The sequence below is a fragment of the Pseudomonas sp. MF6396 genome (genome assembly GCF_002018915.1).
Lineage (GTDB): Bacteria > Pseudomonadota > Gammaproteobacteria > Pseudomonadales > Pseudomonadaceae > Aquipseudomonas > Aquipseudomonas palmensis.
Genome location: NZ_MVOK01000027.1, coordinates 1 through 56,618, shown reverse-complemented (window position 1 = coordinate 56,618; position 56,618 = coordinate 1). Strand labels below are relative to the sequence as shown.

Sequence of the window (56,618 nt, the reverse complement as noted above, 5' to 3'; positions counted from 1 at the left end):
GATCGCCTCGCAGGTAGGCATGCAGGAGTTCATCGTCACGCTGTGGACCATCCTGCGCTGGCCGGCCATCATCATCCTGATGATGGTGGCGGTGGCATTGATCTATTACGTGATGCCCGATGTGGAGCAGGAATTTCGCTTCATCACCCCCGGCTCGGTACTGGCGGTGGTGGTGTGGATCATCGCGTCGCTGGGGTTTGGCTACTACGTCAAGACGTTTGCCGACTACAACGCGATGTACGGCAGCATCGGTGCGATCATCGTGCTGTTGCTGTACTTCTATATTTCTGCCGCAGTATTGCTGCTGGGGGCGGAGATGAATGCGGTGATCGAGCACATGTCGGCCGAAGGCAAGGACCCTGGCGAGAAGGAAATGCCCGACGACGATGCGCCGGAACATGATAAAAAGCATGTTTCCGGGTTGGGGCGCGATCACTCCATCCCGTCCGATTCCGCGCCTGAACCCGTGAGCCGAGCCCCGCATGATTCGTGACATCCTGAAGATGGGCGACGAGCGCCTGTTGCGCGTTGCACCGCCCGTACCGGCCCGCCTGTTCGGCACTGCCGAGCTGGAGCAGCTGATTGCCGACATGTTCGACACCATGCAGCACGTGGGCGGCGTGGGGCTGGCGGCGCCGCAGATCGGGGTCGACCTGCAACTGGTGATCTTCGGCTTCGAGCGTAGCGAGCGCTACCCGGATGCCGAGCCCGTGCCGCAGACCATTCTGCTCAACCCGGTGATCACCCCGGTGGGCACCGAGGTCGAGGATGGCTGGGAGGGCTGCCTGTCGGTGCCCGGCCTGCGCGGCGTGGTCAGCCGCTACCGGCACATTCGCTACAGCGGGGTCGACCCGCAGGGCCAGCCCATCGAGCGCTCGGCAGAGGGTTTTCATGCGCGGGTGGTGCAGCACGAATGCGATCACCTGATCGGTCGCCTGTACCCCTCGCGCATTCATGACTTCAGCAAGTTCGGTTATACCGAGGTGCTGTTCCCGGGGCTGGACCCGGCCAGCGACGACTGATCCCGCGCCAACGCGATCAACGATTTGCTGCGCTGATAGCGCGCCAGGCGCTCATTGAGCTGCAGCGGCAGTGCGCCGGCAGGGCTGAACCCCAGTGGCTGGTAGAAGGCCAGCAGGTCCGGGTGGCAGAACAGCCACACCGTGCCCGGCTTGCCGGCGCAGGCATGCTCGATCAGTTGTCGTGCAATGCGCCGGCCGCGCCAGGCGGGTGCCACCAGCAAGCCGGTCAGCCAGAACCCCTCGGGTACCGCGCTCATGTTCACTGCGGCGACAAGCTCACCCGCACGCGCCACCCAGGCCTCGCCCTTGGCACTGGCACGCATGGCCGTACCTTCGGCGCGATAGAATTTGTTCAGCAAAGGGCGCTCGGCAGCGCTTAGCAGGCTGTAGCGTATTTCACTCACGGCGGTTTCCAGCAAGGGCTCTGGCACGGGCTTTTACACGGGCTTGGGTAGGCTGTCGAGGGCTTGTCGTGCGGTTATTGTTACCGAGGCGGTAACAGTGAATGTCCGGCTTCGGGCTTCAACCACCTTCGCAACCTTATAAACTTGACCCATCCCAGCAACTAGAAGCGTAACGGGATCGGTACTTCGTGTTATGTCCATTCGTTGATATGACAACTTCTCCGCGCCAACTCGGCTGATGAAGTCAAACACTTCGTTTGATTGCTTTGCAGGCCTAATACCATGAAAACCTTACTTGCACTTGTATTGGTGGGTGTATCTTCGTTCGCCCTGGCGGACGAGGTCAAGACCGCTGCTGCGCAGCCGGTGGTCGAGCAATATGACTATTCGACCAACCTGGACATCGCCCGGGTGATCAGCCTCTCGACCCTGCCCAATGTCTGCGAAGTGGTGCCGGCCACCATGACCTATGAAGACCATCAGGGCCAGCGCCACACCATCGAGTACCGCGCCATGGGCGATGGCTGCAGCCAGGGCTGATCATTACAGGTCACTGGGCTGTTGTTCCCGGGCCAGGAGCGCCTGCTTGCGCTCCACGCCCCAGCGGTAGCCGGACAGGTTGCCATCACTGCGTACGACCCGATGACAGGGCACTGCCACCGCCAGGCTGTTGGCGGCGCACGCCTGGGCCACCGCCCTGACTGCCCTGGGCGCGCCAATGCGCTGGGCGATCTCGGCGTAGCTGGCGGTGCTGCCTGCCGGGATGCTGCGCAACGCCTGCCACACCCGCTCCTGGAAGGCCGTGCCGCGCAGGTCCAGCGGTAGGTCCAGGCCCAGGGCGGGCGCTTCTATGAACCCCACCACCTTGGCCACCCACTGCTCGAATTCGGCGTCGGCGCCAATCAGTTCGGCTTTGGGAAACTTGTCCTGCAGGTCGTGCAGCAACGCCTCGGGGTCGTCGCCCAGCAGGATGGCGCACACCCCGCGCTCGCTTTGGGCCACCAACAGCGCGCCGAGTGAGCACTGGGCAATGGCAAAGCGGATCGAGGCATTGGCGCCGCCCGCGCGATAGGCGGCCGGGGTCATGCCCAGCCGGGCGTTGCTGTCTTCGTAGAAACGGCTGTTGGAGTTGTAGCCAGCCTTGTACAGGGCGTCGGTGATCGAGCCCGGCTGCTCAAGCTGCCGGCGTACCTTGTGCGCGCGTCTGGCATTGGCGTAGGCCTTGGGGGTGAGGCCGGTCGCGGCCTTGAACACCCGGTGGAAGTGATACGGGCTCATGCCGACATGGGCGGCCACTTGCTTGCGGCTGGGCTCGACCTCGGCCGTTTCGATCAGCTGGCAGGCCCGGGTGACCTGGGTGGCATGCTGCTCGGCCAGTTGGCGCGGGTCGGCGGCGTAGTGCCGGCTGGGGCGATAGCCGGCGGCCTCGGCCTGGGCGGCAGTGTCGAAGAACTCGACGTTCTCCGGGCGCGGCAACCGTGACGGGCTGGAGGCGCGGCAGTAGACCCCGGTGGTGCGAACCCCATAGACGAAATCATCATCCGCCGCGGCGTCGCGGGCCAGCACGGCTTGCCAGCGTGGGTCGTTGACATCGATCGAAGGTGTGCGGGGCATGGCGTGTGGCTCTTGGCTGAGGGCGATGTGGTGAGGGTAGGTGGTGCCGTGCGGGGCGGCACTCCGGGTCTTGCGGTGGAATTCGCCCGGATTTCAGCCGGTGGCGGGTACGCGCCACAGGTACCAGGCGGCCACGGTGCGATACGGGCTCCACGGGGCGCCCAGTTCCAGCATCTGGTTGCGCGTGGGCTGGGCGGGCAGGGCGAACAGGCGACGGTAGCCTTCGCGCACGCCAAAGTCATCGGCGGGCAGGGTGTCCATGTGTTCAAGGGTGTAGGTCAGCAGCATCTCCACGGTCCAGCGTCCAACCCCGCGCAGTTGCGTCAGGCGCTCGATCAGGCTGGTTTCGTCGAGACGGCGGGCCAGCTCATGGTCGGGTACCAGGCCGTCGAGGCGAGCCTGGGCGATGCCCTGGATAGTGGCCAGCTTGCTCGCGGAAAACCCGCAGGCACGCAGTTGCTCGGGCGCGGTGGCCAGCAGTTGCTCGGGGCTGGGGAAGGCCTGCCCGGGGTACAGCGCCAGGAACCGCCGCAGGATCGCTTCGGCGGCCCTGGCGTGCAATTGCTGGTAGGCAATCGACCTGACCAGCGCCTGATACGGGTCGCGGGTGGGCAGCGGTTGGTGCAGGCATGGGCCGATGCGCTCGATATGCGCGGCCCACTTCGGGTCGAGGCTGGCCAGGTGGGCGCAGGCCTGGGTGTAGAACAGCGGGTTCATGCCGGTTTCCGTGGGTAAGGGAGCAGGTTCAGTGTAGAAAAGATGACTGGGGTTTCACTCCGGATGTTGCGATTGAATTGGAGGGCCTCTTCGCCGGCACCGGTACCGCTTTCTCTGCAGGAGCCGGCCCGCTCACCCTGAAACCACTGCCGCCACCCTTTCCAGCGCCTGCTTCAACTGCGCCCGGCTCTGCGCCGCCGACAGGCTGATGCGCACCGCTGCCCGGTCGCCCTGGCGCACCGCGAACACCTCGGCTGGCACCACTGCCACGCCGGCATCACGGCACGCTGTGGCGCGCACACCGTTGACCCAGACATGCGGCGAAGGCACATCCCCCACCAATGCCTTGCCCAGTATCCGCCTGGCCATCCGCCAGCGCTGACCCACTTCTTCACGCTGCCAGGCCACGCGTCGCGCCGCGGTGCCGTCATCGATCCAGCGGCAGGCGATCTCCAGGTCCAGCGGCGACACCGGCCAGTGTGTTGCCTGGGCATGCGGGTCGATGCGCGCCAGCAACTCGGCGCTGCCGACGATCCAGCCCAGGCGCAAACCGGCCGCGACGCTCTTCGACAGGCTGGTGACCAGCACGCCGCGCCCGCCCACCTGTGCCAGCAGCGCCGGGGTATCGGCCAGGGCACCGTAGACATCATCCTCGATCAGGGTCAGGGCATGGCGCTCGATCACTGCGGCAATGGCGGCCTGGCGCGCAGCGCCCATGCAGGCGCCGGTGGGGTTCTGCAGGGTCGGCGTCAGCACCACGACCCGCGCGCCGGTGGCACGTGCGACACGGTCCAGGTCGTCGGGCAGGATGCCCTGGCCGTCCAGCGCAACCTCGTGCAACGGCAGGCGCAACTGTCGACAGGCCGCCTTGATGCCGGGTGCGGTCAAGGCCTCGACCATCACGGCGTCTCCTGGCTGGCACAGCGAAAGCAGCACGTTGAACAACCCCAGCTGGGCACCGCCGCACAGCAGCACCTGGCGCTCGTCCAGTTGCAGGCCGCGCCGGCGCAGCCAGGCGGCGCCCTGAAGGCGCCCGCGCAGCAACTGTTCGGCACCCAGGTAATGCTCGAGCTGGCCGGCAGGGCCTTGTTCCAGCAGATGGCGCAAGGCATGCGCCAGGTCGGGGCTGCTGTCGTCGGCCACCGGCACATTGGTCGACAGGTCGATCTGCGTCGCTTGCTGGCCGGGTTGCTTGAGGCGGAACAGCGTGGCTTCCTTGCTGCCCGCCAGCACGTAGGTGCCTCGCCCTACCTCCCCGGACACCAGATGCCGGGCCGCTGCCTCGCGGTACGCCTGCTGGGTGGTGCTGGGGTTCAGGCCCAGGTTCCAGGCCAGGCGCCGCTGCGGCGGCAGGCGCTCGCCCACTTTCAGCTCGCCGCTTTCGATCGCCCGCGCAATCGCCTCGACCAGTTCGAGGTAGCGGGGCAGGGAGGTGTCGCCTAGGGTGGGGGTCCACATTTATTGTTGGCCATGCAATATAAGGGTTCACCCATACAATGCGGCGCGACTAGGATCAGGTCAATTCCCCTGGCCATCGAGGTGCCTCATGTTCGACCTGTCCGCCCTGCGCGACGCTGCCCGCCTGGTACACACCCGCGTTCCTGCCACGCCCCAGTACGCCTGGCCGCGCCTGGCCGAACGCGTGGGCTGCCAGGTGTGGGTCAAGCACGAGAATCACGCGCCCACCGGTGCCTTCAAGGTTCGCGGCGGGCTGCTGTACGTGCAGGCGCTGCTGGCGCGCTCACCCACGGTGCGCGGGCTGGTCACCGCCACCCGTGGCAACCACGGGCAGAGCCTGGCGCTGGCGGCGCGCAGTGCCGGGTTGCCGATCATCATCGTGGTGCCCGAGGGCAACTCGCGGGAAAAGAATGCCGCCATGCGCGCGCTGGGTGCGCAACTGGTGGAGCATGGCGCCGATTTCGACCTGGCGCGGGCCGAGGCGGCGCGACTGGCGCAGGTGCACGGATATGAAAGCGTGCCGCCGTTCCACCCGGACCTGATCCGCGGCGTGGCCACCTACGCGCTGGAGCTGTTCGAGGCCGTACCGGCGCTGGACTGCGTGTACGTGCCGATCGGCATGGGCTCGGGCATCTGCGGGCTGATTCGTACCCGTGACCTGCTGGGGCTGCACACCGAGATCGTCGGGGTGGTGTCCACCGAGGCCGATGCCTTTGCCTCGAGTTTCGAGCAGAACCGCATCGTCACCACCGAAACCGCCAACACCTTCGCCGACGGCATGGCATGCCGCATGCCCTTGCCCGAGGCGTTCGAGATCATCCGCCAGGGCGCGGCGCGGGTGGTGCGCGTCAGCGACCCTGAAATCGCCAACGCCATGCGCATCTTCCACGAAGACACGCACAACACCGCCGAAGGCGCCGGTGCGGCGGGGCTGGCGGCGTTGCTGCAGGAGCGCGAGCGCCAGCAGGGGCGCAAGGTGGCAGTGGTGCTCAGTGGCGCCAATATCGACCGGGAGCGCTATGCGCAGGTGCTGGCGGGTCACTGAAAGGTCCTGAATGACTCCTTTGGAAAAAATGCTATCTTATTTTGATAGCATTTTCCGATGAACAATCGATATCGAAAGACCCTCATGCCATTTTTCGGATACCGACCCTTTCTTCTGTGGTCTTCTCCGATATTGAAGCGCTGGTTCTCCATCTTGGGGGGCGGGTCATCGAGCGTGAGGGCTCAAGGCTCAAGCTGGTGCTGGGCGATCAGCAGTGGCGCTGCCACCGCCCGCACCCAGGCAAAGAGGCCAAGCGATATCAGGTTGAAGAAGCCCGTGAATTTCTCTCGCGGGCAGGAGTTCAGGTATGAGCAGCATGACTTACAAGGGCTATTCGGCTCGTGTCGAATACGACGCACGCGACGATATCTTCGTCGGGCGGGTACTCGGGGTTCGAGACATCATCAGTTTTCACGCAAGCTCCGTGAGTGCGCTGCATGAAGCGTTTAGCCTGGCGCTTGAAGACTACCTGGCCGATTGTGCTGAACAGGGCATCGCTCCCGAGAAACCGGCTTCTGGCAAGGTGATGCTGCGTATCCGGCCAGAGGTGCACGCCGCTGCCAGCATCGCGGCGCAGGCTGCAGGCAAGAGTCTCAATCAATGGGCCGATGAGGTCTTCGAGCGGGCCGCGCGGGCCTGAGCACGGCAATTTCTTCCAATACACCACCCTCCCTCACTGAGTCTAATGGCGCCTGCCCTTCATCGTCGGTAGTCGAGCGTTCATGCCATTTTCCAACGGATTTCTTCTCAGCCTGTCGTTGTGCCTGGATATCGGCGTGGCCAATATCGCCATGATCACCCTGGCCATGCAGCGCGGCTTTCTGCAGGGCTTCTGGCTGGGGCTGGGCACCTGTGTGGGGGATCTGATCTATGCCGTGGCGGCATTGCTCGGCATGACCGTGCTGCTGCAGTTCACCAGCGTGCGCTGGGTGTTGTGGGTGGGCGGTTCGCTTTTGCTGGTGTGGTTTGCACTGAAGATGCTGCTGGCCGCCTGGCGCGGCAATGCGCATATGGACACCAGCCAGCAGGTGGTGCGCGAATCGCCCTGGCGCGAGTTTCTGCGCGGCATCTTTCTGGCCATGTCTTCGCCCAGCGCGATCCTGTGGTTTGCCGCGGTCGGCGGGGTGCTGATCTCGCGCTCCGGCGCAGGCGGCATGCTCGAGGCCGGGTTGTTTCTCAGCGGGTTCTTCATTGCCGGGCTGCTGTGGTGCGCGTCGCTGTGCACCTTGGCCAGCCACGGCGGGCGCCTGCTGGGCGACCGTCTGCTGACCTGGTCGTACCTGGCCTCGGCGGGCATCTTCTGCTATTTCGCGGTGTACGTGATCGTATCGGGCTACCGCGAATTCATCCTCGCCGCGCCGGTCGCCGGGGCGGGTCTATAATCAGTCGGTCACCGGCAAGCAGGTGTCGCGCTCAGCGGAGGGCCTGTCATGAAAGGTCTGGATGCGAAAAAATCGGTCAAGAAGAAACCCGCCAAAACCGCCAAGGAAAAACGCACGGCAAAACGTTCCAAGGACGGGACGGCAGGCTTTTTGCCGCATTGACCGGTCAGGGCTGCGCCAGCAGCTCTTTTGCTTTATGAAGGCTTGAACGCCTGCCAGTAATGATGGGGCGTGGCGCCCATTACCCGGCGAAAACTGTTGATGAAATGGCTCTGGTCGTAGAAGCCCAGAAGCTGGGCCACATCCAGCGGGTGCAGGCCGGCGCGCAGGCAACGGCGTGCCTCGATCAGGCGCAGTTGCATGTGGTACTGCAGCGGTGCCAGCCCTGTGGCCTTCTTGAAGCTGCGCACGAAGTGGTACTTGCTCAACCCGGCCACCTGCGCAAGCTCGTCCAGCTCAAGCTTGTGCCCCAGGTGCTGGCGCATGAACTGCAGTGCCTGGGCCAATGCGTGGCTGTATTCGCCGGGCCTGCCGGGCGACTGCTCCAGCCATTGCGCCAGCAGGGCCAACAAGGCTTCCTCCTGATGGCCGGAGTGTGCCGGCGCACGGGCGAAGGCCACGATAGCCTGGCACAGCGAAGGCTGGTCGAACACGCCTTGCTCGAACAGCGGGCTGTTCAGGTTGTTCTGGCTGACCAACCGGGCAATCGCCTCGGGTGCCAGGTGCAGGCTGATGTACTCCACGCCTGCCGGGTCGAAGGTGGAGGCCTGCACCGCCAGCGGGTTGTACAGGGTCACCTGACCCGGCGCCGCCTGCAGCTCACGTCCGTCCAGCCAGATCTGCTCGCAACCGCTCAGGTTAACGCCCAGCACATACTCGTCATGGGCATGACGCGGAAAGCTGGCGGCGCTGGCCCTGACCCAGTAGGCCTCGACCAGGCCGCCCGCCTGCAGGTGCTCGGTCACCAGCGCCATGGGCCGCTATCAGCCGATGGTGATCGGCGGCGGGCTCACCAGGTCGACGCTCTGCTGCTTGCGCGGGGCGAGGATCTCGGCTTCGCCGTCCACCACCAGTTCGTCGTGCTGGTTGAACACGCGGGTGGCAATGCGCACGCGGAACTTGGGCAGCTTCTCGAGGATTTCCAGGCGCACGGTCAGGGTGTCGCCGATCTTCACCGGCTTCTGGAAGCTCATCTGCTGGCCCAGGTAGATGGTGCCGGGGCCGGGCAGTTCGCAGGCCACTGCGGCACTGATCAGCGCGCCGCTGAACATGCCGTGGGCAATGCGTTCCTTGAACATGCTCCTGGCCGCGAATTCGGCATCCAGGTGCACCGGGTTGTGGTCACCGGACATCGCGGCGAACAGCTGGATGTCGCGTTCTTCGACCGTCTTGCTGAAGCTGGCGGTCTGGCCCACTTCGAGGGCTTCGTAAGGCGTGTTGGTGACCTGGGTCATGCAGGCTGTTTCCTTCAAGGTTCGGACAAGGTGCGTACTGTATCACTCGCTGCGGGCCGGGCGGCCCTGGGTCAGCGCCTGCTCGAGCCAGGCGATGAGCGCCGCCGTCACCTCGTCACGGTTGGTTTCGTTGAGCAGTTCATGGCGTGCCTGCGGGTAGAGCTGCAATTGCACGCGCTGATTGCCGGCAAGGCGCAGGGCGCCGACCAGATCCTTCAGACGCTTGCCGGCGCTCACCGGATCACATTCGCCGCCCATCACCAGGATCGGCAGGTTGGGATCGATCTGTGCCAGGTGCCGCGGCTGGCTGATGTGTTCCAGGCCCATCAGCAGGTCGACCCACAGGCGGTTGGTGCAGCGAAACCCGCACAGCGGGTCGGCCACGTAGGCGTCGACCTCGGCGCTGTCGCGGCTGAGCCAGTCGAAGGCCGTGCGGTTGGGCTTGAACGCCTTGTTGAACGAACCGAACGACAGCCAGTCGATCAGGGCGCTGCGTCCCAGCGGGCCCTGGCGCCAGGCTTCGAGGCGGGCGATCACGCAGGCCGCGCGGTACAGCGCCGGTGGCTGGAAGTTGGAGCCGCTGAGCACCGCCCCCTGAAGGCTGGCGCTGTGGTGCAGCAGGTAGGCCTGGACGATGTAGCTGCCCATGCTGTGGCCGAACAGGAACAGCGGGGCGCCCGGGTACTGCTGGCCGATGTGCTGGGCCAGGCTGGCCAGGTCGTTGACCACGCTGTCCCAGCCCTGGTGGCTTGCGAACAGCCCCAGGGTGCCGTGTTCGGCGGTGCGCCCGTGGCCGCGCTGGTCGTGGGCATACAGCGCGAAGCCGGCAGCGCTCAGTGCCTGCCCGAGGCGCTGGTAGCGCCCGGCATGCTCGGCCATGCCATGGGCCAGCAGCACCACGGCCCGGATCGGCGCGGCGGGCAGCCATTGATACACATGCAGGCTGCAATGGTTGCTGGCCGGCAGCCAGAACACGTCGTGGTTCATGGCGGTTCCCTTGCGCAAGTGGCTGATCCTGCAAGTGTATAGCCCATTTGTGTAATTGAACGGATGATGGCAACAAGATTCAGAATGTTAATGACAGGTCTTGGCATGTTTGCCCCTTGCGGCTTAACTGCTAACGTCGGCACACGATGCGATTTTCTGCATGCAGGCAGCCCACAGGCTCAGGAATGAGGACAAGAATAAATGCAAGCTGACTTCTGGAATGACAAGCGCCCCGCGGGCGTGCCCTCACATATCGACCTGACTGTCTACAAGTCGGTGCTGGAGGTGTTCGAGCGCTCCTGCAAGCGCTTCGCCGACCGCCCGGCGTTCACCAACCTGGGCGTCACCCTGACCTACGCCGATCTGGATCGCCAGTCCGCGGCCTTTGCCGGCTACCTGCAACAGCACACCGACCTGGTCCCGGGTGATCGCATCGCGGTGCAGATGCCCAACGTGCTGCAGTACCCGATTGCGGTGTTCGGCGCGATGCGCGCCGGGCTGATCGTGGTCAACACCAACCCGCTGTACACCGCGCGCGAGATGCGCCACCAGTTCAAGGACTCCGGCGCCCGTGCCCTGGTGTACCTGAACATGTTCGGCAAGCTGGTGCAGGAGGTGCTGCCCGATACCGGCATCGAGGTGCTGATCGAGGCGAAGATGGGCGACCTGCTACCGCTGGCCAAGGGCTGGCTGGTGAACACCGTTGTGGCGCGGGTCAAGAAGATGGTGCCGGCGTATCACCTGCCCCAGGCGGTGCCGTTCCGGCAGGTGATGCGCCAGGGCCGTGGCCATGCGCTCAAGCCGGTGCAGGTGACGCTCGATGACGTGGCGGTGCTGCAGTACACCGGCGGCACCACCGGCCTGCCCAAGGGCGCGATGCTCACCCACGGCAACCTGGTGGCCAACATGCTGCAGGTGCTGGCGTGCTTTTCGCAGCTGGGGCCGGACGGGCAGAGGATGATCAAGGAAGGCCAGGAGGTGATGATCGCGCCGCTGCCGCTGTATCACATCTATGCCTTCACCGCGAACTGCATGTGCATGATGGTCACCGGCAATCACAACGTGCTGATCACCAACCCGCGCGACATACCGGGCTTTGTCAAAGAGCTGAAAAAGTGGCGCTTCTCGGCATTGCTGGGCCTGAACACGCTGTTCGTGGCACTGATGGAAAATCCGGATTTCAAGCACCTGGACTTCTCCTCGCTGAAGGTCACCAACTCCGGCGGCACGGCGCTGGTCAAGGCCACTGCCGAGCGCTGGGAGAGCATCACGGGGTGTCGCATCGTCGAAGGCTATGGCCTGACCGAAACCTCGCCGGTGGCCAGCACCAACCCCTACGGCCAGCAGGCGCGCCTGGGTACGGTCGGCATACCGCTGCCCGATACCGCGTACAAGGTGATCGATGATGACGGCAACGAGCTGGCCCTGGGCGAGCGCGGCGAGCTGTGCATCAAGGGGCCGCAGGTGATGAAGGGCTACTGGCAGCGTCCGGACGCCACCGCCGAGGTGCTCGATGCGCAGGGCTGGCTCAAGACCGGCGATATTGCAGTGATCGACCCGGACGGCTTCACGCGCATCGTCGACCGCAAGAAGGACATGATCATCGTGTCGGGCTTCAACGTGTACCCCAACGAGATCGAGGACGTGGTGATGGCGCACCCCAAGGTGGCCAACTGCGCGGCCATCGGAGTGCCGGACGAGCGTTCCGGCGAGGCGGTGAAACTGTTCGTGGTGCCACGCGATGGCGGCGTGAGCGTCGAGGAGCTCAAGGCCTACTGCAAGGCCAACTTCACCGGCTACAAGGTGCCCAAGCAGATCGTGCTGCGCGATTCGCTGCCGATGACCCCGGTGGGCAAGATCCTGCGCCGGGAATTGCGCGATATCGCCTGAAAGCCATTCGCCGGCCAGGCTGGCTCCTACTTTGCCGTGTAGGAGCCGGCCTTGCCGGCGAAGCTTTTGCTGAATAGACCCTTTACTCTAAAAATGACTACTGGGTATTCGTTAGTCATTTATGTGACTTTGCGGCCCACTTTGGCTCTAGGCGCCCTCTGGCAAAGCTGCTACTCTCGGCGCGCTTCTGATGCTTCGGTTTGTAGCAATCCGTCATCACATATCAATAATAATCGCGTCGACTGCGGAGAAGATTTCGCTGTTGCTGGAGGAGTGGGCTTCCATGATCGAACACTTTTGGAAGGATAAGTACCCAGCCGGGGTTGCCTCGCAAATCAATCCTGATGAGTATCCGAACATTCAAGCGGTATTGAAGCAGTCCTGCCAGCGTTTCGCCGACAAGCCGGCGTTCAGCAACCTGGGCAAGACCCTCACCTATGGCGAGCTGTATGAGCTGTCGGGGGCGTTTGCCGCCTACCTGCAGCAGCATACCGACCTGCAGCCCGGTGACCGCATCGCGGTACAACTGCCAAACGTATTGCAATACCCCGTGGCCGTCTTCGGTGCGATGCGCGCCGGGCTCATCGTGGTCAACACCAACCCGCTGTACACCGCGCGGGAGCTGGAACACCAGTTCAACGATTCCGGTGCCAAGGCGCTGGTGTGCCTGGCCAACATGGCCCACCTGGCCGAAAAGGTCGTTCCCAAGACCCAGGTCAAGCACATCATTGTCACCGAAGTGGCCGACCTGCTGCCACCGCTCAAGCGTCTGCTGATCAATAGTGTGATCAAGTACGTGAAAAAGATGGTGCCGGCCTACCACCTGCCCAAGGCCGTCAAGTTCAACGATGCGCTGGCCAAGGGGCAGGGCAAGGCGGTCAACGAAGTCAGCCCCGACAGCGGCGATGTCGCCGTGCTGCAGTACACCGGTGGCACCACGGGTGTGGCCAAGGGTGCGATGCTGACCCACCGCAACCTGGTGGCCAACATGCTGCAATGCCGTGCGCTGATGGGCTCGAACCTGGGCGAGGGCTGCGAGGTCCTGATCACGCCGCTGCCGCTGTACCACATCTATGCCTTCACCTTCCATTGCATGGCGATGATGCTGATCGGCAGCCACAACATCCTGATCAGCAACCCGCGCGACCTGCCGGCGATGGTCAAGGAACTGTCCAAGTGGAAGTTCACCGGCTTCGTCGGCCTGAACACCCTGTTCGTGGCCCTGTGCAACAACGAGACCTTCCGCAAGATGGACTTCTCGGGGCTCAAGCTCACCCTGTCGGGCGGCATGGCCCTGCAGGTGGCGGTGGCCGAGCGCTGGAAGAGCGTCACCGGTTGCTCCATCTGCGAAGGCTACGGCATGACCGAGACCAGCCCGGTGGCGGCGGTCAACCCGGCCGAGCACAACCAGATCGGTACCATCGGCATTCCGCTGCCGTCGACCCTGTGCAAGGTGATCGACGACAATGGCAAGGAGCTGGCGCTGGGCGAGATCGGCGAGCTGTGCATCAAGGGCCCGCAGGTGATGAAGGGCTACTGGCAGCGCGAAGAGGCGACCACCGAGATCCTGGATGCCGACGGCTGGCTCAAGACCGGTGATATCGCGGTGATCCAGACCGATGGCTACATGCGCATCGTCGACCGCAAGAAGGACATGATTCTGGTGTCTGGCTTCAACGTTTACCCGAACGAACTCGAAGACGTGCTGGCGACCCTGCCGGGCGTATTGCAGTGCGCCGCCATTGGCGTGCCGGACGAGAAATCGGGCGAACTGATCAAGATCTTCATCGTGGCGCGGCCGGGTGTGACCCTGACCAAGGACCAGGTGATGGAGCACATGCGCGCCAATGTCACGGCGTACAAGGTGCCGCGCCTGATCGAGTTCCGCGATGCCTTGCCGACCACCAACGTGGGCAAGATCCTGCGGCGCGAGTTGCGCGATGAAGAGTTGAAGAAGCTGGGCCTCAAGAAGATCGCCTGATCTTCGTGTGGATCGTGCTGCACTCGTTCGCCGGCAAGGCCGGCTCCTACAGGGTATGTGAACACCGCAAATTCTGTAGGAGCCGGCCTTGCCGGCGAATGCCTCAACGCAGCTTCTCAAGCATCTGGTAGTACCACATCCCCGCCGCCAGCAATGGATTGCCCAGCACATCGCCCATCGGCACCTTGATGTGGCTGCAGCCGGCAAAGGTATCGAATCGGCTCAATGTGCCGGTGATCGCTTCGGCCATGATCTCGCCCATGATGTGGCTGGTGGCAATGCCATGCCCCGAATACCCCTGGCAGTACCACACGTTGTCCGACAGCTTGCCCAACTGCGGAATGCGGTTGACCACGATGCCCATCGCGCAGCTCCACTGGAACTCGATCGGCACGCCCTTGAGCGCCGGAAAGGTTGCCTCGATGCACGGGCGCAGCTCCCCCGCGATATCCCGCGAATCACGTCCCGAATAATTGGCCCCGCCACCGAACAGCAGGCGCCCGTCTGCGGTCATGCGGTAATAGTCGAGCACGAAGCGGCAGTCGTACACCGCCAGGTCCTGCGGGTTGAGCTTGCGGGCCAGCTCGCCCAGTGGGGTGGTGGTCACGATGCCGCCCATGGCCGGGAAGATCTTGCCCTTGAGCTGGGGCTTTTCCAGCTTGTGGTACACGTCGCCGGCCAGCATCACCTGGCGTGCGTTGACCCGGCCCTTGGCCGTGACAACCGCAGGTTTGTCACCATGCACGATCTCCAGCACTTCGGAGTTTTCGAAGATCAGCGCGCCCAGCTGGTGCGCCGCCCGCGCCTCGCCCAGGCACAGGTTGAGCGGGTGCAGGTGCAGGTTGCGCAGGTTCTTCAGCGCGCCCAGGTACAACGGGCTGTCCAGGTGCTGGCGCACCGCCTCGCGGTCGAGCATCTGCACCTGCTCGCCCATGCCGCGCCGCTGGGCTTCGTCGGCGAAGGCCTGCAGTTCGGTCATGTGCGCAGGCTTCATGGCCGCGTGCAGGTGGCCGTGCTTGAGGTCGCAGTCGATGGCGTAGCGTTCGACCCGTTGCTGGATGATGTCGTGGCCGCGAAAGCGCAGTTGCCAGATGAAATCGTCCACGTCATCGCCCAGGCGCTTGCGCATCTGTTTGCGCATGGCCTCGTCACCCGACAGGCTGCCGGTGACCTGGCCGCCGTTGCGCCCGCTGGCGCCCCAGCCGATACGGTTGGTTTCGACGATGGCCACCTTCAGGCCGCGCTCGGCCAGTTCCACCGCGCTGGCCACGCCGGTGAAGCCGCCACCGATGATCACCACGTCGACCTCGACCGTGCCCTGCAGGGTCGGGTACTGGGTGGTGTCGTTCAGGCTGGCGGTGTAGTAGGAGGCGCTGCGCTGGGCGGTGCCGTGGTTGAGGGCTGCATTCATGGGTGTGTTCCTTGAAGAATAGGGGGCTCAGGCCTGGGTCAGGTACCAGCGCCAGTCCTGCTCGCCGACCTCGGCCATGAACTGTCGGTACTCGGCGCGCTTGACCGCCAGGTACACCCCGAGGAAGGCCTCGCCGAACGCTTCGCGCGCCCAGCTGGAGCGCTCCAGCGCGGTCAGCGAGGTCAGCCAGTCGGTGGGCAGCAGCGTCTTGGCCTGGGCGTAGCCGTTGCCCTGCACCGGGGCGCCGGGGTCCAGTTGCTGGCGGATGCCATGGTGGATGCTGGCCAGAATGGCCGCGGCTGCCAGGTACGGGTTGGCATCGGCGCCGCAGATGCGGTGTTCGATATGTCGGGTATTGGCCGGCCCGCCGGGCACGCGCAGGCTCACGGTACGGTTGTCCACACCCCAGGTCGGCGCCAGCGGTGCATAGCTGTTGGCCTGGAAGCGGCGATAGGAGTTGGCGTTGGGGCAGAACAGCAGCAGCGAGTCGAGCAGCATGGCCAGCATGCCGCCCACCGACTGGCGCAGCAGGGGCGTGCCGGCCTTGTCTTCGCTGGCGTACAGGTTGTGGCCGGCGGCGTCGGCCAGGCTCACGTGCATGTGCATGCCGGTGCCGGCCAGGTGCTCGAACGGCTTGGCCATGAAGCAGGCCTGCATGCCGTGCTTGTGTGCCACGCCCTTGACCAGGCGCTTGTAGCGCACCGCCTGGTCCATGGCCAGCAAGGCGTCGCCGTGCTCCAGGGTGATCTCCACCTGGCCGGGGGCGTATTCGGAAATCGCGGTACGCGCAGGGATGCCCTGGGCCTTGCAGGCGCTGTACAGGTCGGCCAGAAACGGTTCGATCTGCTCCAGCTCGCGCAGGCCGTATACCTGGGTGGCGCGGGGGCGACCGCCGTCGGTATCCAGTGCCGGTTGCGGGTGGCCCAGGTGATCGCGCTTCTGGTCGAGCAGGTAGAACTCCAGCTCGCAGGCCATTACCGGCTCATAGCCATCGGCCTTGAGCGCGTCGATCACCTTGGCCAGCAGTTGGCGTGGATCGGCGACGGTGGCCGGCAGGCCTTCGCTGAGGTGCATGCTCACCTGCACTGCCGCCGTGGGGATCTGCCGCCACGGCATGCGCACTAGGCTGCCGGCCAGCGGGTATGCGCGGCAGTCGATATCGCCCACGTCCCACACCAGCCCCGAGTTCTCCACATCGTCGCCATTGAGGGTCAGGCCGAGGATGGTGCTGGGCAGCGGCCGCCCGCTTTCATACACGGCCAGCAGTTCCTCGCGGTGCAGCAGCTTGCCGCGGGGCACGCCGTTGGCGTCGAGGATGAACAACTCGATCATCTCGATATCGGGGTTGGCGGCCAGGAAATCCTCGGCCTCGGAAACAGGGGCAAACTGCATGGTGCACTCGCTTACGCCGTGACGGCGTACAGGATCGCGCGCCAGTGGGCACGTCGATCGGTCGACAGGGTTGGCCGCAACCGGGCCAGCGGTATCAGTGGGGTGCGAGGGCGGTATCTGGTGGGCGGGCATGGCGGCAATGCCACAAGGCCCAGAACGCGAGGATGCTATTGAACAGCGGATTTTCACCGGGGCGCGCCCGCACCTTCGGGAACGAAGGGCGCATCAGGGGGCGGGGCGTACACGCTGGCAAAGTCATGCACGGATACTCCCACGCGTGGGAAGGTTCATTAAATCGGCCTTTGTATACCTTCAGTTAATCAATGGCTAAACAATGGCCCTGCATGGCGAACCGTGCCGTGGCAGGGCAAATCTGCGACAATCCCCGACCAAACTACGCCGATCATGTGAAAGCAGGCTCACCTGCATTATTAAAAAGACGTCATGACTGACCAGAACGCCGCCATCGAGCAACTGCTGAAAAACCTTGACCACGCCATGATCGCCGAGCGCCATCGCCTGCGTCGGCAACTGCATGACCTGCGCAAGCGCCCAGACGAGGCCAAGCTGGCCCAGTGGGCCGCCCGGGTACAGGCCTCCTGCGATCAGGTCGCCGCGCGCAAGGCCAGCGTGCCGCGCATCCACTACGACGACAGCCTGCCGATCGCGGCCAAGCGTGACGAAATCAAGAAGGTGCTGGCCGCCCACCAGGTGCTGATCATCGCGGGCGAAACCGGCTCGGGCAAGACCACCCAGTTGCCCAAGATCTGCCTGGAACTGGGCCGCGGCCAGCATGGCCAGATCGCCCACACCCAGCCGCGCCGGATTGCCGCGCGCAGCGTGGCCACCCGCGTGGCCGAAGAGCTGGGTACGCCGCTGGGCGCGCTGGTCGGCTACCAGGTGCGCTTCGAAGACCAGAGCGATGCCAACACCCTGGTCAAGCTGATGACCGACGGCATCCTGCTGGCCGAAACCCAGCACGACCGCTTTCTGGAACGCTACGACACGATCATCGTCGACGAAGCCCACGAACGCAGCCTGAACATCGACTTCCTGCTCGGCTACCTCAAGACCCTGCTGCCGCGGCGCCCCGACCTCAAGGTCATCATCACCTCCGCGACCATCGACCTGGAGCGCTTTTCCAGGCACTTCAACGATGCGCCGATCATCGAGGTGTCCGGGCGTACCTACCCGGTCGAGACCTGGTACCGGCCGCTGACCAGCGAGCAGGACGAGGAGGGCAACCGCGTCGAGGACGATCTGACCGTCGACCAGGCGATCCTGGCCACCCTCGACGAGATTGCCGCCCATGAGCGCAGCATCGGCAAGGGCCCGGGCGACGTGCTGGTGTTCCTGCCCGGCGAGCGCGAAATTCGCGATGCCGCCGAGATGCTGCGCAAGGCACAGCTACGCCACACCGAAATCCTGCCGTTGTATGCACGGCTGTCGCCGGCCGAGCAGCAGAAGATCTTCCAGTCCCATCCGGGGCGGCGCGTGGTGCTGGCCACCAACGTTGCGGAAACCTCGCTGACCGTACCGGGCATTCGCTACGTGATCGACAGCGGCACGGCGCGCATCAGCCGCTACAGCTACCGTGCCAAGGTGCAGCGCCTGCCCATCGAGGCGGTGTCCCAGGCCAGTGCCAACCAGCGCAAGGGCCGTTGCGGGCGGGTCGAACCGGGCATCTGCGTGCGCCTGTACAGCGAGGACGACTTCAATGGTCGGCCCGCCTTTACCGACCCCGAGATCCTGCGCACCAACCTGGCCGCGGTGATCCTGCAGATGCTGCACCTGCGCCTGGGCGAGATCGACGCCTTCCCGTTCATCGAGCCGCCGGATGGCAAGGCCATCAGCGACGGCTTCAACCTGCTGCAGGAACTCTCGGCAGTCAATCGCGAGAACCAGCTGACCCCGCTGGGCCGCCAGCTGGCGCGCCTGCCGGTGGACCCGCGTCTGGGCCGCATGCTGCTCGAAGGCGCCAAGCAGGGCAGCCTGCAGGAACTGCTGATCGTGGCCAGTGCACTGTCGGTGCAGGACCCCCGCGAGCGTCCGCCCGAGCGTCAGCAGGCTGCCGACCAGGCCCATGCGCAGTGGAAGGACAGCGACTCGGATTTCGCCGCGCTGGTCAACCTGTGGCGCGGCTTCGAAGAACAGCGCCAGGCCCTGACGGCCAGCCCGCTGCGCAACTGGTGCCGCAAGAATTTCCTGAATTACCTGCGTCTGCGCGAATGGCGCGATGCACACCGGCAACTGAGCCTGATCTGCCGCGACCTGCAGTTGAGCATCAACAAGGAGCCGGCCGACTACCCGCGCCTGCACAAGGCGATTCTGTCCGGGCTGCTCAGCCAGATCGGCCAGAAGACCGAGGACGGCGACTACCTGGGCGCGCGTCAGCGGCGCTTCTGGGTACACCCGTCCTCGGGCCTGGGCAAGAAACGCCCGCAATGGCTGATGACCGCCGAACTGGTCGAGACCACCAAGCTGTATGCGCGCATGGTGGCCAAGATCGAGCCGGACTGGATCGAGCCGCTGGCCGGGCACCTGATCAAGAAGAACCACTTCGAACCGCACTGGGAGAAGAAGCGCGGCCAGGTGGTGGCCTTCGAGCAGGTCACGCTGTACGGCATGATCGTGGTCGGCCGGCGCCCGGTGCACTACGGGCCGATCGACCCGCAGGCCTCGCGCGAGCTGTTTATCCGTCAGGCCCTGGTGGGCGGTGAGATCCAGTCGCGGGCCAAGTGCCTGGCGGCCAACACGCGCCTGCTCGAGCAGTTGGACGAGCTGGAGGCCAAGGCCCGCCGGCGCGACATCCTGGCTGATGAAGAGACCCTGTACGCCTACTACGAGGCGCGCCTGCCGGCCGAGATCCACCAGACCGCGACCTTCGACAGCTGGTACCGCGTCACCAGCCAGAAAGACCCGCAGTTGCTGATCATGCGCGAAGAGGACGTGCTGGCCCGCGAGGCCAGTGAAGTCACCGCCACGCAGTACCCCGATACCCTGCGCATCGGCGACCTGAGCCTGGCGCTGAGCTACCACTTCGAACCCAACCACCCCCGCGACGGCGTTACCGTGAGGGTGCCGGCGCCGCTGCTGCCCAGCCTGCCGGGCGAGCGCCTGGAATGGCTGGTGCCGGGGTTGCTGGAAGCCAAGTGCATTGCGCTGGTACGCAACCTGCCCAAGGCCTTGCGCAAGAACTTCGTGCCGGTGCCCGATTTCGTCAAGGCCGCCTTGCAGCGCATGACCTTCGCCGACGGCTCGCTGCCCCAGGCGCTGGGCCGCGAACTGCTGCGCATGACCGGTGCGCGGGTCAGCGACGAGGCCTGGGCCGAGGCGGCTGCGCAGGTGGAAGGCCATTTGCGCATGAACATCGAAGTGGTCGATGCCCAGGGCAAGTTCCTGGGTGAAGGCCGCGACCTGACCGAGCTGACGGCGCGCTTCGTTGCTGCCAGCCAGGCCGCGCTGGCCGTGCCGCAATCGGCCAAGGCCCAGAAGCCGGTGCAAGCCAAGGTGTTTGCCGAGGTGGCCCAGACCGCCCAGCAGAAGATCGCCGGGCTGTCGATGACGGTGTACCCGGCGCTGGTGGAAGAGGGCGGTACGGTCAAGGAAGGGCGCTTCTCGACCCAGGCCGAAGCCGAGTTCCAGCACCGCCGAGCCTTGCAGCGGCTGCTGCTGCAGCAACTGGCCGAGCCGGCGAAGTTCCTGCGCGGCAAGCTGCCGGGGCTGACCGAACTGGGCCTGCTGTACCGCGAGCTGGGGCGTGTCGATGCGCTGGTCGAGGACATCCTGCTGGCCAGCCTGGACACCTGCATCCTCGACGGCGAGAGCAGCCTGCCGCGCGACGGTGCCGGGCTTGCTTCGCTGGCCGAACGCAAGCGCGGCCACTGGGCCGATCACGCCGAGCGCCTGGCCCGCCTGACCCTCGAGATACTCAAGCTCTGGCACGGTCTGCAGAAGCGCTTCAAGGGCAAGATCGACCTGGCCCAGGCCGTGGCGCTCAACGACATCAAGCAGCAACTGGCCAACCTGGTGTACCCGGGTTTTGTGCGGGAAACCCCGGGCATCTGGCTCAAGGAACTGCCGCGCTACCTCAAGGCGGTGGAGCTGCGTCTGGAAAAACTCGGTTCGCAGGTGCAGAAGGACCGCGTGTGGAGCGGCGAGCTGAGCGGTCTGTGGGCACAGTACAAGGCGCGTGCCGACAAGCATGCCCAGGAGGGCAAGCGCGACGAGCAACTGGTGCTGTACCGCTGGTGGATCGAGGAATACCGCGTGTCGCTGTTTGCCCAGCAGTTGGGTACCAAGGTACCGATTTCCGACAAGCGCCTGGCCAAGCAATGGAGTCTGGTGGAAGCCTAATCCCCGGAACTTGTGGCACACTTGGCGAACTTCGCTACCGTGTCAGGTACCTGCCACGGTAGCTACAGAATGCAGCACAGCGTACTGCCCCGCTTGCCGGGTGCATTGCCTGTATTAATTGGTACTTTCGTGCCATTTGACCGACAGAACAGGCCGTTGCCCGGCAGGCAGCGGCCCCGAACAGAGGAACGACCGTGCATAACGTCGTCATCAGCGGCACCGGCCTGTACACTCCGGCCAACAGCATTTCCAACGAAGAGCTGGTCGAGTCTTTCAACACCTATGTGCAGCAGTTCAACGCCGACAATGCCGCTGCCATCGAACGGGGCGAAGTGCAGGCACTGGCCGAGTCGAGCGCTGCGTTCATCGAGAAGGCCTCGGGCATCAAGAGCCGCTTCGTGATGGACAAGGCCGGCATCCTCGATCCGCAGCGCATGAAGCCGCGCCTGCCGGAGCGTAGCAACGACGAGCCGTCGATCCTCTGCCAGATGGGCGTGGCCGCCGCCGAACAGGCCCTGGCGCGTGCCGGGCGCACCGCAGCCGATGTCGACGCGGTCATCGTCGCCTGCTCCAACCTGCAGCGCCCTTACCCGGCCATCGCCATCGAAGTGCAGCAGGCTTTGGGCATCGCCGGTTTCGGTTTCGACATGAACGTGGCGTGTTCGTCGGCGACCTTCGGCATTCAGGTCGCCTGCAACAGCGTGCAACTGGGTCAGGCCCGTTCGGTGCTGGTGATCAGCCCCGAGATCTGCACCGGCCACCTGAACTTCCGTGACCGTGACAGCCACTTCATCTTCGGCGACGCCGCCACGGCGGTGCTGGTCGAACGTGCCGACCTCGCTACCTCGGCGCACCAGTTCGATATCGTCAGCACCAAGCTGCTGACCCAGTTCTCCAACAACATCCGCAACAACTTCGGCTTCCTCAACCGCGCGGCGGAAGAGGGTATCGGTGCGCCGGACAAGCTGTTCGTGCAGGAAGGCCGCAAGGTGTTCCGCGAGGTGTGCCCGATGGTGGCCGAGCTGATCGGCCAGCACCTGAGCGAAAACAACCTCAACGTCAGTGACGTCAAGCGCTTCTGGCTGCACCAGGCCAACCTGAGCATGAACCACCTGATCGTCAAGAAGCTGCTGGGCCGCGACGCGCTGGTCGAGGAGGCCCCGGTGATTCTCGATACCTACGCCAACACCAGTTCGGCCGGCTCGGTGATCGCGCTGCACAAGCACCAGGACGACCTGCCCAAGGGTGCCCTCGGGGTGCTCAGTTCGTTCGGTGCCGGCTACTCGATCGGCAGCGTGATCCTGCGCAAACGTTGATCGCCCACGCCAGTGACGGCTGACGAACAGCGCTTGCTCGACCGCCTGCTGGCGGGAGAGCAGCGCGCGTTCGCCGAACTGGTTCAGACCTGCCAGGGCGCCATGCGCGCGGTGGCCTATGCCATCGTCGGCGAACGTGGCGCCGACGAGGTGGTGCAGGATGCCTGGCTGGCGGCGGTACGCGGTCTGGCGGGCTTCCAGCGCCGCTCCAGCCTCAAGACCTGGCTGCTGACCATCACCGCCAATACGGCCAAGACCCGTTACCGGCAAAACCGCCGCGAGGTGCTGCTCGACGACCTGCCGGCCCCCCATGGCAGCATCGACGACGCGCGTTTCGCCAGCGACGGTCACTGGCTGCTGGCGCCTTCGGCTTGGCACGAAGACAGCCCCGAGGCCCTGCTCAGCCAGGAGCAGTTGCGCGAATGCCTGGAGCACACCCTGCTCAGCCTGTCGCAACTGCAGAGCAGTGTGCTGTTGTTGCGTGAGCGCCAGGGCCTCGAACTGGTGGAAATCTGTAATCTGCTCGACCTGTCGCTCTCCAATGTACGTGTGCTGCTGCACCGTGCACGCCTCAAGGTCTTCGCGACCCTGGAACATTTCGAGGACACCGGCCAATGCTGACCTGCAAGCAACTGGTCGCCTGCTCCAGTGATTACCTGGACGGGCAACTGACCCTGGGCGAGCGCCTGATGACGCGCCAGCACCTGCTGTTCTGTCGCAATTGTCGTCGCTTCATCAAGCAGTTGCGCCTGGCCCAGGCAACCCTCAAGGCGCTGCCGCCGGCGCCTGTGGAGGGGGCCGAGGCCCTTGCGGCGCGGCTGGCCGCCGAGCGCCGGGCAACGCGCTGAAACCCCGCAACCAGCCCTGCAACGGGGCTGATTGTCTTATTCACATTCGAAGTAAAAAGTTCCCCTGTCACTAAATATTTATCTAACAGCCACTGATCTGAAATAACCCCCCGCCAAGATTCGTCCCCAGCACAAGTGGCCTGAGCCGCGTGTTTTTTCAACGTAATCAAGACCATAAACGTTATGAACGTAGGGGAGTTCCTTCGATGATCCGTAAGCACTTCGCAGGTTTCGCAGCCAGCGCCTTGGCAATGGCCGTTACCGCCCAGGCTTTCGCGGGCACCGTGACTACTGACGGCGCCGATATCGTAGTCAAGACCAAGGGTGGCCTGGAGGTCGCTACCGCTGACAAGGAATTCAGCTTCAAGCTGGGTGGCCGGGTCCAGGCCGACTACAGCCGCTTCGACGGTTTCTACACCAAGAACGGCGATACCGCCGATGCGGGCTACTTCCGCCGTGCCTACCTGGAACTGGGCGGTGTGATGTACACCGACTGGGCCTACCAGATCGCCTACGACTTCTCGCATAACTCCGGTGGCGACAACCGTTCCGAAGACGGTTACTTCGACGAAGCGTCGCTGGCCTACAACGGCTTCAAGCCGGTGTCGATCAAGGTCGGTCGCTTCGATCCCGAGTTCGGCCTGGAAAAAGCCACCAGCTCCAAGTGGGTGACTGCCCAGGAGCGAACCGCTGCCTACGACCTGGTGGACTGGACCAACTCGCACAACGGCGGCTTCGGTATCCAGGCATCGGGTAACGCCGGTGACTCGCTGTACGGTTCGGCCGGCCTGTTCGCCAAGGACGCCACCAACCAGGACAAGGACGGCGACAGCTCCAAGCAGTTCAACCTGCGCGGTGTGTTCGCACCGATGCACGAGGCCGGCAACGTACTGCACGTTGGCCTGAACTACGCCCAGCGCGACCTTTCCGACACCGCGTTCGACGGCCGTATCCGCAGCCGCCTGGGCATGCGTGGGGTGAGCACCGACGGTGGCCAGGACGCCGGCAACAACGGCAACCGCCTGGTGCTGGGCGGCAACGCCACCACCCCGGCCGGTGCCTACGACACCGACAAGGCCTGGGGCCTGGAAGCCGCCTACGCGCTGGGCCCGTTCTCGGTGCAGGGCGAGTACATCAAGCGTGATGTTCAGGCAGACGACTCGGCCTTCTCCGACATCAAGGCCAAGGGTTACTACGGCCAGGTGGCCTACACCATCACCGGTGAAGCGCGTGGCTACAAACTCGGCAAGTTCGACAGCATCAAGCCTTCCAACAAGCAGATTGGCGCGTGGGAAGTGTTCTACCGCTACGACCACCTGAGCGTCGACGACAACAACGGCGCATTTGCCGACATCGGTGACGTGGAAGCCAAGGTGCACAACCTGGGGGTGAACTGGTACGCCAACGAGTCGATCAAGCTCAGCGGCGTGTACGTCAAGGCCAAGACTGACAACGCGCAGAACGCTGCCGGCGACGACAGCGGCGACGGTTTCGTGATGCGCGCGCAGTACGTGTTCTAAGCGTTACCCTTGCAACACACTCCTTCATCCGTTAGATCTTCGCCCCGCACCTGCGGGGCTTTTTTTTGCTCGCACGAGGGGGCAGACTGCGCGCATGCCCATCTCAATTCTGCCGCACCTTGCCGATATCGACGCCGCCACCTGGGATGCCCTGGTGCCGGATGCCCAGCCGTTCCTGCGCCATGCCTTCCTGCGCAGCCTGGAAGACAGCGCCAGCGTCACCCCGCGCACCGGCTGGGCACCGGCCCACCAGGTCCTGACCGACGCTCAGGGCCAGGTACGGGCGGCCATGCCGGCCTACGTGAAGACCCATTCGTTCGGCGAGTACGTGTTCGATCACGGCTGGGCCGACGCCTGCGACCGCGCCGGTATCGACTACTACCCCAAGCTGCTGTGCGCGGTGCCGTTTTCACCGGTCAGCGGCGCGCGCCTGCTGGGTGACGCGCAGGCGGCGGGTGAGCTGATCGACGGCGTCAGCGATGCTTTGCTCGAACAGGGGCTGTCGGGCCTGCACGTGAACTTCACCGACCCGGCCAGCGACGAAGTATTGCGTGGGCGTGCGGGCTGGATGGAGCGCCTGGGGTGTCAGTTTCACTGGCGCAACCAGGGTTATCGGGACTTCCAGGATTTTCTCGACAGCCTCAGTTCGCGCAAGCGCAAGCAGATGCGCAAGGAACGCGAGCAGGTGGCGGGGCAGGGTATCGAGTTTCAGTGGTACCACGGCCATGAGCTGAGTGAGGCGCAGTGGGATTTCGTGTACGCATGCTATGCCAACACCTACGCCGTGCGCCGCCGTGCCCCGTACCTTACCCGGGCGTTTTTCAGCCTGCTGGCCGAACGCATGCCCGCGTCGATCCGCGTGGTGATGGCGCATCAGGGCGGGCGGGCGGTGGCGATGGCGTTCAGCCTGGTGGGCGGTGACAGCCTGTATGGGCGCTATTGGGGCTGCCTGGCGGAGTTCGACCGGTTGCATTTCGAGACGTGCTTCTATCAGGGCATGGACGTTGCCATTGCCGAAGGGTTGCAGCGTTTTGATGCCGGGGCGCAGGGCGAGCACAAGCTGATTCGCGGGTTCGAACCGGTGATCACGCGGTCCTGGCATTACCTGCTGCATCCGGGGTTGAAGGCGGCCGTGCAGGACTTTCTGGCGCAGGAGCGGGTGGGGGTGCTGGGGTATGCCGAGGAGGCGCGTACGGCGCTGCCCTTCAGGCAAGCCTGAGGGCCAAGCCCGCACCCGCACCCGCAGGCGCAGTGAAATCCCTGGGGGAGCGGGCTTGACCCGCGATACCGTCGCCGCGGTGTTCAATCGACCCCGACAAACCCTCCCGTCTGGTGATGCCACAACCGTGCGTACAGCCCCTGATGCGCCAGCAGTTCGGCATGGGTGCCCATCTCGGCAATCCGCCCCTGCTCCAGCACCACCAGCCGGTCCATCCGCGCGATGGTCGACAGGCGGTGCGCAATGGCGATCACCGTCTTGCCCTGCATCAGGGTCTCCAGGCTCTCCTGGATGGCTGCCTCCACTTCCGAATCCAGCGCCGAAGTGGCTTCGTCCATGATCAGGATCGGCGCATTCTTGAGCAGGACCCGCGCAATCGCGATGCGCTGGCGCTGGCCGCCGGACAGTTTCACGCCACGCTCGCCCACATGCGCATCGAAACCGGTGCGCCCCTGGGCATCGGACAGCTGAGGGATGAACTCATCGGCCCGCGCCCGGCGCACCGCCTCCCACAACTCCTCTTCTGTCGCATCCGGCCGGCCATACAGCAGGTTGTCGCGAATCGAGCGGTGCAGCAGCGAGGTGTCCTGGGTGATCATGCCGATCTGTGCGCGCAGGCTGGCCTGGCTCACCTGGGCAATGTCCTGGCCGTCGATCAGGATACGGCCACTTTCCAGGTCGTACAGGCGCAGCAGCAGGTTGACCAGGGTGGACTTGCCGGCGCCCGAGGGGCCGATCAGGCCGATCTTCTCGCCGGGGCGAATGTCCAGGGTCAGGTTGCTGATGATCCGGCTGCCCTGACCGTAATGAAAGTCGATGTTGTCGAAGCGCACCGCGCCGCGATCGACCTTCAGCGCCGGAGCATCTGGCGGATCGGTGACGGTGACCGGCTGGGCGATGGTCTTGAGGCCATCCTGCACCATGCCGATGTTCTCGAAGATGCCGTTGACCACCCACATGATCCAGCCCGACATGTTGACGATGCGGATCACCAGGCCGGTGGCCAGGGCGATGGCGCCCACGGTGATCAGCGACTGGCTCCACAGCCACAGCGCCAGGCCGGTGGTGGTGACGATCAGCAGCCCGTTGAGGCTGGTGATGACCACATCCATGCTGGTGATTACCCGCGAGGCCAGCTGGGTCTTTTCGGTCTGCTCGCGAATCGCTTCGCGGGCGTATTGGCGCTCGAAGTCGGTGTGGGCGAACAGCTTGAGGGTGGCGATGTTGGCGTAGCCATCGACAATGCGGCCCATCAGCTTGGAGCGCGCATCCGATGACACCACCGAGCGTTCCTTGACCCTGGGCACGAAATAGCACAGTGCGCCGATGTAGGCGAAGATCCATACGGTCAGGGGCAGCATCAGGCGCCAGTCGGCCTCGGCGAACAGCACCAGCGAGCTGATCGCGTAGATCAGCACGTGCCACAGGGCGTCCACCGCCTGCACGGCCGAATCGCGCAGCGAGTTGCCGGTCTGCATGATGCGCTGGGCGATGCGTCCGGCAAAATCGCTCTGGAAGAAATTGAGGCTCTGCTTGAGCACATGGGTGTGGTTCTGCCAGCGGATCATGCTGGTCATGCCCGGGCTGATGGTCTGGTGCACCAGCAGGTCGTGCAGGCCGAAGAACAGCGGGCGCAGCAGCAGCGTGACCACCACCATCCAGATCAGCTCGCTGGCGTGATCGCTGAAGAAATCAGGGTTTGGCGCGCCCTGGGCCAGGTCGATGATGCGGCTCAGGTAACTGAACAGCGCCACTTCGATGAGCGAAGCCACCAGCCCCACCACCAGCAGTGCGGCAAAGCTGGGCCACACCTGGCGCAGGTAGTAGAAATAGAACGGCAGGACCTTGCCCGGCGGCGATGCGGTCGGTGCTTCGCGAAAGATGTCGATCAGCTTTTCGAAATAGCGATACAACCTCAAAACTCTAACTCCTGTCTGACTCGACCGGGCCGGTCGTGGTTCACGTCCCTGTGAACACGGGCTCAGTCAATGCGTTTGGCGGACTTGATCAGCACGGGATCGACCGGTACATCGGCCATGCCGTTCTTGCGCGTGGTAGGCGAGTTGACGATCTGGTCGACCACGTCCATACCCTTGACCACCTTGGCGAACACGGCGTAGCCGGCATCGCGGCCCGGATCGAGGAAGGCGTTGTCGGCCACGTTGATGAAGAACTGGCTGGTGGCCGAGTTCGGGTTGGAGGTGCGGGCCATCGACAGGGTGCCGCGGGTGTTGTGCAGGCCGTTGCTGGCCTCGTTGCGGATCGGGTCCTTGGTCGACTTCTGTTGCATCTGCGCGGTGAAGCCGCCGCCCTGGACCATGAAGCCCGGGATCACGCGGTGGAAGATGGTGTTGGTGTAGAAGCCGCTGTCGACATACTCGAGGAAGTTCTTGGTCGAGATGGGCGCCTTGACCGGGTCCAGTTCCACTTCGATCTGGCCGAAGCTGGTGTCGAGCAGTACGTGCGGGGCTTTTTCGGCAGCCATCAGGCTGGTGGCGAAGACGACCGAGCAGGCGCCAAGCAGAAGTTTTTTCAGCATGAACTCAATGATCCTTGAGAAGTGGTTGAAGCCGTTGCCAGAAACTGCAGCAGGGTCTGGTTGAACAGCCGGGGTTGATCCAGCGGTGTAGCGTGCCGTGAATCTTCGATGACCGCCAGTCGTGCTTGAGGAATAAGCGCGACGTAGCGCTGCTTGAGCTGTATCGGGGTGTAATCGTGGTCGGCGCTGATGACCAGCGTAGGACAGCGGATCTGGCCCAGGCGTTCCTGTACCCCCCAGCCGACGATGGCATCGAAGCTGGCCAGGTACGCACGCTTGTCGTTGCGCGCCCAGCGCTCGGCCATCTTGCGTCGCAACTCGGCCTGCTCCGGCTTGGGAAACAGGCGTGCGGCCAGGCCTTTGCCGATGGTCTCCAGGCTCAGCAGGCGGGCCAGGCTCCAGCGCTTGAACCATTGCCAGTAATCGTCGCGGCTGCGTAGCTTGACCTCGGGTGCGCTGTTGACGATGCACAGGCTGCGCAACCGGTGGGGATGGTCGACGGCAAACTGGAAGCCGATCATGCCGCCCATCGACAGGCCAGCCAGGTGCACCGGGCCGGTGTTCAGGTGCTCCAGCAGGGCCAGCAGGTCGGCGCTGAAGCCGGCGATGCTGTAGCGCTCGTGAGGCTTGTCGGAGCGCCCGTGGCCGCGCACATCGAGCAGGATCACGCGGTAATGACGGGCCAGCTCCGGTACCTGGTATTCCCAGTCCTGGCAGCTCGAGCCCAGGCCGTGCAGCAGTACCAGGGGCTCGCCCTGGCCATATTCCTCGTAATGCAGGGTGCAACCTTCATGTTCGAAATAGGCCATGGGCGTTACCTGTCAGGCTTGGGCGGGGGCGGCGAAGGGCACGTCCAGCGGCGCAGTGTCGAAGTTGCGCAGCAACTCGATGAGGATCTGCGTGGCCGGGCCCAGGGGTTTGTCCTTGTTCGAGTAAAGGTAGAACAGCGGGTGACGGCTGCCACCCTGGTCCAGCGGCAGTGGCTTGAGCACGCCTTCGCGCAGTTCGCGCTCGATCAGGTGGCGTGGCAGCCAGGCAAAGCCCAGGCCGCTGCTGACGAAGGTGGCGGCGGTGGCCAGGCTGCCGACCGTCCAGCGCTGTTCGGCGCCCAGCCAGCCCACATCCCGCGGTTGTGCCCGGCCAGAGTCGCGGATCACCACCTGCAACTGGCTCTCCAGGTCCTGGAAACTGAGCTCGCGGCCCAGGCGGTGCAGGCTGTGCTCGGGGTGTGCAACGGCCACGAACTCCACCGCGCTCAATTCGGTGCCCAGGTAGCCGGGGATGCTGAAGCCGCTGATGGCAAGGTCCGCCACCCCTTCATGCAGCACTTCCTCGACCCCTGACAGCACCTCCTCGCGCAGGCGCACCCGGCAGCCGCGACTTTGCGGCATGAACGCACTCAGGGCACGTACCAGTCGGGCATTGGGGTAGGCGGCGTCGACCACCAGGCGCACCTCGGCTTCCCAACCCTGCTCCATGTGATGGGCGAGGTCTTCGAGTTGGCTGGCCTGTTTGACCAACTGGCGCGAGCGGCGCAGCAGCACGCTGCCGGCATCGGTGAGCACCGCCTTGCGCCCGTCGATGCGCAGCAACGGCACGCCGAGCTGGTCCTGCATGCGGGCCACGGTATAGCTCACCGACGATTGGGAGCGGTGCAGGGCTTCGGCGGCCTGGGCAAAGCCGCCGTGGTCGACCACCGCCTGCAGAGTCCGCCACTGATCCAGGGTAACGCGCGGCGCTTTCATCTTCGGCTCCTGTTGTCCTAAGCTGGCGCACTTTCATGGAGAGCGCCGTTATGAAGAAAATCTGTGTTGCACTGCTGGCCCTGCTGCCGCTGACGGCCCTGGCCTACCCCATCGACGTGACCAAGAACACCGACGGGGTGAAGCTTGACTACACCACCTACGACACCGACCGTGACATCGGCTCGATCAGCCTGAACAACTACGGCGATGTGGCAGCGACGTGCAAGGTCACCTTCCGCAACGGCCCGGAGGCCCCGAGGGTACGGCGCATACAGGTACCGGCTAAAAAGAGCGTCGACGTGACGGCCAAATTCAACCGCGAAATCCTCAAGCTGCGCATCGCGCTGGACTGCAAGCCGCAATAAAACAGGTTAACTGATAGATTTAACCCAGTTTTTACGCTTTTTTATCGATAGGTCAATCTCTAATCTTGCCTCCATCGACTTAGCGAACTTGCCGATGGAGGCAACCCATGTCCCGCGTACTGATCATCGAAAGCAGCGCCCGCCTGCAGGACTCCGTGTCTCGTCAGCTGACCCGTGATTTCATCAGCCAGTGGCAGGCGGCCAACCCGGCCGACCAGATCAGCGTGCGCGACCTGGCATTGAACCCGGTACCCCACCTGGACAGCCATTTGCTGGGTGGCTGGATGAAGCCCGAAGCCCAGCGCAGCGCCGAAGAAGTGCAGGCACTGGCACGTTCCAACGAACTGACCGACGAAGTGCTGGCCGCCGATGTACTGGTGCTGGCGGCGCCGATGTACAACTTCACCATCCCCAGTACGCTGAAGGCCTGGCTCGACCATGTGCTGCGTGCCGGCGTCACCTTCAAATACACCCCGACCGGCCCGCAGGGCTTGCTGACCGGCAAGCGCGCCTATGTGCTGACGGCCCGCGGCGGTATCCACGCCGGGGCCGGTAGCGACCATCAGGAGCCCTACCTGCGCCAGGTGATGGCCTTCATCGGCATTCACGAGGTGACGTTCATTCACGCCGAGGGCCTGAACATGGGCGGCGACTTCCACGAAAAAGGCCTGAACCAGGCCAAGGCGCTGCTGGCTGCGGTAGCTTGAGCCGTACCGATTTTCCCCCCGCCTGACACCTTTGCTCCTTTGGGTGTACCTGCCCGGTCAGACACTGGTTTGACCGGGCTTTTTTGTGGATAGTTATAAAACTTGTCATTGCCAGGTTGATTGTTTATAGAGAACTGACAGTTTTGTCAGGTGCGCGCTTGAATGCCTAGCTGTTTATATACAGGTGACGGACAGACTTTCCGCAGTGAAAGTTTGTAACTTGCCTCGCGGATATAAGGATGCGTACCTATGCCTGCTAAAATTGAGTCCAAGCTATATGCCTGGGATGCCCCGACGATCGACTGTTCGATTGAACATCCCGGTTACCCCCAAGACCCGTCGAGAAGGTATTTCCTGATAAGGGGGATCTACAACTGCGGCAGCAATACGGATTCTTTGTCAGTCAGGACGCTCATATCACCCGGTATGTACGCCGGTGACAGGGTCAGGGTAAGAATTGTCGAACCTTCCGGTATCATCTTCGATTTGCCCGTGCAGGTCATCAAAAACCCGCCGCAAGCGCTGTACTCTTCTTGTCCAAAAGCGCTGATGTACAGCAGTTCCGGTCAAACGGCACAGGTAAATTTCGCGCTGAGCAGGAATGGCGGAGCATGGGTGGTTTCGCAGAGTCGTTACTATACGGTGGAAGTCCAAAGTTTAGGTCCATTGGACCCGCCAAAACTTGCGCGCGGTTCTCGCGTGGCCACGGTTACCTATACCAAATGGCACCCCTCACACAAGGTTCGTCTAAGAGGTTTCACCATGACAGGGCATGAGGACCTGGGGTGGAAATCCATGGAGGGTGGTTCTGCCAAGTTTGAAATTCCACTGAGCTGGTTTCAGCAGAACAGAGGCCAGCCAGTGTGGCTCAATTATGCGCTTGAAGCGGTTACGGGCTCGGACTACCAATTTTCCAGGCTGCTTTATATCCCGAGCCTGGAGGTGCCCCCGGCATCTGAGGAGGCGCCTGAGGTCCCTGCGAAAGTGCCGGTGAAAAAACCTGCGAAGGCGTCAGAGGCGCCTGCGAAAGTGCCTGGAAAACCTGCGAAACGCCCGCCAAGCAAGGCGTGACCCGCAAGCAAGGGTTCAAAGCCGGCGCGAGCGCAGGGAGGCACCATGTTGAACACGTTCACACTGTTGCTGTTGATCAGCCTGATGACAGCCTGCGCCAACCGGGCGCCGGTGCAGCCTGCCAGTGACGAGTTTGCGCAGGCAAGCTCGGTGCCGCCAACGGTCCAGGCCGCTGCGTTGCAGTCCCGTGCAGGTACGGCGGCTGTTTCCGGAGCCACGGTTGCACGCCACCTGCAGGAACGTTACCGCGACACCCGGCAGAACTGTAACGCCTCCAGCGCGCCGGCCTTTCTGTGCAGCGGCATCCTCATGCGCGCTACGCAGAACAGCCCGGCGTTTCATTCGTGGAACCCGAACCCTACCGCCTCGGGCGTGTCGTTCTCCTACCTGCGCGCCGACTCTGCGTTCAGTCGGTTGGCCTATGGGTACACTAACGGCTTCATCTTCGTGCCTATCTTGTACGCCAACAATCAATACAAGCCCCGTGTGTTGTGCTCGTTTCCTGTGGACGCCGATTCCAACAGGCGAGAATCGCAGGGGTGCGGGCAGAATGTCGGTTATCCCACGGTGAGTCGCGAGTGCAGGGCGCAGGGCATCGGTACAGCCGAACAATGGCTGGCGCATTACAACGCCAACCGGATCAATGCACGCCAGTGCGGCTTCAATGTTCGCGATGAACTCAACAAAGAAGGCGCCATCGCGTTCTATCAGAGCCTGCGTGCCAGAAACCTGCCCGGCGCCAAACTTGGTGGCATCCAGAACGAAGTGCGCATGGCCCTGTGGCCGCAGAACATCGGTCGGCAATTGCCGATGGAAGCCTTCTTCTACATTGGCGGGAGCGCGAGCGGAAGGGCGGGGGCGCAGGCGGATCAGCGGGACTTCTTCAGCCAGACGGGCATCCTGGTGCCGATCATCGCGGTGACCTTGCCCTCTGGCGCCACCCCCGCACGCTTCCAGTTCATCACGGCCGATCAGAGCCTGCTGGCACCTTGAGTGCAGGCCTTTCAAAAGCGGTTGCCGGCCCGTTGGTCAACCGCTAAGGTCGCCGCCTGCATATCAGGGGGCATACATGGGCTACTTATTGATCGTCGCGCTGATCCAGGCGTTTTCCTTCAGCCTGATCGGCGAATACCTGGCCGGGCATGTCGACAGCTACTTCGCGGTGCTGGCGCGGGTACTGCTGGCCGGCCTGGTGTTTTTGCCGTTGACCCGCTGGCGCAAGGTCGAGCCGCGCTTCATGCGGGCCATGCTGCTGATCGGCGCGTTGCAGTTCGGCATCACCTATGTGTGCCTGTATTTGAGCTTTCGTGTGCTGAGCGTGCCCGAAGTGCTGCTGTTCACCATTCTTACACCCTTGCACGTGACCCTGATCGAGGATGCCCTGAACCGGCGCTTCAACCCGTGGGCACTGGTGGCCGCACTGGTGGCGGTGGGGGGCGCAGCGGTGATTCGCTTCGACCGCATCAGCCCGGACTTCTTCATGGGCTTTGTGCTGCTGCAACTGGCCAACTTCACCTATGCCGCCGGTCAGGTGCTGTACAAGCACCTGGTTGCCCGTTACCCCAGTGACCTGCCGCACTACCGACGCTTCGGCTACTTCTACCTGGGCGCCCTGCTGGTGGTGCTGCCGGCCTTCCTGCTGTTCGGCAACGCGCAGCATCTGCCCAGCACCGACGTGCAGTGGCTGGTGCTGCTGTTTCTGGGATTGTGCCCGACGGCGCTGGGGCTGTACTGGTGGAACAAGGGCGCCTGCCTGGTTTCAGGCGGCACCCTGGCGGTGATGAACAACCTGCATGTGCCGGTCGGGCTGTTGCTCAACCTGCTGATCTGGAACCAGCACGAGCCGCTGGGCCGGCTGTTCATCGGTGGTGCGGTGATACTGGCCTCGCTATGGCTCAGCCGACTCGGTGCTCAACGCCCGTTGCTCGCGAACGGCACCGGCCGGTAGCAGCCCGGCGCGCAGGTCGCTGCCGCTGGGTTGCTGGTACAGGCCCAGACCGAACTCGGGCATTACGGCCAGCAGGTAGTCGAAGATATCGCCCTGGATACGTTCATAATCGGCCCAGGCGGTGGTGCGGGTGAAGCAGTAGATTTCCAGGGGCACGCCCTGGGCGGTGGTCTGCATCTGACGCACCATGCAGGTCATGTTCGGCTGGATGTCCGGGTGGCTTTTCAGGTACGCCAGGGCATAGGCGCGGAAGGTGCCGATGTTGGTCATGCGCCGGCGGTTGGCCGACAGTGCTGCCACAGGGCCCTGGGCTTCGTTCCAGGCCTGCAGTTCGCTGCGCTTGCGGGTCATGTAGTCGGTGAGCAGGCGCACCTTGCCCAGGCGTTGCTCTTCTTCATCGGTCAGAAAGCGCACGCCGCCAGCATCGATGAACAGGCTGCGCTTGATGCGCCGACCGCCGGCCTGCTGCATGCCACGCCAGTTCTTGAACGATTCGGACATCAAGCGCCAGGTGGGGATGGAGACAATGGTCTTGTCGAAGTTCTGCACCTTGACCGTGTGCAGGGTGATGTCCACCACGTCGCCGTCGGCGCCCACTTGGGGCATCTCGATCCAGTCGCCGACGCGCAGCATGTCGTTGCTGGTCAGTTGCACGCTGGCCACGAACGACAGCAGGGTGTCCTTGTACACCAACAGGATCACCGCCGACATCGCACCCAGGCCCGACAGCAGCAACAGCGGCGAGCGGTCGATCAGGGTGGCGACGATGATGATCGCGCCGAACACGAACAGCACCATCTTGGCCAGTTGCACATAGCCCTTGATCGAACGGGTACGCGCATGTTCGGTGCGGGCATAGATATCGAGCAGGGCATCGAGCAGTGCACTGATGGCCAGCACCAGGAACAGGATGGTGAACGCCAGCGCCACGTTGCCCAGAAAATGCTGGCTGGTGGCGCTGAGCTCCGGCACCAGCTTGAGGCCGAACTGCACCACCAGCGAGGGCACCATCTGCGCCAGGCGCTGGAAAACCTTGTTGTGCAGAAGGTCGTTGAGCCAGTGCAGGGCCGGCTGGCGGCTCAGCAGCCGGACGGCGTGCAGGATCATGAAGCGTGCCACACGCCCCAGTACCAGGGCGGCCAGCAGCAGTACCGCCAGGCCCAGGCCGGCGTGCAGCAGCGGGTGCTGATCGAGGGTGCCCCACAGATCCAGGGCGTTTTGCCAGAACAATTGAATATCCATGCCTTAGTAAAGGTGTCCGCAAAAAGAGTGGAAGTGCAATTAGAACGCGGAAAGTCGTGACAATGCCAAAAGAAATTCGGCGTGAGCGCCGGAAAACGTTACCCTATATGGCTGAATTTCTGCACTTGCCCGAGGTACACCCGTGTTTTCCCAATTCGCCCTGCACGAACGCCTGCTCAAAGCCGTGGCCGCACTGAACTTTGTCGAGCCCACGCCTGTGCAGGCGGCGGCCATCCCCCTGGCGCTGCAAGGGCGTGACCTGCGGGTGACGGCGAAAACCGGTAGCGGCAAGACCGCCGCCTTCATGCTGCCCGTGCTCAACCGCCTGGTGGACCTGAAGCAGAGCCGTGTCGAGATCCGTGCCCTGGTGCTGCTGCCGACCCGCGAGCTGGCCCAGCAGACCCTCAAGGAAATCGAGCGTTTCGCCCAGTTCACCTACATCAAGGCCGGCATGATCACCGGTGGTGAAGACTTCAAGGAACAGGCCGCCATGCTGCGCAAGGTGCCGGACATCCTGGTCGGCACCCCGGGGCGCATGCTCGAGCACCTCAATGCCGGCAACCTGCACCTTGAACATGTGCAGGCGGTGGTGCTGGACGAAGCCGACCGCATGCTCGACATGGGCTTTTCCGAAGACGTCGAGCGTCTGTGCAACGAGTGCGCGAACCGCGAGCAGACCCTGCTGTTCTCGGCTACCACTGGCGGTGCCGGCCTGCGCGACATGATCGGCAAGGTACTCAAAGACCCCGAGCACCTGATGCTCAACACCGTCAGCCAGCTCAACGACGGCACCCGCCAGCAGATCATCACCGCCGACCACAACCAGCACAAAGAACAGATCGTGCAGTGGCTGCTGGCCAACGAGACCTACCAGAAGGCAATCATCTTCACCAATACCCGGGTGATGGCCGACCGTATCTACGGGCACCTGGTGGCCAAGGACATCAAGGCATTCGTGCTGCACGGCGACAAGGACCAGAAGGACCGCAAGCTGGCCATCGAGCGCCTCAAGCAGGGCGGCGCCAAGGTGCTGGTGGCGACCGACGTCGCGGCCCGTGGCCTGGACGTGGACGGCCTGGACCTGGTGATCAACTTCGACATGCCGCGCAGCGGCGACGAATATGTACACCGTATCGGTCGTACCGGGCGCGCCGGCAACGAAGGTCTGGCAGTGTCGCTGATCTGCCATGGTGACTGGAACCTGATGTCGAGCATCGAGCGCTACCTCAAGCAGAGCTTCGAGCGCCGCACCATCAAGGAAGTCAAAGGCACCTATACCGGGCCGAAGAAGGTCAAGGCGTCGGGCAAGGCCGCCGGGGTCAAGAAGAAAAAGACCGACAAGAAGACCGACAAGAAGGTGGTGGCCAAACGCAAGCCGACCGCCAAGCCCAAGCCCAATGCTCCCTCCCTGGTGAGCCAGGACGGCATGGCACCGCTGAAGAAGCGCAAGCCGGCACCGGCTGCCGAGTAAGGTTGCAGGGCCTATTCGCCGGCAAGGCCGGCTCCTACAGGAGCTGTCTTGCCAGCGAACGCGTCATCCTCGATTCAGACTTTCTTCTCTGCCGCCTTCAGTTCCTGCATGCGCTTGTCGATCAGCTGGCATTTGTCCGGCAGGTCCTTGCTCTCGGTTCCCAGCTTCATCCCCTGCAGTTCTTCATTGATCTCCTTGGCCTTCTGCGGGTTCTGCTCCGTCAGTTTGCTGACCTCCTTGGCCAGCTCCTCGCGTTTCTGCGTGGCCTCTTCCAGCGTGCAGGCCCAGGTGGGCACGGCAAATAGAAGGGCAGCGGCAGCGGTGATGCTCATCAGCGTTTTCATGGTCGGACCTCGTGTTCCATTACGGGCGAAGGTGTTCGGTGGAGGGCTGTGCCGGCCGGAAAGTTCAGTCGAACCGCTGCCGCGCGCGCCTGTCACACCCTTACATCCCCTTGCTGGAGGTTGGACCGATGAGCACTACCTATGACTGGGACCTGATGGAGCGCCTGCTGCACGAAGTGCAGAACGGCGCCGGCCACAGCTTTACCCCGCGCCCGTATGCCGAGCAGCATGCTGCCGGCCTGGCTGCCAAAGGCGATGCAGTGCCGGAGCTTGATCATCTGAAGACCAAGGCCTGCGAATACGAGAAGCTGCTGTTCGAGCGCGGCTTTATCGAGACGCGCCCTGAAGAGGAAGGGGGCAATGGCGAGAACTTCGTCCTTACCCAACGAGGCTCGCGCCTGCTCAGCCTTATCGACAGCGCAATCCCGGGCAATGATCATCCGCGCCAGGTGTTGAACGAGCAGGCTGATGCACTGGATGAGGCGACCTTCGACGAAGTGGCGTCAAAGGCACAAATCGCCTGATCGGGCTGGTAATCGCTGGCAGCAGGCCCTGATAATCGGCGCTGGATCCACTATTGCCGAGAGCCTGCCATGCCGTGCCGCGATAATGGGGGTCGCCCTTGAGCGCCCTTCGTAAGAATACCGACACCTTCGCTCTGCAGGTCATGCTGGGCCTGTGCCTGATCTGGGGCATCCAGCAGGTCATGATCAAGTGGGCCGCGCCGGACATTGCACCGGTGATGCAGGCCGCCGCGCGCTCGGGCATCTCGGCACTGATGGTCGCGTTGCTGATGTGCTGGCGGGGTGGCTGGGAACAGCTGGGCACCACCTGGAAGGGCGGTCTGCTGGCCGGTTCGCTGTTCGGCCTGGAGTTTCTGCTGATAGCCGAAGGGCTGCAACTGACGTCCGCGGCGCACATGTCGGTGTTCCTCTACACCGCGCCGGTGTTCACTGCGTTGGGGCTGCACTTCATGCTGCCCAGCGAGCGCCTGCGCCCGCTGCAGTGGCTCGGCATCCTGCTGGCGTTCGCCGGCATTGCCGTGGCCTTTGCCGGCGGACTGTCGCTGGACAACCTCGATGGGCGCATGCTGCTGGGCGATGCGATGGGCGTGATGGCCGGCATGGCCTGGGGCGCGACCACCGTCGTGGTGCGGGCTTCGCGCCTGTCGGAGGCACCGGCTACCCTGACCCTGTTCTACCAGCTGATGGTCGGCTTCGTCGGCCTGCTGCTGATCGCGGTGCTGACCGGGCAGGTCGGCCATGTGACCCTGACCGCCACATCGATCAGCAGCGTGCTGTTCCAGGCGGTGGTGGTGTCGTTCTTCAGCTACCTGACCTGGTTCTGGCTGCTGCGTCGCTACCTGGCGTCCAACCTGGCGGTGTTCTCGTTCATCACCCCGTTGTTCGGGGTGACGTTCGGCGTATTGCTGCTGGGCGAGCCGTTGAGCCTGAACTTCATCCTGGGCGCCGTCTGCGTGTTGCTGGGCATTACCCTGGTCAGTGCCGAGCAGTGGGTACGCAGGCGTCTGCGGCGCCTGCTCGGCCAGTAGCCGGGCGCAACAGCAGGGCCCCGGCGATGATCAGGCCGCTGGCGGCCACTACCAGCGCCGGTTGCAGGCTGGCGCTGAACTGATTGCTCAACGCCGCCAGCAGCGGGCCGCTGAGTTGGCCGAGGGCGAAGCAGGTGGTCAGCAGGCCGGCATTGCGGTGGGTGGCGTGGGGCGCCAGTTCGCGCGAGCGCTGCATCACCAACTGCATGCAGGCCAGAAACGGCGTGCCGCACAGCAGTACACCCAACGCCAGGCCGGCGCCGCTGCCCAGCAGGCAGGCCAGTACCCCGGCGGCCTGCAGCCACAACGTTGCCATCAGCCAGCGCGCCGTACTGCCGTGGTGCGGGCGGCGCTGGCTGACCAGCACCACACCCATGGCGGCAGCCAGGCCGAAGGCCGGCCAGAACAGGTCGGCCAGCCACTGGCCGTGAAAACGTGCGCTGGCCATCTGTGACATGAAAGTGGCCGGAATGATGTATCCCACCCCGTACAGTGCATAGATCAGCCCCAGCCGTCCGATGCCGGGTGTCGCACCCTGCGCGGTGGCCTTGTGCGCGGGCACTGGTTGCGGGTGTGGCAGCGCGGGCTGGATCACCAGCAGCATCAGCAGCGCCACGGCGGCGTAGATCAGCCACAGCGGTGCCGAACCCAGCCCCTGCAGATTGGCGCCCAGTGCCAGCATCCCCGTGAGCAGGATACCCATGCCAGGGCCGGCGAACACCAGTGCGCCAAGACGCGGTTGCCGGCTTTGAGCGGCCAGGTGCTGAGTCATGCCGGTGAGCGTCACCACCACCCACGCACTGGCGATGCCGGTACCCAGGCGCAGCGCCATATGCGGCCAGAACCCGTGGGCCCAGAACGAGGCCAGGGTCAGCAGCACACACAGCCACAACCCGGCCAGCAGGCGCTTGCGCACCTGGGCTGGGCGGTGCGCGAACATCGCGTCGAGGGCGCCGAGCAGGTAGCCCAGGTAATTGGCGGCGGCTACCAGCCCGGCGGCGGTCAGGCTGATCTGGCCTTCGCTGATCAGGTGCGGCAGTTGCGGGGTGAGGGCGAATCGGCCGATGCCCATGGCCATCATCAGGGCAACGAAGCTGGCCAGCAGGCGCATTGTCGAGGACATGGTCGGGTTCCTGTGCGATGAGCGTTGACCGTCAGGCTACTGCGGGTTGACTTTCATAAAAATTGAATAATGATGAGGAACTTGTTCTGCTTTGGAGAATTACCGTGGAGCTGAGTCAACTGCGCATCTTTCAGGCGGTCGCCGAAGAGGGGTCGATCACCCGCGCGGCCGAGCGCCTGCACCGCGTGCCCTCCAACCTGTCCACGCGCCTGCGCCAGCTGGAAGAGCAACTGGGTGTGGAGCTGTTTCGGCGAGAGCGCCAGCGCCTGCAGCTGTCGCCGGCTGGCAAGGTGCTGCTGGACTACAGCGCACGCATGCTGGCGTTGCATGACGAAGCCTTTGCGGCGGTTCAGGGGGGCGAGCCGGCGGGGAATTTCGTGCTGGGCAGCATGTACAGTTCAGCGGCCATTCATCTGCCTGAGTTGCTGGCGCGCTATCACCGAGCTTACCCGGCGGTGAACCTGCAGGTGCAGACCGCCCCCAGCGGCGAATTGCTCGAAGGGCTGCTCAGCGGGCGTCTCGACGCGGCGCTGGTGGATGGACCGCTGGCCCTGGCCGGGCTCGACGGGGTGCCCTTGTGCGAGGAGACCCTGGTGCTGCTCACCGAGGCCGACCACCCGACGGTGCACAGTGCCCGGGATGTGGCTGGGCGTGCGGTGTTCACGTTTCGCCAGGGATGCTCGTACCGCATGCGGCTGGAGGCCTGGTACGCCCATGATCGTGCGGCGATGGGGCGGGTGATGGAAATCGAATCGTATCCCAGCATGCTGGCCTGTGTGATCGCCGGGGCGGGTGTGGCGTTGATGGCGACCTCGATGCTTGAAAGCCTGCCGGGCCGTGAACGGGTCACGGTGCACCCGTTGCAGTCGCCGTTCGACCAGACCACCACCTGGCTGATGTGGCGCAAGGGCATGTGCGGGGCCAACCTGAGTGCCTGGATAGCGGTGCAGGAAGCGGTGAAGGGGCAGGTGAGCGATGATGCCGAGGTGGCCCTGCGTGCCTGACTGAAATCAATAGAGAAGTTTTTACCCGGGCGTGATGCTGCACATGGGGCTATGATGAGTTTGTAGCGCCGCCGCCGTACTTCGCGCGCAGATGACCCGTGAGGGGGAGTTATGAGAAACGATCTGTTCAACTGGCTCCACGACCTGGCTGTGGCACTGGGGCTTGTCCCGCCACCCATGCAGCCTGTACCGATCCCTACCGATGAGGAGCAACGCAAACGCCAACCTCGGCGCTAGCGTGCTGCTGAAACCGACGCATTGCGCAATGCGTCGGTATTCTTTTGCGATTTTTCAGCCGTCCCCATTCCCACAAAATCCCTGAAAGGCTTTGGCTTTGGCTTTGGCTTTGGCTTTGGCTTTGGCTTTGGCTTTGGCTTTGGCTTTGGCTTTGGCTTTGGCTTTGGCTTTGGCTTTGGCTTTGGCTTTGGCTTTGGCTCTTGATCTTGATCTTCCCGTCCCCCAGGAGGCCGAATGGAACCTGCGCGTAGTGGGGTGGAGGGCCATGGATGGCCCGTAAAGCGCCGACGGGCAGGGATGCCCGTTCGGCGTGGCCCCACGGAGCGTGGGTGGAATGAGGGGACCCGTAGCGAAGCGTAGGGCCGGATGATGGACGGGAGCGGTTTTGCTTACTTTTTCCAAGAAAAAAGTAAGCCGCTGTAAGAGCGGAAGGGGCCCTTGCTGGCTGCATCCATGCTGGATAAGCCTGCGCTTGCCGATGTTACAGAGCCTATTGCTGACCCAGGCGTGTTGCTGCCTTCGCGGGGCAAGGCCCGCTCCTACAGGTCGTCCATGACCCTCCGCCCCGCTACCCGGGCGCGACGTCCTATGCCAGATTCACCGCGCCCACCGGCCGACGCGACATCAAACTCACCACCACAAAACTCACCAACCCGATAGCCAGGCTGTAGTAGATCGGCGTATTGGCATCCATCCCATCCTTGAACATGAACACCAGCGCCGTCACGAACCCCAGCCCCATGCTGGTGATTGCCCCGGCCGTGGTTGCACGCTTCCAGTAGATCGCCCCGATCAGCGGCACCAGCATGCCGCCCACCAGCAGGTTGTACGCCAGGGTCAATGCACTGATCACATCCACTACCACCAGCGCGATCCCCAGCACCGCAATACCCGTAAGCAAGGTAAACAACCGGTTGATGCCAAGGCTCGACTGCTTGCCGCCACGCAGCTTGGGCAGCAGGTCTTCGGTCAGCACCGTGGAGGCAGCCAGCAAGCCGGCACTGGCGGTGGACATCATCGCCGCCAGGGCCGCGGCAATCACCAGCCCACGGATGCCGTCGGGCAACGCTGACTTCACGATCGCCGCAAACGCATTGTTGGCATTGCCCAGGTCAGGCAGCAGCACATGCGCACACATGCCGATCAGGGCACACACCAGGCCGTAGATCACGCAGTACACACCGGCCGTGGTACCGGCCCGCTGGGCGACTTTTTCGTCACGGGCAGTGAACACGCGCTGCCAGATGTCCTGGCCGATCAGGATGCCGAAGAAGTAGATCAGGAAGTAGGTGATGATGGTGTCCCAACCGATGGTGGTCAGGTTGAAGCTGGCAGCCGGCAGCTTGGCCACCAGTTCGTCCCAGCCGCCCACCCGGTACAGGCAGATCGGCAGCAGGATGAACATCAGGCCCACGGTCTTGATCACGAACTGCACAATGTCGGTCAGGGTCAGCGACCACATGCCGCCAATGGTCGAGTAGACCACCACCACGCCACCACCGAGCAGGATGGCGCCCCAGAACGGCAGGTCGAACAGCACCTGCAGCACGGTGCCGATGGCCAGGGTAGAGGTCACGGCGATCATCAGGGCGTAGGCCAGCATGATCACGGCGCTGGCCTGGCGGGCCATGGGGTTGTAGCGCTTTTCCAGCACCTGGGTCACGGTGAAGATGCGCAGGCGCAGCAGCGGCTTGGCCAGGAACAGGTTCAGGGCAATGATGCCCAGGCCCAGCGCGGCGCACAGCCAGAAGCCGGAAATGCCGTGCACATAGCCCAGCTTCACGGTGCCGACGGTAGAGGCGCCGCCCAGCACGGTGGCGGCCATGGTGCCCATGTACAGGCTTGGGCCCAGGTTGCGCCCGGCCACCAGGTAGTCTTCGTGGGTCTTCGCGCGGCGCATGCCGAACCAGCCCAGTACCAGCATGCCGGCGGCGTATATCAGTACAACGAATATGTCCAAGGCCATGGGGTGTCTCCGATTATCTTTATTATGGTGAGATCGATCGCCGGTGGCGTGCGCCAGGCGTCATTCATCCGCAAGCGGGCCGCGTGTACGGCCCGCCGAAAGGCTCCATCCGGGGGTGAAACTCCAGGCCGATGGCCGTTAGCGATGCGCTACGCCAGGCAGAACACACAGCATTTCGTACAACAGGTTGGCGCCGAGCAACGAGGTGTTGCCGGTGGTGTCGTAGGGCGGCGAGACCTCCACCAGATCGCAACCGATCAGGTCCAGCCCCTGGCAGCCACGGATGATCTCCATCGCCTGGATGGTGGTCAGGCCACCGATTTCCGGGGTGCCGGTGCCCGGTGCCCAGGCCGGATCGATGCCGTCGATGTCGAAGCTCAGGTAAACCGGACCACCACCGACCTTTTCACGCACTTCGGCCATCAGTGGCTCCAGCGACTTGTGCCAGCACTCCTCGGCCTGCACCACGCGAAAGCCCTGCTTGCGGCTCCAGTTGAAGTCTTCGGCGGTGTAGCCCTGGGCGCGCAGGCCGATCTGCACCACGCGGTCGCAGTCCAGCAGGCCTTCTTCGACGGCGCGACGGAAGGTGGTGCCGTGGGCGATCTTCTCGCCGAACATGTGATCGTTGACATCGGCATGGGCATCGATGTGCACCAGCCCGACCTTGCCGTGCTTCTTGTGGATCGCGCGCAGGATCGGCAGGGTGATGGTGTGGTCTCCGCCCAGGGTCATGGGGATCACGTCGTGCTCGAGGATCTCGTCGTAGGCCTCTTCGATGATGCGCACCGCGTCCAGCAGGTTGAAGGTGTTGATTGCCACGTCGCCGATGTCGGCGACCGACAGCGAGTCGAACGGGGCGGCGCCGGTGGCCATGTTGTACGGGCGGATCATCACGGATTCGGCACGGATCTGGCGCGGGCCGAAGCGGGTGCCGGAACGCAGCGAGGTGCCGATGTCCAGCGGGATGCCGATGAAGGCAGCGTCCAGGCCGGCGGCGCTGGGCAGGTGGGGAAGACGCAGCATGGTGGCGATGCCGCCGAAACGCGGCATTTCGTTGCCGCCCAGTGGTTGGTGAAGAATCTTGTCCACGGTCGGGCCTCACGGTTTGGATTGTTCTAGTTGTTGGAACCTGTCCGGACACCCTGCGAACAGGTGCAGCAATGCGCGAGGACAGGTGCATTGGCGCAGAGTCTGCAAAAGGTAGTGCGCCAAGAGAATCGCTACAGGCAAATACTTACTTCAGGTTTTCATGAACTAATGGCGATCAGCGGGTAGACTGGCGCGTATTCGTTGCCCTGTTGGAGCCCTTGCCATGGCCTCGGCCCTGCCTGATCTGAAATTGCTGCGCATCTTCGTCAGCGTGGTACGCCACCAGGGCTTCGCCAATGCCCAGCGCGAGCTGAACCTGTCCACGTCCGCCATCAGTACCTACATGAGCCAGCTGGAGTCGGCGCTGGGTATCGTGCTGTGCCACCGTGGGCGCGGCGGCTTCAGCCTCACCAGCAAGGGCGAACTGTTCCATCAGGAGACCCTGCGCCTGCTGGCCGAAATGGACGGTTTCGAGCAGTACGCGGCGGCGCTCAAGGGCGAGCTGCGCGGCACCCTGAACCTGGGGGTGATCGACTCCACGGTCGGCGATCGCGCATTGCCGCTGGCCGACGCCATCGGTGCCTATAGCCTCGAACACCCGGCCGTGCACCTGCACCTGTCGGTGTCCAGCCCCTACGAACTGCAACTGGGGGTGCAGGACAACCGCCTGGACCTGGCCATCGGCGCTTTCTCCACGCGCATGAGCGGGCTGGTGTATCAGCCGTTGTACCGCGAGCAGCATTGGCTGTACTGCAGCAACCGGCATTCGCTGTTCACCGAGCGGCGCATTCCCGAACAGGTGATCACCCAGCAGCGCATGGTCGGTCGCGGCTACTGGAGCCAGGCCGAACTGGCCCGCCACGGCTTCAAGCATAGCGCCGCCACGGTCGAGAGCATGGAGGCACAGCTGATCCTGGTACTGTCGGGGGCCTACATCGGCTACCTGCCTGAACACTATGCCCAGGCCTGGGTGGACAAGGGCGACCTGCGGGTGCTGTCGCCGGCGACCTTCGGCTATCAGGCGCCGTTCTCGCTGATCATTCGCCGGGGCCGCAGCCGCGAACCCTTGATCCAGACCTTTCGCGACCGCCTCAAGGCGCAGCTCACGCCAGCCTGATCGGATGCGCATGAAAATCTTTTGCGCAAATAGAAGAAAAATCCTTCAGACAAGCCCTACAAGCCCGTAAATGCTCTGCTAAACCTGTTCTTGCTTGTTGAAAATTCCCAACATCTTCCAAGCAGGGATCGCCGAGATGCGTACGAATCTGCCCGTCACTGAGCATGAAAGAACCTTCCCGAGCGATCAGCGCCTGATATCCACCACCGACCTCAACAGCCGCATCACCTACTGCAACGACGCCTTCGTCAGCATCAGCGGTTTTACCTACGACGAACTGGTGGGCCAGCCCCATAACCTTGTACGCCACCCGGACATGCCGCCCGCGGTGTTCGGGCACATGTGGGACACCCTCAAGCAAGGCAAGCCCTGGATGGGGGTGGTCAAGAACCGCGCGAAGAACGGCGATTTCTACTGGGTCAGTGCCTACGTGACGGCCATCTACGAGGATGGCCGTATCAGTGGCTACGAGTCGGTGCGCTCGGTGCCCACCCCGGACCAGATCCGTCGAGCCACGGCGTTGTATGCACGCTTGCGCCAGGGCCGGGGCGCCATGTCCTGGGCCGCGCGTGCAGCGGTGCAACTGGAGCTGGGCTGGCCGCTGGTAGGGGCGGCGCTGCTGTCGGCCGCCGGCTACCTGTGGCTGCCCCAGTACGCGGCGCTGGGCGTGTTGATGGCCAGCCTGCTCAGTGCCTGGTACCTGATCGAGGCCCATCACGACCGGATGATCCGGCGTACCCTGGCCGAGCACCCCAGGGCCTTCACCAGCCCGCTGGTAGCGCTGACCTACAGTGACAACCGGGGCCTGCAGGGGCAATTGGACCTGGCGATCATCAGCGAGGAAGCGCGCCTGCAGACCGCGCTCACGCGGCTGGTGGACGCCGGCGTCGGGGTCAAGGCACGGGCCACGCAATCGAGCGACCTGTCCGGGGCCCAGGCGCAGATGCTCGACCGCCAGCGCTGCGAGACCGACCAGTCGGCGGCCGCCATTGCGCAGATGGCGGCGACCATCCAGCAGGTCACCCACAACGTGCAGGACACCGCCACGGCGGCGTCCGATGCCGACCAGTTGGCCCGCCAGGGCAGCGACCTGGCACAACGAAGCCTGCAGGCAATGGGCAGCATGGCCGATGCGGTGACCGAGATCGGCCAGGCGGTGAACGAACTGGCCGGGCAAACCCAGTCCATCGGCAGCGTGGTGGATGTGATCACCTCGATCGCCGAGCAGACCAACTTGCTGGCGCTCAATGCCGCCATCGAGGCGGCGCGGGCCGGCGAGCAGGGCCGCGGTTTTGCCGTAGTGGCCGACGAGGTGCGGTCGCTGGCGCAGCGCACGCGGGTCTCGACCGAGGAAATCCACCAGATCATCGCCAGCCTGCGTGCCGGGGCCGAGCGGGCGGTGAGCAGTGCCAGCCGCGGCGAGCAGATCTCGCGTGACAGCGTGCACAGTGTCGAGGCCGTGCAGACCGCGCTGGTGGGCATCAGCCAGGCGGTCAGCCGCATCACCGGCATGAGCCAGCAGATGGCCACGGCGCCGGAACAGCAGAGCCATGTGGCCGAAGACATCAACCAGCAGATCACGCGCATCGCCCAGCTGTGCGACCACAGCGCCGGGCAGGCCAAGCAGGGCGCCGAGATCAGCCAGGACCTGCAGCGCATGGCCGACTACCTGTACAGCCTGGCCGAACGCTTCAATCGCTGAATCCGCGCGTTGACCCAGGGCGGTGCGGTATTTCGCGGGCCTGCTGTGGCACACTTCGCGCCCCAGGAGAACCCGATGTCCAGAATTCACTGCGAGCGCTGCCTGCGCCCACAAACCCATTGCCTTTGCGCGTTGATCCCCCGCCTGGACAGCCGCACCCGTGTACTGCTGCTGCAGCATCCCAGCGAAGTGAACCATGCCTTGAACACCGCCAGGCTGGCGGCGCTTGGCCTGCGCAATGCCGAGTTGCGGGTGGGCGAGGTGTTCGAGGATCTCGAGCAGTGGCTGACGCAGCCGGGGTATCGCACCGGCCTGTTGTTCCCGGGTGAGGGCGCGCAGGCGCTGCAGGCTTATGCTGGCGATGAGCGACCGTGGTTGCTGGTGGTGCCCGACGGCACCTGGCGCAAGGCGCGCAAGTTGCTGCATGTGAACCCTTTGCTGGCAACGTTGCCACGGGTCACGCTGGGGGCGTTGCAGCCGTCGCGCTACCGGTTGCGCAAGGCACCCGGGGAGGGCGCCTTGTCGACCATCGAGGCAGTGACGCAGGCGTTGAACGTGCTGGAGGCGCCGGCGCTGTTCGATGCGCTGCTGCGGCCGTTCGATGCCCTGATCGAGGGGCAGATTGCGGCGATGGGGCAACAGACCTACGAGCGCAACCACCTGCGTTGATGGGCGCTAGCGCTCGCGCAACGCCTCGGTGCGTGCCTTGAGCACCGGCTTGAGCAGGTAATCCAGCACGCTCTTGTGGCCGGTGATGATGTCCACCGTGGCGGTCATGCCCGGGATGATCAGCAACGGTTTGTTGTCCCCGCCCAGGTGGTTCTTGTCGGTGCGCACCTGGATCAGGTAGAACGCGTTGCCCTTGTCGTCCGTCACCGTGTCGGCGCCGATCAGCTCCAGCTTGGCCTTCAGGCCACCATAGATCGTGTAGTCGTACGCACTGAACTTGACCATCGCGGTCTGCCCGGGGTGCAGAAAGGCCACGTCCTGTGGGCGCACCTTGGCCTCGATAAGCAGGTTGTCCTCCAGCGGCACGATCTCCAGCAGGTCGCTGCCCGGCTGCACCACACCGCCAATGGTGTTGACCTTGAGCAGCTTGATGATGCCGTGCACCGGCGACACCACGGTGGTGCGGGTGACGCGGTCGTCGATGGCGATGCTGGTGGCGGTGATCTTCGAAAGCTCGGTGCGCTTGTCGTTGAGTTCCTTGGCCGCCTCCGAGCGAAAGCCTGCCTCGGATTCCTCGATCTTGCTGCGGATCTCCGCCGCCGCCGCTTCGGCCCGCGGAATCGCCAGGCTGGTGGCGTTCAGCGAGCCGCGAGCCTCCACCGCGCTGCGCTTGAGGCGCAGGATCTCCACCGGCGAAATCGCGCCGGTGCCCACCAGCGGCGTGGACATGTTCAGCTCTTCCTGCAGCAATGCCAGGCCCGAGCGGTACTGCTCCAGTTTGGAGCGAAACTCGGCCAGTTCCTGGGTTTTCTGCCGCAGTTGCTCGTTGAGCGTCTGTTTCTCGCTGGTGAGGCGGCGCTGGCGCGACTGGTACAGCGACAGTTCGTCCTCGGCCACCTGCGGGGCCTTGCTGCGTACCACCTCCGAGAGCTGGAAGGGGCGGCCCTCGGCCTCGGCGGACAGGCGCTCGACCTGTGCGGTCAGGGCATAGCGGTCGGCTTCGCTTTCGCCCTTGTTCGACAGAAAGCGCGTGTCGTCCAGGCGCAGCAGGGTGTCGCCCTTGTTCACCATCTGCCCCTCGCGCACGAAGATCTCGGTGACGATGCCGCCCTCCAGGTTCTGGATCACCTGCACCTTGCTCGACGGGATGGCCTTGCCTTCGCCCATGGTGACTTCATCGAGCACCGCGAATTTGGCCCACACCAGTGCCACCAGCAGCAAGCCTGCCGCAAGCCACACGGTGATGCGCGACAGGCGGGGCGAGTCCTGCAGCGTCGCGCCGGCCAGGTCTGGCATGTACTCGCGTTCGGCAGTCTTGCCGAAGCTGCGGATGTAATCGCCCAGGCCGGACAATGCAGACATGCTGATACCCCTCAGAGTGCAGAGCCGACACGGCCCTTGCGCAGTGCATCGATGACCGCGTCCTTGGGCCCGTCGGCCACCACCTTGCCGTTGTCCAGCACCACCAGGCGGTCGACCAGGCTGAGCATCGAGGTGCGGTGGGTGACCAGCAGCAGGGTCTTGCCCTGCACCCAGCCGTGCAGGCGCTGGCGCAGCTGGTCTTCGCTGCTGTTGTCCATATGGCTGGTGGGCTCGTCGAGGATCAGGATCGGCGGTTCCAGCAGCATCGCGCGGGCCAGCAGCACGGTCTGGCGCTGGCCGCCGGAGAGCAGCATGCCGCGCTCGCCCACCGGCCGTTCGAAGCCTTGCGGGTGCTGGCGGGCCAGTTCGCTCACGCCGGTCATCTCGGCCACTTCGAGCATGCGCGCATCGCTGACGTAGCGTGCGCCCAGGGTCAGGTTGTCGCGCAGGCTGCCGGCCAGCAGCGGCAGGTCATGGGCCACGTAGCCGAGCTGCTGGCGCAGGTCGGCGATGTCGAGCTGGCGCAGGTCGAGGTTGTCGAGCAGGATCTGCCCCTCTTCGGGTTCGTAGAAGCCCATCAGCAGGCGTGCCAGGGTGCTCTTGCCCGAGCCGCTGCGACCGATGATGCCGATGCGCTCGCCCGGCTTGACCGTGAAGCTCACGTTGTCCAGCGCTGCGGCGTTCTGCCCGTTGTAGCGGAAGGTCACCTGGCTGACCTGCAGCGCGCCGTGCAACTGGGTGCGCTCCAGGGTCTGCTGGCCGGCAGGGCGTTCCTGGGGCAGGGCCATCAGCGCGTCGGTGCTGTGCATGGTCAGTTGGGCCTGCTGGTAGCGGGTGATCAGCCCGGCGATCTGGCCCAATGGTGCGAGCACGCGGCTGCCGAGCATGTAGCTGGCCACCAGGGCACCCACGCTGAGGTTGCCGGCAATGATGCTGTACACCCCGGCGACGATGGTGGCCATGCCGCACAGCTGCTGGATGAACAGGGTGCCGTTGGTGGCCAGTGCCGAAAGGTTGCGCGCCTGTACGTCGAGGCGGGTGAGGGCGCCGTGGGTGCTTTCCCACTGGTGCTGGCGCTCGCTTTCGGCCCCGCAGGCCTTGAGGGTTTCCAGGCCGCCCAGGGTCTCGATCAGCAGCGCCTGGCGCAGCGCGCCCAGGCTCAGGCTTTTTTCCACGGTATCGCGCAGGCGTGCCTGGATGAACAGCGCAAAGGCGATGGTGATCGGAAAGGCCACCAGCGGAATCACCACCAGCCAGCCGCCCAGCAGGCCGATCACCAGCAGCATCAGCACCACGAAGGGCAGGTCGATAACGCTGGTCAGGGTCACCGCCGTGAGGAATTCGCGCAGGCCCTGGAAGTCGTGGATGCTCTGGGCGAAGCCGCCGATGGTGGCCGGGCGGGCCTTCATCGACATGCCGGTGATGCGCTCGAACAGGGTGGCCGACAGGATCAGGTCGGTCTTCTTGCCGGCCTGGTCCAGCAGGTGCGCACGCACCACGCGCAGCACCAGCTCGAACAGGGTGCCGAGCATCAGGCCGATGACCAGTACCCACAAGGTGGAGGTGGCCTGGTTGGGCACCACCCGGTCGTAGGTCTGCATCACGAACAGCGGCACCATCAGGCCCAGCAGGTTGATCAGCAGGCTGGCCAGCAAGGCGTCGCTGTAGAGCCAGCGCGACTGCTTGAGGGTGTCACGGAACCAGGCGTTGACCCTGGGCAGCAGCGGTGTGCGCAGGTCTTCGACCTCGTGGCGCGGGCGTGCGAACAGGGCCTGGCCGCTGTAGACGTCGGCCAGCTCCTGGCGGCTGACCCACTGCTCGCCGCCTTCGGCTTCACTGGGCAGTATCAGGGCCTGGTCGTTCTCGCCCCAGCGCCGCAGCACGGCGCTGCGGCCATCGGCAAGCAACAGCAGCACCGGCAGGTTGAGCGCCGAGATCGCGCCCAGCTCGCGGCGCAGTACCCGTGCCTGCAGGCCGGCCCGGGCCGCTGCGCGCGGCAGCAGGTCGAGGCTCATGCGCTGTTCGGCCAGCGGCAGGCCGGCACACAGGCTGCTGCGACTGACCGCAGCGCCGTGCAGCTTGCACAGTATCAGCAGCCCGTCGAGCAACGGGTCATCGAAGCTCTGGCGCGGGTCGGCGGTGCCGGCCGGCTGCATGCTGGTCATGGGCGGCTCCTCGGGCGGTCGAACGTGTTCAACGCAGGTCCGGCAGCGTGGCGTCGCTTCTGACTTCGCTGCGTGCAATGGCCTCCGGTGGCAGCGAGATCTTCTGTTTGCTCAGCAACTCGCCCATGTTGGCCAGCACCCGGTACATCGAGAACTCCTCGGTGTAGCGCACTTCGGTGTAGCGACGGTTGGCGTTGTACAGCTCGTTCTCGCTGTCGAGCAGGTCGAGCAGGGTGCGTTGGCCCAGGCCGAACTGATCCTGGTAGGCGGCGCGCACACGGGTGGTGGTGTCGGCGTATTCGCGTGCGGTCGGGGTTTGCAGGCGCGCGTTGGTCATGGCGTTCCACGACAGCGCGAGGTTTTCGTTGAGGGTGCGCAAGGCGTTGTTGCGGATGTCCATGGCCTGGTTGATCTTGTGCGCATCCGACTGCAGGCGGGCCTTGTCGCTGCCGCCCTTGAACAGGTTGTAGCTCATCACCACGCCGGCTCGCCAATCGCTGTTGGCATGCCCGGGTTCACCGGCGATGTTGTTGTTGGCGCCGGTGGCGAGCTCTGCATCCAGGCGCGGGTAGAACGGCGACTTGGCCACTTCGTACTGTTGCTCGGCGGCCTGGATGTCGGCCTGGGCCGACTTGAGGTAGGGGTTGTTCTGCAGCATGGCCTGGCGCGCCTGGGTCAGGTCGCCGGGCATCTCGCCCTTGATCGACACCGGGGTTTCCAGCTCGTCGGGGGCACGCCCGACCACGCTGATGAAGTTGGCTTCGGCATCGGCCAGGTCGACCTGGGCGGTGTACAGGTTGTTGTCGGCCAGCGCCCGGCGTGCGGTGGACTGGTCAAGGTCGGCATTGCTGCCCACGCCGCGCTCGCTGCGCAGGCCGATCTGGTCGTTGACGCGCAGGTGTGCCTGCAGGTTGTTCTTGGCCAGGGTCACCAGCTCGCGGCGCTTGAGCACTTCCAGGTACACCTCGATGGCGCGCAGGGCGATGGTCTCGGAGGTGGCCTGCACGTAGTAGGCGCGTGAATTGACCACGGCCTCGGTGCGGCCCACTTCATTGGCGGTGTTGAAGCCGTCGAACAGCATCTGGCGCAGGCGCAGTTCGGACTGGGTGTAGTTCAGGGTTTCCTTGTTGTGATTGCGGCTGCCGTCGGCGTTGAAGCCGCGGGTGTTGGTGTTGTCTGAACGTTCGCGTCCGTAGCCGGCCACCAGGTCGACGGTGGGAAAGTAGCCCCCTCTGGCCACCTTCACATCCTCGTCGGCGGACAGCCGGCTATTGATCCCGGCCTTGTTCTCCGGGTGGTAGTCCACGGCGCTCTGCACGGCTTGTGACAAGGACATGGCCTGCGCGTTGGCACAGATCATGGCGAACAGAATCGCGCTGCTGATGGGGGTCAAAACGCGCATGGATGACATCTCCCTGATTTCTTGTGGTCTCTCAATCGCCAAAAAAATGACGAAAAATGGAGGTCAAACCGTTTCAGGCTTGTAACAACAGAGCTAAGAACATTTAACGGCCAACCTAAGAAGTATTTCTCATAACCGATATGCGAAAAAAAACTTATGCGCTGTGCTCAAAGCAAGACATTGTTCTCTTCAGATAGCTCGAAAACAGGCGCAGATGTTGGCCTGTCAGGGCGTCCGATAAAGTTCCTCGTTTTTTGCAGCATTGGGTTTGGAGTGAGCGGAGGAGAGGTCAACGCGGCGAAATATGGCGACAAAATTTTGGCTCATGGCCGATTGCCAGATCGCAGCGTGGCTTAACCGGAGCATGGGCAGGCCGAATGCATTGATTTCGTTGAGATCGGTGCGTGCGGTCGCAAGGTTGTTCTCCGAGTCGGCCGGGCATTGCCCGCGCCAGGTTTCGCGATACCCCGGCACGTGTTTGCGAAAACCTTCGGCAATGGAGGCATGCTCATGGCTAATTTGATCGGTGTGGTCAGCAAGGTTGTCGGCCAGGTATTCGCGGTAGCGGCCGATGGCGGTCGACGTGCCCTGGTGGAAGGCGACCGCCTTTATGCCGGGGAACAACTGGAAACCGGCGCGGCCGGGGCAGTGGCGGTGCACCTGGAAAACGGTGCCGAGCTGACCCTGGGCCGTGACAGCAGCCTGCAGCTGTCTCCCGACCTGCTGGCCAACCATGCCTCGCACGTGAACGCGCCCGAGACGGTGACGCCCAGCCAGGCACAACTGACCGATGTGGAGAAACTGCAGCAGGCCATTGCGGCGGGCGCCGACCCCAGCCAGGAGGGCGAAGCTCCGGCGGCGGGCCCCGGCAACGGCGGTTCGCCAAGCGCATTGGGCGGCGGCCATTCGTTCGTGCAGCTCACCGAGGTGGGAGGGCACCTGGACCCGGTGATCGGCTTTCCGACGGCGGGTTTCAACGGCATCCCCGAGATTCCCGAACCCTGGATTGGCGCGCGGGGTGATGACCAGGGCCCTGGCGGTTTCGTGCCGCCGGTGATCCCGCCGGTTGAGCCGCCCATCGACCACCCGGTGACACTGGACGGGCTGGAGGTGAATGGCGGTGAACTGACCGTGTACGAGAAGAACCTGGCCGATGGCTCAAGCCCCGATAATGGCGCGCTGACCCAGAGCGGCAGCTTTACCGTGCATGCCCCCGATGGCCTGCACACGCTTACCGTCGGGGGCATCAACGTGGTGATCGGCGGGGTGGTCAGTGGTTTTCCGCAATCGATCACCACGGGGCTGGGCAATACCCTCACCATCACCGGCTACAACCCCGCCACAGGCGTGGTGAGCTACAGCTACACCTTGCTCGACAACGAAGCTCATCCCGCTGGCCAGGGCATCAACAACATCGGTGAGAGCTTCAGCGTGGTGGCCATCGACAGCGATGGCAGCAAGGCCACCGGCAGCCTGGACGTGAACATTGTCGATGACGTGCCGCAGGCCAGGCCCGACAGCGCCTCGGTAGTCGAAGGCGGTACCGTCACCGGCAACGTGCTGCACAATGACAGCCTGGGCGCCGATCGCCCGCCGGTCGAGCACACGGTGGTCGGTGTGCGGGCCGGCTCCGATACCTCGACATCGGCCATCGGCTCGCTGGGCGTGAACATTGCGGGTACCTACGGCACGCTGGTGCTCAACGCCAACGGCGAGGCGGTGTACAAGGCCGACCCCAACGCCGTGCCGCCAGCGGGCGCGACCGATGTGTTTACCTACACCATCCGCGATGCGGACGGTGACGAAAGCACCACGACCATCACCATCAACGTCACCGACAGCAAGCTCGTCGCCTGCCCGGACAGCGTCACGGTGTATGAAAAGGCCCTGGACCTGGTCCAGGACCCGCAAGACCTTGCGCCGGGCACAGTGGTGGGCAGCAACCCGGGCTCGGCGGGCGAGACCGCGACCGGAACGCTGGCCGGCTCGGTCGGTGGTGGCTCCGGCGCACTGACCTTCACGCTGGTGGGCAGCAGCACCGGCGCCTACGGGCAGATCCAGATCAACGCCGACGGCAGTTACAAGTACACCCTGACGTCCGCGCCGCAGGTGGGCGGCGGCAACGACGGGGCCAATGTGGTCACCTCCGAAACCTTCACCTACAAGGCTACCGACGCGCTGGGCAACAGCGTCACCAGCACCATCGTGATCAAGATCGTGGACGATGTGCCACGGGCAGAGTCGGACAGCACCACGGTGGTGGAGGGCGGTACGGTCACCGGCAACGTATTGGACAACGACACGCTGGGTGCAGACGGTGCAGCCCAGGGCGGTGCGGTGGTGGGTGTGCGGGCGGGCGCCGACACCTCGACCTCGGCCATTGGCTCGCTGGGCGTGAGCATTGCCGGTACCTACGGCACGCTGATCCTGAATGCCAATGGCGAGGCGATCTACAAGGCCGACCCCAACTCGGTAGCGCCAACCGGCGCCAAGGACGTGTTCACCTACACCATCCGCGACGCGGACGGTGACGAAAGCACCACGACCATCACCATCAACGTCACCGACAGCAAGCTCGTCGCTTGCCCGGACGATGACATCAAGGTGTACGAGCGCGGGCTGGACCTGGTGCAGGACGCCTGGGACCTGGCGCCTGGCACGGTAGAAGGCAGCGCGCCGACGAGGGCCACGGAAACCTCGGTCGGCAACCTTCAAGGCCGGGTGGGCGGTGGCTCCGGTGCCCTGACCTACAGCCTGGAAGGCAGCGCCATCGGTAACTACGGGCAGATTCAGATCAACGCCGACGGCAGCTACAAGTACACCCTGACCTCGGCGCCGCATATCGGCAACGGCAACGACGGCGCCAACGTCGTGAGCACCGAGACCTTCACCTACAAGGCCACCGATGCGCTGGGCAACAGCGTTACCAGCACCATCGTGATCCATATCGTCGACGACATGCCCATCGCCGAATCGGACAGTGCCACGGTGATGGAAGGCGGTACGGTCACCGGCAACGTGCTGCTCAACGACATCCTGGGTGCAGACGGCGCAGCCCAGGGCGGTGCGGTGGTGGGTGTACGGGCAGGCTCCGATACCTCGACCTCGGCCATCGGTTCGCTGGGCGTGAGCATCGCCGGCACCTATGGCACGCTGATCCTGAACGCCAATGGCGAGGCGATCTACAAGGCCGACCCCAACTCGGTAGCGCCAACCGGCGCCAAGGACGTGTTCACCTACACCATCCGCGATGCGGACGGTGACGAAAGCACCACGACCATCACCATCAACGTCACCGACAGCAAGCTCGTCGCTTGCCCGGACGATGACATCAAGGTGTACGAGCGCGGGCTGGACCTGGTGCAGGACGCTTGGGACCTGGCGCCTGGCACGGTAGAAGGCAGCGCGCCGACCAGGGCCACGGAAACCTCGGTCGGCAACCTTCAAGGCCGGGTGGGCGGTGGCTCCGGTGCCCTGACCTACAGCCTGGAAGGCAGCGCCATCGGTAACTACGGGCAGATTCAGATCAACGCCGACGGCAGCTACAAGTACACCCTGACCTCGGCGCCGCATATCGGCAACGGCAACGACGGCGCCAACGTCGTGAGCACCGAGACCTTCACCTACAAAGCCACCGATGCGCTGGGCAACAGCGTTACCAGCACCATCGTGATCCATATCGTCGACGACATGCCCATCGCCGAATCGGACAGTGCCACGGTGATGGAAGGCGGTACGGTCACCGGCAACGTGCTGCTCAACGACATCCTGGGTGCAGACGG

General features: G+C 64.2%; 51 protein-coding genes and 2 pseudogenes (1 of these 53 running past the window's edge). 31 read left to right on the top strand and 22 right to left on the bottom strand.

All coding sequences use genetic code 11. The features are described 5' to 3' along the window. Together MF6396_RS22760 and def are read left to right on the top strand one after the other, a co-directional pair. A protein-coding gene (locus MF6396_RS22760) for a YihY/virulence factor BrkB family protein (RefSeq protein ID WP_043864176.1) crosses the window boundary here: on the top strand, window positions 1–493 show its 3' portion. The gene continues 491 nt to the left of window position 1, outside the view; 493 of the gene's 984 nt are visible here — the last part of the coding sequence; the start codon falls outside the window, past its left edge; the stop codon is at window positions 491–493. Next, complete coding sequence (gene def / locus MF6396_RS22755) at window positions 483–1,022, top strand: peptide deformylase (protein WP_043864175.1); 540 nt, start codon at window positions 483–485, stop codon at window positions 1,020–1,022. Before MF6396_RS22760 ends, def begins: the two co-directional genes overlap by 11 nt. Here def and MF6396_RS22750 read toward each other — a convergent pair. Beyond that, window positions 974–1,426 carry a GNAT family N-acetyltransferase gene (locus tag MF6396_RS22750; protein ID WP_043864174.1) on the bottom strand — a complete coding sequence of 151 codons (453 nt, stop codon included), beginning with the start codon at window positions 1,424–1,426 and terminating at the stop codon, window positions 974–976. The two genes, def and MF6396_RS22750, sit on opposite strands and share 49 nt — an antisense overlap. Window positions 1,427–1,708: 282 nt before the next feature. Here MF6396_RS22750 and MF6396_RS22745 point away from each other — a divergent pair, with 282 nt between their 5' ends. Next, on the top strand, window positions 1,709–1,966 hold the full coding sequence (locus tag MF6396_RS22745) for a DUF2790 domain-containing protein (RefSeq protein ID WP_043864173.1): 258 nt from the start codon (window positions 1,709–1,711) through the stop codon (window positions 1,964–1,966). Between the two features lie 3 nt (window positions 1,967–1,969). On the opposite strand, the gene ada is transcribed toward MF6396_RS22745, so the two are convergent. The 3 genes from ada to MF6396_RS22730 form a co-directional block, all read right to left on the bottom strand. Beyond that, window positions 1,970–3,040, bottom strand: a complete 1,071-nt coding sequence (ada, locus tag MF6396_RS22740; protein WP_078481632.1) for a bifunctional DNA-binding transcriptional regulator/O6-methylguanine-DNA methyltransferase Ada — start codon at window positions 3,038–3,040, stop codon at window positions 1,970–1,972. A 93-nt stretch (window positions 3,041–3,133) separates the two neighbouring features. Further along, the gene (locus tag MF6396_RS22735; protein ID WP_078481631.1) at window positions 3,134–3,757 is read right to left on the bottom strand and encodes a DNA-3-methyladenine glycosylase family protein; all 624 of its coding nucleotides are present in this window, start codon (window positions 3,755–3,757) and stop codon (window positions 3,134–3,136) included. A gap of 132 nt (window positions 3,758–3,889) precedes the next feature. Continuing rightward, a complete protein-coding gene (locus MF6396_RS22730) occupies window positions 3,890–5,215 on the bottom strand; it encodes an aminotransferase-like domain-containing protein (protein WP_078481630.1) in 1,326 nt (441 codons plus the stop codon). A gap of 88 nt (window positions 5,216–5,303) precedes the next feature. Between MF6396_RS22730 and MF6396_RS22725 the strand changes: the two genes are divergently transcribed. From MF6396_RS22725 to MF6396_RS22710, 4 genes are all read left to right on the top strand, one after another. Then, entirely contained in the window at window positions 5,304–6,260 is a 957-nt protein-coding gene (locus tag MF6396_RS22725; RefSeq protein ID WP_043864169.1) for a threonine dehydratase, read from the top strand. Between the two features lie 116 nt (window positions 6,261–6,376). Further along, window positions 6,377–6,571: a type II toxin-antitoxin system HicA family toxin gene (locus tag MF6396_RS22720; protein ID WP_238596464.1), complete on the top strand. Its 195-nt coding sequence runs from the start codon at window positions 6,377–6,379 to the stop codon at window positions 6,569–6,571. Next, window positions 6,568–6,900 (top strand): type II toxin-antitoxin system HicB family antitoxin, encoded by a 333-nt coding sequence (locus tag MF6396_RS22715; protein ID WP_043864168.1) that lies wholly within the window; start codon window positions 6,568–6,570, stop codon window positions 6,898–6,900. Before MF6396_RS22720 ends, MF6396_RS22715 begins: the two co-directional genes overlap by 4 nt. An 82-nt stretch (window positions 6,901–6,982) precedes the next feature. Next, window positions 6,983–7,642, top strand: coding sequence for a LysE family translocator (locus tag MF6396_RS22710; RefSeq protein WP_078481629.1), 660 nt, complete (start codon window positions 6,983–6,985; stop codon window positions 7,640–7,642). Window positions 7,643–7,836: 194 nt separating this feature from the next. On the opposite strand, the gene MF6396_RS22705 is transcribed toward MF6396_RS22710, so the two are convergent. The 3 genes from MF6396_RS22705 to MF6396_RS22695 are packed head-to-tail and all read right to left on the bottom strand — an operon-like array spanning window position 7,837 to window position 10,083. Next, window positions 7,837–8,616: a helix-turn-helix domain-containing protein gene (locus MF6396_RS22705; RefSeq protein ID WP_078481628.1), complete on the bottom strand. Its 780-nt coding sequence runs from the start codon at window positions 8,614–8,616 to the stop codon at window positions 7,837–7,839. 9 nt (window positions 8,617–8,625) lie between these two features. Continuing rightward, window positions 8,626–9,096: a MaoC family dehydratase gene (locus MF6396_RS22700; RefSeq protein WP_043864165.1), complete on the bottom strand. Its 471-nt coding sequence runs from the start codon at window positions 9,094–9,096 to the stop codon at window positions 8,626–8,628. A 42-nt stretch (window positions 9,097–9,138) separates the two neighbouring features. Next, the gene (locus MF6396_RS22695; protein ID WP_078481627.1) at window positions 9,139–10,083 is read right to left on the bottom strand and encodes an alpha/beta hydrolase; all 945 of its coding nucleotides are present in this window, start codon (window positions 10,081–10,083) and stop codon (window positions 9,139–9,141) included. A 201-nt stretch (window positions 10,084–10,284) separates the two neighbouring features. Between MF6396_RS22695 and fadD2 the strand changes: the two genes are divergently transcribed. After that, the gene (gene fadD2 / locus MF6396_RS22690; protein ID WP_058541533.1) at window positions 10,285–11,973 is read left to right on the top strand and encodes a long-chain-fatty-acid--CoA ligase FadD2; all 1,689 of its coding nucleotides are present in this window, start codon (window positions 10,285–10,287) and stop codon (window positions 11,971–11,973) included. Window positions 11,974–12,256: 283 nt separating this feature from the next. Next, entirely contained in the window at window positions 12,257–13,954 is a 1,698-nt protein-coding gene (gene fadD1, locus MF6396_RS22685; RefSeq protein ID WP_043864162.1) for a long-chain-fatty-acid--CoA ligase FadD1, read from the top strand. A 103-nt stretch (window positions 13,955–14,057) separates the two neighbouring features. On the opposite strand, the gene MF6396_RS22680 is transcribed toward fadD1, so the two are convergent. Next, entirely contained in the window at window positions 14,058–15,365 is a 1,308-nt protein-coding gene (locus MF6396_RS22680; protein WP_054914947.1) for an NAD(P)/FAD-dependent oxidoreductase, read from the bottom strand. Between the two features lie 27 nt (window positions 15,366–15,392). Then, window positions 15,393–16,757 (bottom strand): glutamine synthetase family protein, encoded by a 1,365-nt coding sequence (locus tag MF6396_RS22675; protein WP_078481626.1) that lies wholly within the window; start codon window positions 16,755–16,757, stop codon window positions 15,393–15,395. Between the two features lie 444 nt (window positions 16,758–17,201). On the opposite strand from MF6396_RS22675, the gene hrpA reads away from it, so the two are divergent. From hrpA to MF6396_RS22645, 6 genes are all read left to right on the top strand, one after another. Continuing rightward, on the top strand, window positions 17,202–21,113 hold the full coding sequence (gene hrpA, locus MF6396_RS22670; protein WP_078481625.1) for an ATP-dependent RNA helicase HrpA: 3,912 nt from the start codon (window positions 17,202–17,204) through the stop codon (window positions 21,111–21,113). 194 nt (window positions 21,114–21,307) lie between these two features. After that, on the top strand, window positions 21,308–22,429 hold the full coding sequence (locus MF6396_RS22665; protein ID WP_043864158.1) for a beta-ketoacyl-ACP synthase III: 1,122 nt from the start codon (window positions 21,308–21,310) through the stop codon (window positions 22,427–22,429). 12 nt (window positions 22,430–22,441) lie between these two features. Then, on the top strand, window positions 22,442–23,050 hold the full coding sequence (locus MF6396_RS22660) for an RNA polymerase sigma factor (protein WP_043864157.1): 609 nt from the start codon (window positions 22,442–22,444) through the stop codon (window positions 23,048–23,050). Further along, on the top strand, window positions 23,044–23,277 hold the full coding sequence (locus tag MF6396_RS22655) for an anti-sigma factor family protein (RefSeq protein WP_054914943.1): 234 nt from the start codon (window positions 23,044–23,046) through the stop codon (window positions 23,275–23,277). Before MF6396_RS22660 ends, MF6396_RS22655 begins: the two co-directional genes overlap by 7 nt. Window positions 23,278–23,483: 206 nt before the next feature. After that, the gene (locus MF6396_RS22650) at window positions 23,484–24,797 is read left to right on the top strand and encodes an OprO/OprP family phosphate-selective porin (RefSeq protein ID WP_043864155.1); all 1,314 of its coding nucleotides are present in this window, start codon (window positions 23,484–23,486) and stop codon (window positions 24,795–24,797) included. Between the two features lie 94 nt (window positions 24,798–24,891). Beyond that, window positions 24,892–26,016 (top strand): GNAT family N-acetyltransferase, encoded by a 1,125-nt coding sequence (locus tag MF6396_RS22645; RefSeq protein WP_078481624.1) that lies wholly within the window; start codon window positions 24,892–24,894, stop codon window positions 26,014–26,016. An 83-nt stretch (window positions 26,017–26,099) separates the two neighbouring features. On the opposite strand, the gene MF6396_RS22640 is transcribed toward MF6396_RS22645, so the two are convergent. The 4 genes from MF6396_RS22640 to MF6396_RS22625 form a co-directional block, all read right to left on the bottom strand. After that, window positions 26,100–27,929 carry an ABC transporter ATP-binding protein gene (locus tag MF6396_RS22640; protein WP_078481623.1) on the bottom strand — a complete coding sequence of 610 codons (1,830 nt, stop codon included), beginning with the start codon at window positions 27,927–27,929 and terminating at the stop codon, window positions 26,100–26,102. Window positions 27,930–27,997: 68 nt separating this feature from the next. Then, window positions 27,998–28,555, bottom strand: coding sequence for a peptidylprolyl isomerase (locus tag MF6396_RS22635; protein WP_043864152.1), 558 nt, complete (start codon window positions 28,553–28,555; stop codon window positions 27,998–28,000). Continuing rightward, entirely contained in the window at window positions 28,549–29,364 is an 816-nt protein-coding gene (locus MF6396_RS22630) for an alpha/beta fold hydrolase (protein ID WP_078481622.1), read from the bottom strand. The genes MF6396_RS22635 and MF6396_RS22630 overlap by 7 nt, the downstream gene beginning before the upstream one ends. A gap of 12 nt (window positions 29,365–29,376) precedes the next feature. Continuing rightward, a complete protein-coding gene (locus MF6396_RS22625) occupies window positions 29,377–30,300 on the bottom strand; it encodes a LysR family transcriptional regulator (RefSeq protein ID WP_043864150.1) in 924 nt (307 codons plus the stop codon). A 50-nt stretch (window positions 30,301–30,350) separates the two neighbouring features. Here MF6396_RS22625 and MF6396_RS22620 point away from each other — a divergent pair, with 50 nt between their 5' ends. From MF6396_RS22620 to MF6396_RS22605, 5 genes are all read left to right on the top strand, one after another. Further along, window positions 30,351–30,665: a hypothetical protein gene (locus MF6396_RS22620; RefSeq protein WP_043864149.1), complete on the top strand. Its 315-nt coding sequence runs from the start codon at window positions 30,351–30,353 to the stop codon at window positions 30,663–30,665. A 107-nt stretch (window positions 30,666–30,772) separates the two neighbouring features. Beyond that, on the top strand, window positions 30,773–31,372 hold the full coding sequence (locus MF6396_RS22615) for an FMN-dependent NADH-azoreductase (RefSeq protein ID WP_054914940.1): 600 nt from the start codon (window positions 30,773–30,775) through the stop codon (window positions 31,370–31,372). Window positions 31,373–31,621: 249 nt separating this feature from the next. Beyond that, the gene (locus MF6396_RS28510; RefSeq protein WP_153046110.1) at window positions 31,622–32,443 is read left to right on the top strand and encodes a hypothetical protein; all 822 of its coding nucleotides are present in this window, start codon (window positions 31,622–31,624) and stop codon (window positions 32,441–32,443) included. Between the two features lie 45 nt (window positions 32,444–32,488). Continuing rightward, window positions 32,489–33,436: a hypothetical protein gene (locus MF6396_RS22610; RefSeq protein ID WP_078481621.1), complete on the top strand. Its 948-nt coding sequence runs from the start codon at window positions 32,489–32,491 to the stop codon at window positions 33,434–33,436. 76 nt (window positions 33,437–33,512) lie between these two features. Next, window positions 33,513–34,391 carry a carboxylate/amino acid/amine transporter gene (locus tag MF6396_RS22605; protein ID WP_043864146.1) on the top strand — a complete coding sequence of 293 codons (879 nt, stop codon included), beginning with the start codon at window positions 33,513–33,515 and terminating at the stop codon, window positions 34,389–34,391. On the opposite strand, the gene MF6396_RS22600 is transcribed toward MF6396_RS22605, so the two are convergent. Beyond that, on the bottom strand, window positions 34,332–35,633 hold the full coding sequence (locus MF6396_RS22600; protein ID WP_043864145.1) for a mechanosensitive ion channel family protein: 1,302 nt from the start codon (window positions 35,631–35,633) through the stop codon (window positions 34,332–34,334). The genes MF6396_RS22605 and MF6396_RS22600 overlap by 60 nt on opposite strands. A 142-nt stretch (window positions 35,634–35,775) precedes the next feature. Between MF6396_RS22600 and MF6396_RS22595 the strand changes: the two genes are divergently transcribed. Further along, the gene (locus MF6396_RS22595; RefSeq protein ID WP_043864144.1) at window positions 35,776–37,104 is read left to right on the top strand and encodes a DEAD/DEAH box helicase; all 1,329 of its coding nucleotides are present in this window, start codon (window positions 35,776–35,778) and stop codon (window positions 37,102–37,104) included. A gap of 74 nt (window positions 37,105–37,178) precedes the next feature. On the opposite strand, the gene MF6396_RS22590 is transcribed toward MF6396_RS22595, so the two are convergent. Further along, on the bottom strand, window positions 37,179–37,448 hold the full coding sequence (locus tag MF6396_RS22590) for a hypothetical protein (protein WP_043864143.1): 270 nt from the start codon (window positions 37,446–37,448) through the stop codon (window positions 37,179–37,181). Window positions 37,449–37,576: 128 nt separating this feature from the next. On the opposite strand from MF6396_RS22590, the gene MF6396_RS22585 reads away from it, so the two are divergent. Then, complete coding sequence (locus MF6396_RS22585; RefSeq protein ID WP_043864142.1) at window positions 37,577–37,972, top strand: hypothetical protein; 396 nt, start codon at window positions 37,577–37,579, stop codon at window positions 37,970–37,972. Window positions 37,973–38,115: 143 nt separating this feature from the next. Then, a complete protein-coding gene (locus MF6396_RS22580) occupies window positions 38,116–39,000 on the top strand; it encodes a DMT family transporter (RefSeq protein ID WP_370409175.1) in 885 nt (294 codons plus the stop codon). Here the strand turns inward: MF6396_RS22580 and MF6396_RS22575 are convergent. Beyond that, window positions 38,948–40,123: an MFS transporter gene (locus MF6396_RS22575; protein ID WP_078481620.1), complete on the bottom strand. Its 1,176-nt coding sequence runs from the start codon at window positions 40,121–40,123 to the stop codon at window positions 38,948–38,950. The two genes, MF6396_RS22580 and MF6396_RS22575, sit on opposite strands and share 53 nt — an antisense overlap. A 104-nt stretch (window positions 40,124–40,227) precedes the next feature. On the opposite strand from MF6396_RS22575, the gene ptrR reads away from it, so the two are divergent. The 3 genes from ptrR to MF6396_RS28265 all read left to right on the top strand — a co-directional run bounded on the left by ptrR (window position 40,228) and on the right by MF6396_RS28265 (window position 41,568). After that, window positions 40,228–41,127, top strand: a complete 900-nt coding sequence (gene ptrR / locus MF6396_RS22570; protein WP_078481619.1) for a putrescine utilization regulator PtrR — start codon at window positions 40,228–40,230, stop codon at window positions 41,125–41,127. A 111-nt stretch (window positions 41,128–41,238) separates the two neighbouring features. Beyond that, window positions 41,239–41,364: a PA1414 family protein gene (locus MF6396_RS29315; protein WP_286900691.1), complete on the top strand. Its 126-nt coding sequence runs from the start codon at window positions 41,239–41,241 to the stop codon at window positions 41,362–41,364. Between the two features lie 21 nt (window positions 41,365–41,385). Then, window positions 41,386–41,568: a hypothetical protein gene (locus tag MF6396_RS28265; protein WP_102063828.1), complete on the top strand. Its 183-nt coding sequence runs from the start codon at window positions 41,386–41,388 to the stop codon at window positions 41,566–41,568. Window positions 41,569–41,950: 382 nt separating this feature from the next. Here MF6396_RS28265 and MF6396_RS22560 read toward each other — a convergent pair whose 3' ends face one another. Together MF6396_RS22560 and speB are read right to left on the bottom strand one after the other, a co-directional pair. After that, complete coding sequence (locus tag MF6396_RS22560; protein WP_043864137.1) at window positions 41,951–43,330, bottom strand: sodium:solute symporter; 1,380 nt, start codon at window positions 43,328–43,330, stop codon at window positions 41,951–41,953. 138 nt (window positions 43,331–43,468) lie between these two features. Continuing rightward, window positions 43,469–44,419, bottom strand: a complete 951-nt coding sequence (gene speB / locus MF6396_RS22555) for an agmatinase (protein ID WP_043864136.1) — start codon at window positions 44,417–44,419, stop codon at window positions 43,469–43,471. A gap of 223 nt (window positions 44,420–44,642) precedes the next feature. On the opposite strand from speB, the gene MF6396_RS22550 reads away from it, so the two are divergent. From MF6396_RS22550 to MF6396_RS22540, 4 genes and pseudogenes are all read left to right on the top strand, one after another. Then, entirely contained in the window at window positions 44,643–45,536 is an 894-nt protein-coding gene (locus MF6396_RS22550; protein ID WP_043864135.1) for a LysR family transcriptional regulator, read from the top strand. Window positions 45,537–45,672: 136 nt separating this feature from the next. Next, window positions 45,673–45,954: pseudogene (locus MF6396_RS29620) on the top strand (PAS domain-containing protein); the annotation flags it as partial. A gap of 786 nt (window positions 45,955–46,740) precedes the next feature. Beyond that, window positions 46,741–47,238, top strand: a pseudogene (locus tag MF6396_RS29615) (methyl-accepting chemotaxis protein); the annotation flags it as partial. 75 nt (window positions 47,239–47,313) lie between these two features. Continuing rightward, window positions 47,314–47,907, top strand: coding sequence for a tRNA-uridine aminocarboxypropyltransferase (locus MF6396_RS22540; protein WP_058541545.1), 594 nt, complete (start codon window positions 47,314–47,316; stop codon window positions 47,905–47,907). 6 nt (window positions 47,908–47,913) lie between these two features. Here the strand turns inward: MF6396_RS22540 and MF6396_RS22535 are convergent, their stop codons facing one another. The 4 genes from MF6396_RS22535 to MF6396_RS28505 form a co-directional block, all read right to left on the bottom strand. Next, complete coding sequence (locus MF6396_RS22535; RefSeq protein ID WP_078481616.1) at window positions 47,914–49,269, bottom strand: HlyD family type I secretion periplasmic adaptor subunit; 1,356 nt, start codon at window positions 49,267–49,269, stop codon at window positions 47,914–47,916. Between the two features lie 11 nt (window positions 49,270–49,280). Beyond that, on the bottom strand, window positions 49,281–51,434 hold the full coding sequence (locus MF6396_RS22530; RefSeq protein ID WP_043864131.1) for a type I secretion system permease/ATPase: 2,154 nt from the start codon (window positions 51,432–51,434) through the stop codon (window positions 49,281–49,283). 28 nt (window positions 51,435–51,462) lie between these two features. Continuing rightward, window positions 51,463–52,836: a TolC family outer membrane protein gene (locus tag MF6396_RS22525; protein ID WP_043864130.1), complete on the bottom strand. Its 1,374-nt coding sequence runs from the start codon at window positions 52,834–52,836 to the stop codon at window positions 51,463–51,465. A 225-nt stretch (window positions 52,837–53,061) separates the two neighbouring features. Next, window positions 53,062–53,310: a hypothetical protein gene (locus MF6396_RS28505; protein WP_153046109.1), complete on the bottom strand. Its 249-nt coding sequence runs from the start codon at window positions 53,308–53,310 to the stop codon at window positions 53,062–53,064. Window positions 53,311–53,346: 36 nt separating this feature from the next. Between MF6396_RS28505 and MF6396_RS22520 the strand changes: the two genes are divergently transcribed. Further along, window positions 53,347–56,618: retention module-containing protein (locus MF6396_RS22520; protein ID WP_153046108.1), on the top strand; the 3,272-nt coding region annotated here is incomplete at its 3' end.

What these genes read in the sequence shown, in the direction of transcription:
- MF6396_RS22550 (WP_043864135.1), top strand. Translation starts at nt 44,643, where the DNA reads ATGGCCTCGGCCCTGCCTGATCTGAAATTGCTGCGCATCTTCGTCAGC.
- MF6396_RS22650 (WP_043864155.1), top strand. Translation starts at nt 23,484, where the DNA reads ATGATCCGTAAGCACTTCGCAGGTTTCGCAGCCAGCGCCTTGGCAATG.
- MF6396_RS22620 (WP_043864149.1), top strand. Translation starts at nt 30,351, where the DNA reads ATGAAGAAAATCTGTGTTGCACTGCTGGCCCTGCTGCCGCTGACGGCC.
- MF6396_RS22610 (WP_078481621.1), top strand. Translation starts at nt 32,489, where the DNA reads ATGTTGAACACGTTCACACTGTTGCTGTTGATCAGCCTGATGACAGCC.
- MF6396_RS22560 (WP_043864137.1), bottom strand. Translation starts at nt 43,330, where the DNA reads ATGGCCTTGGACATATTCGTTGTACTGATATACGCCGCCGGCATGCTG.
- ada (WP_078481632.1), bottom strand. Translation starts at nt 3,040, where the DNA reads ATGCCCCGCACACCTTCGATCGATGTCAACGACCCACGCTGGCAAGCC.
- MF6396_RS22580 (WP_370409175.1), top strand. Translation starts at nt 38,116, where the DNA reads ATGCTGGGCCTGTGCCTGATCTGGGGCATCCAGCAGGTCATGATCAAG.
- MF6396_RS22535 (WP_078481616.1), bottom strand. Translation starts at nt 49,269, where the DNA reads ATGTCTGCATTGTCCGGCCTGGGCGATTACATCCGCAGCTTCGGCAAG.
- MF6396_RS22715 (WP_043864168.1), top strand. Translation starts at nt 6,568, where the DNA reads ATGAGCAGCATGACTTACAAGGGCTATTCGGCTCGTGTCGAATACGAC.
- fadD2 (WP_058541533.1), top strand. Translation starts at nt 10,285, where the DNA reads ATGCAAGCTGACTTCTGGAATGACAAGCGCCCCGCGGGCGTGCCCTCA.
- MF6396_RS22525 (WP_043864130.1), bottom strand. Translation starts at nt 52,836, where the DNA reads ATGCGCGTTTTGACCCCCATCAGCAGCGCGATTCTGTTCGCCATGATC.
- MF6396_RS22730 (WP_078481630.1), bottom strand. Translation starts at nt 5,215, where the DNA reads ATGTGGACCCCCACCCTAGGCGACACCTCCCTGCCCCGCTACCTCGAA.
- MF6396_RS22675 (WP_078481626.1), bottom strand. Translation starts at nt 16,757, where the DNA reads ATGCAGTTTGCCCCTGTTTCCGAGGCCGAGGATTTCCTGGCCGCCAAC.
- MF6396_RS22615 (WP_054914940.1), top strand. Translation starts at nt 30,773, where the DNA reads ATGTCCCGCGTACTGATCATCGAAAGCAGCGCCCGCCTGCAGGACTCC.
- MF6396_RS29315 (WP_286900691.1), top strand. Translation starts at nt 41,239, where the DNA reads ATGAGAAACGATCTGTTCAACTGGCTCCACGACCTGGCTGTGGCACTG.
- MF6396_RS22630 (WP_078481622.1), bottom strand. Translation starts at nt 29,364, where the DNA reads ATGGCCTATTTCGAACATGAAGGTTGCACCCTGCATTACGAGGAATAT.
- MF6396_RS22635 (WP_043864152.1), bottom strand. Translation starts at nt 28,555, where the DNA reads ATGCTGAAAAAACTTCTGCTTGGCGCCTGCTCGGTCGTCTTCGCCACC.
- MF6396_RS22575 (WP_078481620.1), bottom strand. Translation starts at nt 40,123, where the DNA reads ATGTCCTCGACAATGCGCCTGCTGGCCAGCTTCGTTGCCCTGATGATG.
- MF6396_RS22625 (WP_043864150.1), bottom strand. Translation starts at nt 30,300, where the DNA reads ATGAAAGCGCCGCGCGTTACCCTGGATCAGTGGCGGACTCTGCAGGCG.
- MF6396_RS22540 (WP_058541545.1), top strand. Translation starts at nt 47,314, where the DNA reads ATGTCCAGAATTCACTGCGAGCGCTGCCTGCGCCCACAAACCCATTGC.
- def (WP_043864175.1), top strand. Translation starts at nt 483, where the DNA reads ATGATTCGTGACATCCTGAAGATGGGCGACGAGCGCCTGTTGCGCGTT.
- fadD1 (WP_043864162.1), top strand. Translation starts at nt 12,257, where the DNA reads ATGATCGAACACTTTTGGAAGGATAAGTACCCAGCCGGGGTTGCCTCG.
- MF6396_RS22600 (WP_043864145.1), bottom strand. Translation starts at nt 35,633, where the DNA reads ATGGATATTCAATTGTTCTGGCAAAACGCCCTGGATCTGTGGGGCACC.
- MF6396_RS22710 (WP_078481629.1), top strand. Translation starts at nt 6,983, where the DNA reads ATGCCATTTTCCAACGGATTTCTTCTCAGCCTGTCGTTGTGCCTGGAT.
- MF6396_RS22695 (WP_078481627.1), bottom strand. Translation starts at nt 10,083, where the DNA reads ATGAACCACGACGTGTTCTGGCTGCCGGCCAGCAACCATTGCAGCCTG.
- hrpA (WP_078481625.1), top strand. Translation starts at nt 17,202, where the DNA reads ATGACTGACCAGAACGCCGCCATCGAGCAACTGCTGAAAAACCTTGAC.
- MF6396_RS22585 (WP_043864142.1), top strand. Translation starts at nt 37,577, where the DNA reads ATGAGCACTACCTATGACTGGGACCTGATGGAGCGCCTGCTGCACGAA.
- MF6396_RS22725 (WP_043864169.1), top strand. Translation starts at nt 5,304, where the DNA reads ATGTTCGACCTGTCCGCCCTGCGCGACGCTGCCCGCCTGGTACACACC.
- MF6396_RS22590 (WP_043864143.1), bottom strand. Translation starts at nt 37,448, where the DNA reads ATGAAAACGCTGATGAGCATCACCGCTGCCGCTGCCCTTCTATTTGCC.
- MF6396_RS22530 (WP_043864131.1), bottom strand. Translation starts at nt 51,434, where the DNA reads ATGACCAGCATGCAGCCGGCCGGCACCGCCGACCCGCGCCAGAGCTTC.
- MF6396_RS22680 (WP_054914947.1), bottom strand. Translation starts at nt 15,365, where the DNA reads ATGAATGCAGCCCTCAACCACGGCACCGCCCAGCGCAGCGCCTCCTAC.
- MF6396_RS22655 (WP_054914943.1), top strand. Translation starts at nt 23,044, where the DNA reads ATGCTGACCTGCAAGCAACTGGTCGCCTGCTCCAGTGATTACCTGGAC.
- MF6396_RS22745 (WP_043864173.1), top strand. Translation starts at nt 1,709, where the DNA reads ATGAAAACCTTACTTGCACTTGTATTGGTGGGTGTATCTTCGTTCGCC.
- MF6396_RS28510 (WP_153046110.1), top strand. Translation starts at nt 31,622, where the DNA reads ATGCCTGCTAAAATTGAGTCCAAGCTATATGCCTGGGATGCCCCGACG.
- MF6396_RS22705 (WP_078481628.1), bottom strand. Translation starts at nt 8,616, where the DNA reads ATGGCGCTGGTGACCGAGCACCTGCAGGCGGGCGGCCTGGTCGAGGCC.
- MF6396_RS22735 (WP_078481631.1), bottom strand. Translation starts at nt 3,757, where the DNA reads ATGAACCCGCTGTTCTACACCCAGGCCTGCGCCCACCTGGCCAGCCTC.
- MF6396_RS22645 (WP_078481624.1), top strand. Translation starts at nt 24,892, where the DNA reads ATGCCCATCTCAATTCTGCCGCACCTTGCCGATATCGACGCCGCCACC.
- MF6396_RS22605 (WP_043864146.1), top strand. Translation starts at nt 33,513, where the DNA reads ATGGGCTACTTATTGATCGTCGCGCTGATCCAGGCGTTTTCCTTCAGC.
- MF6396_RS22700 (WP_043864165.1), bottom strand. Translation starts at nt 9,096, where the DNA reads ATGACCCAGGTCACCAACACGCCTTACGAAGCCCTCGAAGTGGGCCAG.